48 protein-coding genes (2 of these 48 running past the window's edge) are annotated in these 57245 nt (G+C 71.8%); 24 read left to right on the top strand and 24 right to left on the bottom strand.

Going from position 1 to position 57245, the window contains the following annotated elements:
• A protein-coding gene (gene sucB, locus ABD241_RS05410; protein ID WP_344059193.1) for a 2-oxoglutarate dehydrogenase, E2 component, dihydrolipoamide succinyltransferase crosses the window boundary here: on the top strand, positions 1-1330 show its 3' portion. Its footprint begins 542 nt before the window's first position; the window shows 1330 of its 1872 coding nt (coding positions 543-1872); its start codon lies beyond the left edge, outside the window; the stop codon is at positions 1328-1330.
• A gap of 35 nt (positions 1331-1365) precedes the next feature.
• Positions 1366-2274: a TIGR01777 family oxidoreductase gene (locus ABD241_RS05405; protein ID WP_344059190.1), complete on the top strand. Its 909-nt coding sequence runs from the start codon at positions 1366-1368 to the stop codon at positions 2272-2274.
• Here the strand turns inward: ABD241_RS05405 and ABD241_RS05400 are convergent.
• Positions 2252-3790, bottom strand: coding sequence for a serine/threonine-protein kinase (locus ABD241_RS05400; protein WP_344059188.1), 1539 nt, complete (start codon positions 3788-3790; stop codon positions 2252-2254). The genes ABD241_RS05405 and ABD241_RS05400 overlap by 23 nt on opposite strands.
• A 112-nt stretch (positions 3791-3902) precedes the next feature.
• Entirely contained in the window at positions 3903-4970 is a 1068-nt protein-coding gene (locus tag ABD241_RS05395) for a Gfo/Idh/MocA family protein (RefSeq protein ID WP_344059186.1), read from the bottom strand.
• Positions 4971-5006: 36 nt separating this feature from the next.
• Here ABD241_RS05395 and lipB point away from each other — a divergent pair, with 36 nt between their 5' ends.
• The 5 genes from lipB (at position 5007) to ABD241_RS05370 (ending at position 9667) form a co-directional block, all read left to right on the top strand.
• Positions 5007-5666: a lipoyl(octanoyl) transferase LipB gene (lipB, locus tag ABD241_RS05390; protein ID WP_344059184.1), complete on the top strand. Its 660-nt coding sequence runs from the start codon at positions 5007-5009 to the stop codon at positions 5664-5666.
• 56 nt (positions 5667-5722) lie between these two features.
• Complete coding sequence (locus ABD241_RS05385; RefSeq protein ID WP_344059182.1) at positions 5723-6682, top strand: ABC transporter ATP-binding protein; 960 nt, start codon at positions 5723-5725, stop codon at positions 6680-6682.
• The gene (locus tag ABD241_RS05380; protein ID WP_344059180.1) at positions 6679-7770 is read left to right on the top strand and encodes an ABC transporter permease subunit; all 1092 of its coding nucleotides are present in this window, start codon (positions 6679-6681) and stop codon (positions 7768-7770) included. The genes ABD241_RS05385 and ABD241_RS05380 overlap by 4 nt, the downstream gene beginning before the upstream one ends.
• A 137-nt stretch (positions 7771-7907) precedes the next feature.
• Complete coding sequence (lipA, locus tag ABD241_RS05375; RefSeq protein WP_344059178.1) at positions 7908-8933, top strand: lipoyl synthase; 1026 nt, start codon at positions 7908-7910, stop codon at positions 8931-8933.
• A 5-nt stretch (positions 8934-8938) separates the two neighbouring features.
• On the top strand, positions 8939-9667 hold the full coding sequence (locus tag ABD241_RS05370) for a DUF4191 domain-containing protein (protein ID WP_344059176.1): 729 nt from the start codon (positions 8939-8941) through the stop codon (positions 9665-9667).
• A 60-nt stretch (positions 9668-9727) separates the two neighbouring features.
• On the opposite strand, the gene ABD241_RS05365 is transcribed toward ABD241_RS05370, so the two are convergent.
• Positions 9728-10213, bottom strand: coding sequence for an RDD family protein (locus tag ABD241_RS05365; RefSeq protein ID WP_344059174.1), 486 nt, complete (start codon positions 10211-10213; stop codon positions 9728-9730).
• A gap of 197 nt (positions 10214-10410) precedes the next feature.
• Between ABD241_RS05365 and glnA (ABD241_RS05360) the strand changes: the two genes are divergently transcribed.
• On the top strand, positions 10411-11835 hold the full coding sequence (gene glnA, locus ABD241_RS05360) for a type I glutamate--ammonia ligase (protein WP_142186921.1): 1425 nt from the start codon (positions 10411-10413) through the stop codon (positions 11833-11835).
• A 248-nt stretch (positions 11836-12083) separates the two neighbouring features.
• Here the strand turns inward: glnA (ABD241_RS05360) and ABD241_RS05355 are convergent, their stop codons facing one another.
• Together ABD241_RS05355 and ABD241_RS05350 are read right to left on the bottom strand one after the other, a co-directional pair.
• Complete coding sequence (locus tag ABD241_RS05355) at positions 12084-13937, bottom strand: FG-GAP-like repeat-containing protein (protein WP_344059171.1); 1854 nt, start codon at positions 13935-13937, stop codon at positions 12084-12086.
• A 247-nt stretch (positions 13938-14184) separates the two neighbouring features.
• Positions 14185-14892 (bottom strand): MgtC/SapB family protein, encoded by a 708-nt coding sequence (locus ABD241_RS05350; protein ID WP_344059169.1) that lies wholly within the window; start codon positions 14890-14892, stop codon positions 14185-14187.
• 162 nt (positions 14893-15054) lie between these two features.
• On the opposite strand from ABD241_RS05350, the gene ABD241_RS05345 reads away from it, so the two are divergent.
• Positions 15055-17559 carry an excinuclease ABC subunit UvrA gene (locus tag ABD241_RS05345; RefSeq protein WP_344059167.1) on the top strand — a complete coding sequence of 835 codons (2505 nt, stop codon included), beginning with the start codon at positions 15055-15057 and terminating at the stop codon, positions 17557-17559.
• A 36-nt stretch (positions 17560-17595) separates the two neighbouring features.
• Here the strand turns inward: ABD241_RS05345 and ABD241_RS05340 are convergent, their stop codons facing one another.
• Together ABD241_RS05340 and ABD241_RS05335 are read right to left on the bottom strand one after the other, a co-directional pair.
• Positions 17596-18429 carry a M55 family metallopeptidase gene (locus tag ABD241_RS05340; RefSeq protein ID WP_344059165.1) on the bottom strand — a complete coding sequence of 278 codons (834 nt, stop codon included), beginning with the start codon at positions 18427-18429 and terminating at the stop codon, positions 17596-17598.
• Complete coding sequence (locus ABD241_RS05335; protein WP_344059163.1) at positions 18426-18836, bottom strand: TIGR03618 family F420-dependent PPOX class oxidoreductase; 411 nt, start codon at positions 18834-18836, stop codon at positions 18426-18428. Before ABD241_RS05335 ends, ABD241_RS05340 begins: the two co-directional genes overlap by 4 nt.
• Positions 18837-18948: 112 nt before the next feature.
• On the opposite strand from ABD241_RS05335, the gene ABD241_RS05330 reads away from it, so the two are divergent.
• From ABD241_RS05330 to ABD241_RS05320, 3 genes are read left to right on the top strand one after another with little or no spacing between them, the layout of a single operon-like run.
• On the top strand, positions 18949-19317 hold the full coding sequence (locus ABD241_RS05330) for a DUF1622 domain-containing protein (RefSeq protein WP_142186935.1): 369 nt from the start codon (positions 18949-18951) through the stop codon (positions 19315-19317).
• A complete protein-coding gene (locus ABD241_RS05325) occupies positions 19314-19766 on the top strand; it encodes a DUF1810 domain-containing protein (RefSeq protein WP_344059160.1) in 453 nt (150 codons plus the stop codon). The genes ABD241_RS05330 and ABD241_RS05325 overlap by 4 nt, the downstream gene beginning before the upstream one ends.
• Positions 19763-21253: an MFS transporter gene (locus ABD241_RS05320; protein WP_344059158.1), complete on the top strand. Its 1491-nt coding sequence runs from the start codon at positions 19763-19765 to the stop codon at positions 21251-21253. The genes ABD241_RS05325 and ABD241_RS05320 overlap by 4 nt, the downstream gene beginning before the upstream one ends.
• A gap of 57 nt (positions 21254-21310) precedes the next feature.
• Here ABD241_RS05320 and ABD241_RS05315 read toward each other — a convergent pair whose 3' ends face one another.
• From ABD241_RS05315 to ABD241_RS05300, 4 genes are all read right to left on the bottom strand, one after another.
• Positions 21311-22579: an MFS transporter gene (locus ABD241_RS05315; protein ID WP_344059156.1), complete on the bottom strand. Its 1269-nt coding sequence runs from the start codon at positions 22577-22579 to the stop codon at positions 21311-21313.
• Entirely contained in the window at positions 22576-25608 is a 3033-nt protein-coding gene (locus tag ABD241_RS05310) for a bifunctional [glutamine synthetase] adenylyltransferase/[glutamine synthetase]-adenylyl-L-tyrosine phosphorylase (protein ID WP_344059154.1), read from the bottom strand. Before ABD241_RS05310 ends, ABD241_RS05315 begins: the two co-directional genes overlap by 4 nt.
• Positions 25609-25611: 3 nt before the next feature.
• Positions 25612-26949 carry a type I glutamate--ammonia ligase gene (gene glnA, locus ABD241_RS05305; protein ID WP_344059151.1) on the bottom strand — a complete coding sequence of 446 codons (1338 nt, stop codon included), beginning with the start codon at positions 26947-26949 and terminating at the stop codon, positions 25612-25614.
• A gap of 139 nt (positions 26950-27088) precedes the next feature.
• Positions 27089-29401 (bottom strand): immune inhibitor A domain-containing protein, encoded by a 2313-nt coding sequence (locus ABD241_RS05300; RefSeq protein ID WP_344059149.1) that lies wholly within the window; start codon positions 29399-29401, stop codon positions 27089-27091.
• Between the two features lie 243 nt (positions 29402-29644).
• Between ABD241_RS05300 and panB the strand changes: the two genes are divergently transcribed.
• Positions 29645-30529, top strand: a complete 885-nt coding sequence (gene panB / locus ABD241_RS05295) for a 3-methyl-2-oxobutanoate hydroxymethyltransferase (RefSeq protein ID WP_344059147.1) — start codon at positions 29645-29647, stop codon at positions 30527-30529.
• Positions 30530-30599: 70 nt separating this feature from the next.
• Here panB and ABD241_RS05290 read toward each other — a convergent pair whose 3' ends face one another.
• Positions 30600-30800, bottom strand: coding sequence for a methionine aminopeptidase (locus ABD241_RS05290; protein WP_344059145.1), 201 nt, complete (start codon positions 30798-30800; stop codon positions 30600-30602).
• A 121-nt stretch (positions 30801-30921) separates the two neighbouring features.
• Here ABD241_RS05290 and map point away from each other — a divergent pair, with 121 nt between their 5' ends.
• Both map and ppgK read left to right on the top strand, forming a co-directional pair.
• The gene (gene map / locus ABD241_RS05285; RefSeq protein ID WP_344059143.1) at positions 30922-31803 is read left to right on the top strand and encodes a type I methionyl aminopeptidase; all 882 of its coding nucleotides are present in this window, start codon (positions 30922-30924) and stop codon (positions 31801-31803) included.
• A 97-nt stretch (positions 31804-31900) separates the two neighbouring features.
• Positions 31901-32671, top strand: coding sequence for a polyphosphate--glucose phosphotransferase (ppgK, locus tag ABD241_RS05280; protein WP_344059141.1), 771 nt, complete (start codon positions 31901-31903; stop codon positions 32669-32671).
• A 44-nt stretch (positions 32672-32715) separates the two neighbouring features.
• On the opposite strand, the gene ABD241_RS05275 is transcribed toward ppgK, so the two are convergent.
• The 5 genes from ABD241_RS05275 to ABD241_RS05255 form a co-directional block, all read right to left on the bottom strand.
• Positions 32716-34287, bottom strand: coding sequence for a hypothetical protein (locus tag ABD241_RS05275; protein WP_344059139.1), 1572 nt, complete (start codon positions 34285-34287; stop codon positions 32716-32718).
• Positions 34263-35057, bottom strand: coding sequence for an ABC transporter ATP-binding protein (locus ABD241_RS05270; RefSeq protein ID WP_344059137.1), 795 nt, complete (start codon positions 35055-35057; stop codon positions 34263-34265). The genes ABD241_RS05275 and ABD241_RS05270 overlap by 25 nt, the downstream gene beginning before the upstream one ends.
• Positions 35058-35092: 35 nt before the next feature.
• Positions 35093-35746, bottom strand: a complete 654-nt coding sequence (locus ABD241_RS05265) for an MBL fold metallo-hydrolase (RefSeq protein WP_344059135.1) — start codon at positions 35744-35746, stop codon at positions 35093-35095.
• A 9-nt stretch (positions 35747-35755) separates the two neighbouring features.
• Entirely contained in the window at positions 35756-37015 is a 1260-nt protein-coding gene (locus ABD241_RS05260; RefSeq protein ID WP_344059133.1) for an FUSC family protein, read from the bottom strand.
• A 115-nt stretch (positions 37016-37130) separates the two neighbouring features.
• Positions 37131-38132 carry a YihY/virulence factor BrkB family protein gene (locus tag ABD241_RS05255; protein WP_344059131.1) on the bottom strand — a complete coding sequence of 334 codons (1002 nt, stop codon included), beginning with the start codon at positions 38130-38132 and terminating at the stop codon, positions 37131-37133.
• Between the two features lie 223 nt (positions 38133-38355).
• Between ABD241_RS05255 and ABD241_RS05250 the strand changes: the two genes are divergently transcribed.
• On the top strand, positions 38356-40074 hold the full coding sequence (locus tag ABD241_RS05250) for a serine/threonine protein kinase (protein ID WP_344059129.1): 1719 nt from the start codon (positions 38356-38358) through the stop codon (positions 40072-40074).
• 33 nt (positions 40075-40107) lie between these two features.
• On the opposite strand, the gene ABD241_RS05245 is transcribed toward ABD241_RS05250, so the two are convergent.
• A complete protein-coding gene (locus tag ABD241_RS05245) occupies positions 40108-40290 on the bottom strand; it encodes a hypothetical protein (protein WP_142186962.1) in 183 nt (60 codons plus the stop codon).
• Between the two features lie 149 nt (positions 40291-40439).
• Complete coding sequence (locus tag ABD241_RS05240; protein WP_344059126.1) at positions 40440-41174, bottom strand: helix-turn-helix transcriptional regulator; 735 nt, start codon at positions 41172-41174, stop codon at positions 40440-40442.
• 218 nt (positions 41175-41392) lie between these two features.
• Here ABD241_RS05240 and ABD241_RS05235 point away from each other — a divergent pair, with 218 nt between their 5' ends.
• The 5 genes from ABD241_RS05235 to ABD241_RS05215 are packed head-to-tail and all read left to right on the top strand — an operon-like array spanning position 41393 to position 49602.
• Entirely contained in the window at positions 41393-45181 is a 3789-nt protein-coding gene (locus tag ABD241_RS05235) for a nitrate reductase subunit alpha (RefSeq protein WP_344059124.1), read from the top strand.
• The gene (gene narH, locus ABD241_RS05230; protein WP_344059122.1) at positions 45181-46884 is read left to right on the top strand and encodes a nitrate reductase subunit beta; all 1704 of its coding nucleotides are present in this window, start codon (positions 45181-45183) and stop codon (positions 46882-46884) included. Before ABD241_RS05235 ends, narH begins: the two co-directional genes overlap by 1 nt.
• A complete protein-coding gene (narJ, locus tag ABD241_RS05225; protein ID WP_344059120.1) occupies positions 46881-47570 on the top strand; it encodes a nitrate reductase molybdenum cofactor assembly chaperone in 690 nt (229 codons plus the stop codon). Before narH ends, narJ begins: the two co-directional genes overlap by 4 nt.
• Entirely contained in the window at positions 47567-48316 is a 750-nt protein-coding gene (narI, locus tag ABD241_RS05220; RefSeq protein WP_344059118.1) for a respiratory nitrate reductase subunit gamma, read from the top strand. The genes narJ and narI overlap by 4 nt, the downstream gene beginning before the upstream one ends.
• Positions 48317-48372: 56 nt before the next feature.
• Positions 48373-49602, top strand: coding sequence for an MFS transporter (locus ABD241_RS05215; protein WP_344059116.1), 1230 nt, complete (start codon positions 48373-48375; stop codon positions 49600-49602).
• A 77-nt stretch (positions 49603-49679) separates the two neighbouring features.
• On the opposite strand, the gene ABD241_RS05210 is transcribed toward ABD241_RS05215, so the two are convergent.
• Complete coding sequence (locus ABD241_RS05210; RefSeq protein WP_344059114.1) at positions 49680-50117, bottom strand: SRPBCC family protein; 438 nt, start codon at positions 50115-50117, stop codon at positions 49680-49682.
• Complete coding sequence (locus ABD241_RS05205; RefSeq protein WP_344059112.1) at positions 50114-51712, bottom strand: phytoene desaturase family protein; 1599 nt, start codon at positions 51710-51712, stop codon at positions 50114-50116. Before ABD241_RS05205 ends, ABD241_RS05210 begins: the two co-directional genes overlap by 4 nt.
• A gap of 106 nt (positions 51713-51818) precedes the next feature.
• On the opposite strand from ABD241_RS05205, the gene ABD241_RS05200 reads away from it, so the two are divergent.
• Positions 51819-52775: an SDR family NAD(P)-dependent oxidoreductase gene (locus tag ABD241_RS05200; RefSeq protein WP_344059110.1), complete on the top strand. Its 957-nt coding sequence runs from the start codon at positions 51819-51821 to the stop codon at positions 52773-52775.
• Here ABD241_RS05200 and ABD241_RS05195 read toward each other — a convergent pair.
• The 3 genes from ABD241_RS05195 to ABD241_RS05185 form a co-directional block, all read right to left on the bottom strand.
• A complete protein-coding gene (locus tag ABD241_RS05195) occupies positions 52772-53350 on the bottom strand; it encodes an ANTAR domain-containing protein (protein WP_344059108.1) in 579 nt (192 codons plus the stop codon). The genes ABD241_RS05200 and ABD241_RS05195 overlap by 4 nt on opposite strands.
• 460 nt (positions 53351-53810) lie before the next feature.
• Positions 53811-54704 carry an NAD(P)H-hydrate dehydratase gene (locus ABD241_RS05190; protein ID WP_344059106.1) on the bottom strand — a complete coding sequence of 298 codons (894 nt, stop codon included), beginning with the start codon at positions 54702-54704 and terminating at the stop codon, positions 53811-53813.
• Between the two features lies 1 nt (position 54705).
• The gene (locus ABD241_RS05185) at positions 54706-55539 is read right to left on the bottom strand and encodes a histidine phosphatase family protein (protein ID WP_344059104.1); all 834 of its coding nucleotides are present in this window, start codon (positions 55537-55539) and stop codon (positions 54706-54708) included.
• A gap of 244 nt (positions 55540-55783) precedes the next feature.
• Here ABD241_RS05185 and ABD241_RS05180 point away from each other — a divergent pair, with 244 nt between their 5' ends.
• Both ABD241_RS05180 and ABD241_RS05175 read left to right on the top strand, forming a co-directional pair.
• Positions 55784-57148, top strand: a complete 1365-nt coding sequence (locus ABD241_RS05180; RefSeq protein ID WP_344059102.1) for an ABC transporter substrate-binding protein — start codon at positions 55784-55786, stop codon at positions 57146-57148.
• Positions 57141-57245: the start of a carbohydrate ABC transporter permease gene (locus ABD241_RS05175; RefSeq protein WP_344059100.1), read on the top strand. Its footprint extends 819 nt past the window's final position; 105 of the gene's 924 nt are visible here — the first part of the coding sequence; it begins with the start codon at positions 57141-57143; the stop codon falls past the right edge of the window. Before ABD241_RS05180 ends, ABD241_RS05175 begins: the two co-directional genes overlap by 8 nt.

Genomic DNA, 57245 nt, shown 5'->3' with positions numbered 1-57245 from the left:
CAAGGTCGACACCGAGATCCCCTCGCCCGTCGCCGGCACGCTGACGAAGATCCTGGTGCAGGAGGACGACACCGTCCCGGTCGGCGCCGACCTCGCCGTCATCGGTGGCGGCGCGCCTGCTGCCGCCGAGGCGCCCGCCCCGGCAGCTGAGCCCGAGCCCGAGCAGGCACCCGAGCCGGAGCCGCAGCAGGCTCCCGAGCCCGCCCGCCCGGACACGCCCGCGCCGGCTGCCGCGTCCCAGGCCGCCGAGACGCCCGCGCAGGCTCCCCAGGCACAGGAGTCCGCTCCCGCTCCGGCCGGCAAGCCGGCCGACGCCGAGCGCCCGCCGGCCCAGCAGTCCCCCGAGGCGCCCGAGGCGCCGGCCGCAGCACCGGCCCCGACGCCGTCGCGTGACGACGCCGCCGCCTACGTGACCCCGCTCGTGCGCAAGCTCGCCGCGCAGCACGGCGTCGACCTCGGCTCCATCACCGGCACCGGTGTCGGCGGCCGCATCCGCAAGCAGGACGTGCTCGACGCCGCCGAGGCCGCCAAGGCCCCGGCGCCCGCCGCCGAGCAGCCGGCCCCTGCTGCTGCGCCCGCCGCTCCTGCCGCGAGCACGCCGGCGGCCTCCGGCACCGTCTCGCCGAAGCGCGGCACCCGCGAGAAGATGAGCCGACTGCGCAAGGTCATCGCCGCCCGCATGGTCGAGTCGCTGCAGGTCTCGGCGCAGCTGACCACCGTCGTCGAGGTCGACCTCACCAAGGTGGCCCGGCTGCGCGCCCGCGTGAAGGACGAGTTCGAGGCTCGCGAGGGCACCAAGCTGAGCTTCCTGCCGTTCCTCGCCCTCGCCGCGACCGAGGCGCTCAAGGCGCACCCGATGGTCAACGCGAGCATCGAGGGCGACGAGGTCGTCTACCACGGCACCGAGAACCTCTCGATCGCCGTCGACACCGAGAAGGGCCTCATCGTCCCGGTCGTCAAGAACGCCGGCGACCTCAACATCGCGGGCCTCGCCCGTGCGATCGCCGACGTGGCGGCCCGCACGCGCAGCAACAAGATCACGCCCGACGACCTGGCCGGCGGCACCTTCACCATCACCAACACCGGCAGCCGCGGCGCGCTGTTCGACACGCCGATCATCAACCAGCCGCAGGTGGCGATCCTTGGCACCGGCGCGATCGTCAAGCGCCCTGTCGTGGTCACCGACGCCGACGGCGGCGAGACCATCGCGATCCGCTCGATGATGTACCTCGCGCTCTCCTACGACCACCGCATCGTCGACGGGGCGGACGCCGCCCGCTTCCTCGCGACGATGAAGGCCCGTCTCGAAGAGGGCCAGTTCGAGGCCTGAGCCTGCCAACACCGGGACGTCACGAGGAGAAGCACATGACGAAGCGCGTCGCCATCACCGGGTCCTCCGGCCTGATCGGCGGCGCGCTTCGTCGTCACCTCGCGGAACGCGGCGACGAGGTCGTACGCCTGGTGCGGCGTCGCCCGTCCGGGCCCGGAGAGGTGCAGTGGGACCCCTCCCACGGCACCCTCGAGCCGGGTGCGCTCGACGGTGTGGACGCCATGGTCAACCTGGCGGGCGTCGGCATCGGAGACCGCCGGTGGAACGCCGAGCACAAGCGTGAGGTCGAGCGCTCCCGCACCGACGCCACCGGCACCGTCGCGCAGGCGCTCGTCGCGCACCGGGACCGCACCGGCGAGGCCGTGCGCCTCGTCAATGCCTCCGCCGTCGGCTACTACGGAGACCGGGGCGAGGAGCGCCTGACAGAGACGAGTGAGCCGGGTCGGGACTTCCTCTCCGGGGTGGTCGTGCGCTGGGAGGCGGCCGCATCCCCTGCGGTCGACGCCGGCATACCCGTGGCGTTCACCCGCACGGGACTGGTCATGTCGCCCGACGGCGGCGCCTTCGAGCAGGTGGTGCGGCTCGGCCGCCTGGGCCTCGGCGGCCCGATGGGTTCGGGACGTGAGTGGTGGCCGTGGATCACCCTCGTCGACGAGGTGCGCGCCCTCACCCACCTCATCGACCGCCCCGACCTGGTCGGGGCGGTCAACCTCGCGTCCCCCGGGGCGGCCCGGCAGCGCGAGATCGCGGCTGCGATCGGACGGGCCCTGTCGCGTCCGGCCCTTGTGCCGGCGCCGCGGTTCGCCCTGCGCGCCGTGGTCGGCGAGTTCGCCGACTACATCACCGCCAGCCAGCGCGTCGAGCCCGCCGCCCTGCTGGCCTCGGGGTTCACCTTCGAGCACTACGACCTCGACAGCGCCGTCAGGTGGCTGGTGCAGCGCTGATGTCGCTGATCCGCCAGCCCTGACTGCCGCGCTCGAGCGTGAAGTCGAGCTCGCGCCCCTTGTCGGCCGGCTTGCCCGTCCTCGTCCGCCCGCCCACGACGACGACGTATGCCGTCCAGTCGACCCGCGCGCGCAGCACTGCCCTCGTGGGTGAGCCGGAGACGAACCGAGCCTCGGCGACCTCGAGATGCAGCCCCTCCCACCGGGTGTCGGCCTTCACGAGCGCGCCGACGAGCTGCTGGTCGCTCACCAGGCTCGGCGAGCCGGGGGCGTGGACGGCTCCGAGCGCCCGTGCGTCGCGCGCGCCGAGGACGGTGGCGCGTCGGTCGCTCAGGGCCTGGAGCACGTCCTCGGGACGGCTCGACGGGCTGGCAGGGTCCCGCAGGAGGGCATCGGGCGCGGCACTGGCCGTGGTTGCCGCGGCTGCCACGGGCGAGCTGGGCGGCGCGGAGGCCGTCGTCACCGATCGCCCGGTCGATGATCCGGGCTGCTGCCCGGCGAACGCCCAGCCAGCCGCCGCGAGCAGTGGCACGACCACGAGGGCCGACACGGCGGCGGGACGCGGCCACCGCAGTGACCGGGGCAGGGACGCCCACCGGGGCCACACCAGCCGGCCCGACCAGCGGCGTGCGCTCCGGGGGCCAGGTGGGCTGGGCGGCCCGTCGTCGGCCTGGGCACGCAGGCGGCGGGTCAGGGCGGCAGCAGGGTCGACGTCGACGACGACTTCCACCGGTTCGGGCGTGGCGGCGTCGTAGAACAGACGGGCGAGTCCTGCCGCGCTCGGCCGGCGCTCGGGCTCCGGGTCGATGGCGGCTGCGACCACCGGAGCCAGCTCGGGTCCGACGTGGCTGACGACCGTCTCGGGGTCGAGTCGCATCATCGTGTCGGGAGCCCCGTTGCCGGTCAGGCAGAACCACGCGACCGCGCCCAACGCGTACACGTCACTCGCGTCGCCGGCCGGGGACCCCAGGCGGACCTCCGGAGCCACGAAACCGTCCGTCCCGTGTACGGCACCCGGGACGGCACCGGCGATCCGGACGGCGCCGAGGTCGAGCAGCACGGGCCGACCCTCGGGCGTCACCATGACGTTGGACGGCGAGATGTCGGAGTGCACCCCGCCGGCCGCGTGCAGGTGTGCCACGGCCTCGCAGATCGGCGTCAGCACGGTGACCACCTCGCCGGCGCGCAGATGGCCACGGCTGCGGACCATCCCGCCGAGCGCCGCGCCCGTGACGAGGTCGAAGACGAGCGCCTCTCGCCCGTCACGGAGCGGCACGACGGAACGCAGTGGGACGAGGTGGTCGTGCTGCACGGCCAGCAGGACCTGCTGCTCGGCGAGCGACTGCTGGGCGTACCCCGCCTGACGGCCCCGGCGCGGCACCTTGATGGCGACCCGGCGCCCCGTCGGGTCCGTCCCCGACCACACCACGGCCGAGGCCCCGGCGCCGATGACGGCATCGACGCGGTGTCCTGGGACCTGCGGCCGGTCGCTCTCACCCACCTCGTTGCTGCTCACCCGTTCATGCAAGCAGGGGCCACCGATGACGCGTGCGCGTCATCCACAGACCGCGGACGCAGGCGTCCCGGCGTCCGGCGTCAGGTGCTCACTGCGTCAGGTGCTCACTGCGTCAGGGCGTCTGCCCGGGTGTCACGACGTCGACGGTGCGTCCGTCGCGCGCGCTGATCCGTGCGGCGTCGAGGACGGCGAGGACGTGGACCGCATCGCGCGGGTCGACGGGCATCGTCGCCTGCGGGTCCGAGGACGTCACCGCCGCCGCGACGGCACGGTAGAAGTTCGCCTGGTCGGCATCGGTGACCACGGGACCCGGGACTCGCTCGTCACCGCGCACGACCCAGCCGACGGCGTCCCTCTCGTTCTCGAACTCGCGGAAGGCGCTCACGTCGTCGAACTGGCGCCCGATCACGAACGAGCCGGCCGAGCCGTTCACGCGCGCGCGGGGCCCCGGGGCGCCGTTGACCGAGCTGGCCATGACGTGGCTGACGACGCCGGAGGTGTGACGGCAGGCGAGGAAGGTGTCGTCCTCGGCCACGGTGGTCCGGGCATCGACCTCCGCGTAGACGGACTCGATCTCGCCGTGCAGCAGCACCGCCTGGTCGACGAGGTGCGTCTGCAGGTCGAGCAGCAGGCCACCGCCCTCCTCGGCCGGCACCTGCTCGCGCCAGCGCTGCTTGGGCACGGGTCGCCAACGGTCCCAACGGTATTCGGCACGCCAGATGTCACCCACGAGCCCCTCGTCGCGGACGACGCGCAGCGCCGCCAGCTCGGGGTCGAAGCGGCGGTTGTTTAAGACCGTCAGCGGGACGCCGTGGTGGGCCGCGAGGTCGACGACGGCGAGCGCCTGGCTGGCGTCGACGCCGAGGGGCTTGTCGACGACGACCGGGAGCCCTGCGGCGATGACGTGCTCGGCCTGCTCCGCGTGGACGCCGCTCGGCGACGCCAGCACGACGAGGTCGAGGCCGTCGACCGCGAGCAGCGTCTCGAGGTCGGGCACCACCTCGGTGCCCGGGAGGTCGGCGCGTACCTCGTCGGCTCGCGTGGCGTTCGACGTCGACACGGCAGCGACGGTGAGCCCGGCGCGGACCAGGAGCGGGGCGTGGATGCCGCGTCCGGCCGAGCCGTACCCGACGAGTCCGACACGCAGGTGAGGGGCTGGGGACGGTTCCGTGGCAGGCATTCCGGCATCGTATGCCGCCCGGCGTAGGCTGCTCGCATGCGCTTCGTCCACCTCGGCCTCGACCCGGACTTCGTCGACTACGAGCAGGCCTGGCAGATCCAGCGCGAGACGCACGCGAGGGTGGTCGCCGGCGAGGAGCCCGACACCGTCTACCTCCTCGAGCACCGAGCCGTCTACACGGCCGGCAAGCGCACCGAGCCGCAGGAGCGGCCCAAGGACGGCACCCCGGTCATCGACGTCGACCGCGGCGGCAAGATCACGTGGCACGGCCCGGGGCAGATCACCGGCTACCCCATCGTCCGTCTCCCGGCCCCGATCGACGTGGTCGGCTACGTCCGGCACATCGAGGAGATGATGATCCGGGTGTGCGCCGACTTCGGCGTCGAGGCCGGCCGCGTCCCCGGAGAGAGCGGCACGTGGATCGCCGAGGACGACCGGGGCCCCCGCCGCAAGATCGGCGCGATCGGGATCCGCGTGAGCCGCCAGGTCGCGATGCACGGCTTCGCGTTCAACTGCAACCCCGACCTGTCCTGGGGCGACGTCATCATCCCCTGCGGCATCGTGGGCGCGGGCGTGACGTCGCTGTCGTTCGAGCTGGGCCGCGACGTGCCTGTCACCGAGGTGCTTCCCCACGTCGAGAAGCACCTCGCCGACATCCTGCCGACCCTGCGACCCAACCAGCGCGTCCTCACCTGACGTCGGCCGCTCACCCCTAGGGTGTGGCTCACAGCCGACTCTCAGGGGGAGAAGCCATGGACGTCGCCGTCCGCACCGTCAACCTGCGCAAGACCTATCTGAGCCGCGGCCGTCGCCGGGTCGCGGTCCAGGGCCTGTCGATGACCGTCCCGCTCGGAGGGGTGCACGGATTCCTCGGCCCCAACGGGTCGGGCAAGACCACGACGATCCGGATGCTGCTGGGCCTCGTCCGCGCGGACTCCGGTTCGGCCGAGATCTTCGGACACCGGATGCCCCGACAGCTGCCGGCGGTCGTCGACCGGGTGGGCGCCATCGTCGAGTCGCCGAAGTTCTTCCCGACGTTCACCGGCCGGCAGAACCTGCGCCTGCTCGCCGACGGCATCGGCGCGGCGCCGGGCCGGGTCGACGAGGTGCTCGAGGCAACCAGGCTGGGCGACCGTGGTCGCGACCGCTTCTCGGGCTACTCGCTCGGGATGAAGCAGCGTCTGGCCATCGCCGCGACGCTCCTGAAGGACCCTGAGCTGCTGATCTTCGACGAGCCGACCAACGGCCTGGACCCCGCCGGCATCCGGGAGGTGCGTGACACGATGAGATCCCTTGGCGCACAAGGCAGGACGGTGCTCGTCAGCTCACACCTCCTCAGCGAGGTCGAGCAGGTGGCCGATACGGTGTCGATCATCGGCCACGGTTCGCTGCTCGCAGAGGGCCGCGTCGCCGACATCCTCGGCGGCACGGCGGCGGCGCAGGTGAGGGTCGGCGTCGCCTCGCCCGAGCGCGCCGCCACGGTGCTGGAGGCCGAGGGCTTCGGGGTGCAGCGGGACGGCGAGCACCTCGTCGTCGCCGCCGACGACCCGTCGGCCGTCACGCGTGCCCTCGCCGGACACGGTCTCTTCGTCAGCGAGCTGACACCGGTGCGAGCCGACCTCGAGTCGGCCTTCCTCGCCCTCACCGCCGACGAGGGACTGGGGTCGGAGGCCGACCGGCATGCCGGGAACGCGACGGAGGGAGCGGCATGAGCCAGGACACCCTGCTGGGCGAACCCACTCGAGCCTCCTCGGTCCCGCGACCGCGCGGCACGTCGTTTCCCGGCCTCGTCGCCGTCGAGTTGCGCCGGCTCTGGTGGCGCCGGCTCACCCGGATCGCCCTGGTCGGCGTCGTGCTCTTCGTCGGCTTCGCCTCCTTCGCCGCCTTCCAGGACACCCGACCTGCGACGATCGCCCAGCGCGTGGCCGACTACAACCGGATGGTCGCCGACATGAAGCAGCAGCTCGACGCCATGCCGGCGGCCGAGCGCCAGGCCCAGGTCGACGAGTGCCGCAAGCAGCAGGCACAGGCCCAGTCGCAAGGTGGCGGTCCGGGGGCGGACTTCGGCTGTGACCAGATCAACCAGCCGCCATCGCTCTCGCAGTTCGGGCTCGTGAACACCTCCCGCACCGAGATGACCCGGAGCATCGCCCACGAGGGCGTCTACCTCTTCGGCTTCCTCGCCTTCCTGCTCGGCGCGAGCTTCGTGGCGGCCGAGTTCGCCTCGGGCGCCATGGGGACGTGGCTCACGTTCTGCCCGCAGCGGCTGCGGGTGGCGGCCTCCAAGCTGGTCGTCGCCGCCCTCGGCGGCCTGGGCATCGGCGCGGTGGCCGTCGGCCTCACGGCGCTCGGCGCCTTCGTCGTGACGACGCTCAACCGTCCGGACAGCTCGCTCAACCTCCCCGAGGCACCCGCGAACTCCGACGACCCGCTGGTGCTCGCGCTGCTGCGGGTGGTCCTCGTCGTCGCCCTGGGCGGGCTCGGGGGCGCGGTCCTGGGCCTGCTCGCGCGGGCCACGGCCGGCGTCATCGGGGTCGTCGCGGGGTATGCCGTGCTCGTCGAGGGGTTCATCGCCAACGGCGTGCAGGGCGGAGCGCTGCAGCCGTGGCTGGTGCGCCTCAACGTCGACGCCTTCGTCGGCAAGGGCGCCACCTACTTCGTCAACACCTGCGGCCCCGACGGCTGCCAGGGCACGCAGCACACCCTCGGCTACACCCACGGGTGGGTCTACCTCCTGGTTCTCACCACCGCGGCGCTCGCCGCCGCGCTGGTCGTCTTCCGCCGGCGGGACGTGGGCTGACCCGTCGGCTCGGCGGGACGGCATACGTCGGCTGTCGTATGCCGTCCGCCAGCGGCGGCGCCACCCCGGCCCGTCCGGGGTTGTCGGCGGTTGGGCGTAACCTGTGCGGAGCAGCCAAATCCCACCAAGGAGCCCGTGTGTCTGTCGTTCCCGACGGCCGTCGTCTGCTGCGCGTCGAGGCGCGCAACGCCGAGACCCCCATCGAACGCAAGCCGTCCTGGATCCGGACGACCGCCAAGATGGGGCCGGAGTACACAGCCCTGCACTCGATGGTCAAGAGCGAGGGCCTGCACACGGTGTGCCAGGAGGCGGGCTGTCCCAACATCTTCGAGTGCTGGGAGGACAAGGAGGCCACCTTCCTGATCGGGGGTGACGTCTGCACCCGGCGCTGCGACTTCTGCGACATCGCCACGGGTCGTCCGACCGCCCTCGACCTCGACGAGCCCCGACGAGTGGCCGAGTCCGTGGCCCGGATGGGGCTGCGCTACTCCACGGTCACGGGCGTCGCGCGCGACGACCAGCCCGACGGCGCCGCCGGTCTCTACGCCGAGACGATCCGCCAGATCCACCTGCTCAACCCCAACACCGGCGTCGAGATCCTGCCGCCCGACTTCGGCGCCAAGCCCGAGCTCGTCGGGCAGGTCTTCGACGCCCGCCCCGAGGTCTTCGCCCACAACCTCGAGACGGTGCCGCGCATCTTCAAGCGCATCCGTCCGGCGTTCACCTACGACAAGTCGCTGAAGGTGCTGACGATGGCGCGGGAGGCGCAGCTCGTCACCAAGAGCAACCTGATCCTCGGCATGGGCGAGACCGACGTCGAGATCGAGGAGGCCATCCGCGACCTGCACGACGCCGGCTGCGACATCCTCACGATCACCCAGTACCTCCGCCCCTCCAAGCTGCACCACCCGATCGACCGCTGGGTCAAGCCGGAGGAGTTCGTCCACTGGTCCGAGGTCGCCGAGGACATCGGCTTCAAGGGCGTCATGGCCGGGCCCCTGGTGCGCTCCTCCTACCGCGCCGGGCGCCTCTGGGCCACCGCGATGCGCAAGTGGGGACGCGAGATCCCCGAGCACCTCTCGCACCTCGCCGAGGCCGCCGAGTCCCCCGCCCGCCAGGAGGCGGCGTCGTTGGTGGCGCGCTCCCAGAGCGCCGTATCCTGAGCACCATGGCACGCAACAAGGACGGCGACACGAGCTCGTCGGAGAAGAAGCAGGGACGGCTGTCCCAGGTCCGTGACGTCTACCGGATCTCCAAGCAGGCTGACCCCGCCATCGGCTGGTACATGCTGCTGTCGTTCCTCGTCGTCTTCGGGGTGCTGCTCGTCGTCGGGTTCATCGTCAAGCTGCCGTGGATCTTCGGCATCTTCGGCGTGCTCTTCGGCATCCTCGCCGCGACGATCATGATGAGCCGACGCGCCGAGCGAGCCGCCTACACCCAGATCGAGGGCCAGGCCGGTGCCGCCGGCGCTGCCCTGACCTCCATCCGCCGCGGCTGGTACACCGACCGCGAGCCGGTCGCGGCCGATGTCGCCCGCCCGGGCGACATCAACTCCGCGGCGATGGTCTACCGCGCCCTCGGCCGCCCCGGGGTCGTCCTCGTCGGCGAGGGCCCGACCGGCCGCGTGCAGAAGCTGCTCGCCGCCGAGAAGAAGCGGGTCGAGCGCGTCGCCCCGGGCGTCCCGGTCACCACCTTGCGGGTCGGCTCGGGCGAGAACGAGGTGCCCCTGCCCAAGCTCGCGAGCAAGGTGCAGCGCCTCAAGCCGCAGATCACCAAGGACGAGATGGCGATCGTCAACAAGCGCCTCAAGGCACTCGGTGGTCTCCGCGCTCCCCTGCCGCCCGGCGTGGACCCCACGAAGGCCCGCATGGACCGCAGGGCGCTGCGCGGCAAGTAGTCCGACGTATGCGGAAGGGCCGGCTCCTCGGGGAGCCGGCCCTTGCGCATACGGCCCGGCTCAGCGGAGCCGGACGATGACGGTGCCGGGCACCTTGTCATGCAGGCCCCGGCCGTCGCGGTCCCAGACCACGGCTGGGATGAAGAGGCACAGCAGGACGGTCCGCACGACGGCCTGCAGCGGCAGCACCCGGCCGGTCCCGCCCAGCGAGCGCACCTGCAGTCCCATGATCCGGTGGCCGATGGTGAAGCCGACGGTGCCCACGAGCAGCAGGTGCATCACGGCGAACACGCCGAGCACGACGAAGCCCTGGGTCCCCGAGGCCGGTGGCTGCGAGAAGGGCAGCGGCACACCGAACAGGCCCCGGGCGATGAGCGAGGCGATGGCCCAGTCGATGAGCACGCCGACCAGCCGGATGCCGAAGCCGGCGATCGAGCCCGGCCCACTGCGAGGCAGCCCGAGGTCGCGCCCCCGGTACTCCTCGTCGGCACGCGTGCGCGCTCGCGGTCCCTGCAGCCACGAGCCCATGTCCTTGCGGTCCACCACGGGTCCAGCGTAACGAGACACCGGCCGTGTGCCATGGCCGCCCCCGCCCGCCGTAACACCGGCGAAACATCGGGGTCATTGCGGAGAAATCGGCGATCGGTAGTGTCGAGCCCGACAACACGGGGCCGTCCTCGCTGCCTGCCGCTCCCCCGAGCGCAGCACCCGAGGGTCGACCTCGCCCCATTTCAGGAGGTTGGATGTTCAGCTCAGCTGACGAGGTCCTCGCGTTCATCAAGGACGAGGACGTCAAGTTCGTCGACATTCGGTTCTGCGATCTGCCCGGTGTCATGCAGCACTTCAACGTGCCGGCTGAGTCGGTCGACGAGGACTTCTTCACCGTTGGCCAGATGTTCGACGGGTCCTCGATCCGCGGCTTCCAGGCCATCCACGAGTCCGACATGAAGCTCGTGCCCGACCCCGCGACGGCCTTCATCGACCCCTACCGCGCCGAGAAGACGCTGGTCATGAACTTCTCGATCCTCGACCCCTTCACGGACGAGCGCTACAGCCGCGACCCGCGCAACATCGCGAGCAAGGCCGAGGAGTACCTCAAGTCCACGGGCATCGCCGACACCGCCTACTTCGGCGCCGAGGCCGAGTTCTACGTCTTCGACGACGTCCGCTTCGAGACGAAGCAGAACGCCGGCTACTACTTCATCGACTCCGTCGAGGCTGCGTGGAACACCGGCCGCGAGGAGGAGGGCGGCAACAAGGGCTACAAGACCCGCTACAAGGGCGGCTACTTCCCCGTCTCCCCCGTCGACCACTTCGCCGACTTCCGCGACAAGATCTGCCTCGAGCTGAAGGAGGTCGGTCTCAACGTCGAGCGCAGCCACCACGAGGTCGGCACTGCGGGCCAGATGGAGATCAACTACCGCTTCAACACGCTGCTGCACTCCGGCGACGACCTGATGAAGTTCAAGTACGTCGTCAAGAACTCCGCGTGGAAGCAGGGCCACACCGCGACCTTCATGCCGAAGCCGCTCTTCGGTGACAACGGCTCCGGCATGCACACCCACCAGTCGCTGTGGAAGAACGGCGAGCCGCTCTTCTACGACGAGCGCGGCTACGGCGGCCTGTCCGACATCGCCCGCTGGTACATCGGTGGCCTGCTCAAGCACGCCCCGTCGCTGCTCGCCTTCACCAACCCGACGGTGAACTCCTACCACCGCCTGGTCCCCGGCTACGAGGCCCCGGTCAACCTGGTCTACTCCGCCCGCAACCGCTCGGCCTGCGTGCGCATCCCGATCACCGGCACCTCGCCGAAGGCCAAGCGCATTGAGTTCCGCGTGCCGGACCCGTCGGCCAACCCGTACCTGTGCTTCGCCGCCCAGCTCATGGCCGGCCTCGACGGCATCAAGAACCGCATCGAGCCGCCGGAGCCGGTCGACAAGGACCTCTACGAGCTGCCGCCCGAGGAGCACGCCGCGATCCAGCAGGTCCCCGGCTCGCTGCCGGCCGTGCTCGACGCGCTCGAGGCCGACCACGAGTACCTCCTCGAGGGGGACGTGTTCACCGAGGACCTCATCGAGGCGTGGATCGACTACAAGCGCAAGAACGAGGTCGACCCGATCCGCTTCCGTCCGCACCCGCACGAGTTCGAGATGTACTTCGACATCTGAGCAGCGCAGAGTCGCTCACCGCGACTCACTGTGGGACAACTGAGCTCCGAAACGCGGGCCCCTCACGGGGCCCGCGTTTCCCATACCTGCGTCAGCCACGCTCGCCACGCAATGTCGTGTCGACGTCGCCGGGTCGCTGCCGGAGTGGCCGGGTGCTCGGGGCCGAGGAAGAGCGAGACACCCTCGACGGCCCGGAGCGGAACCCTGCCTGGCCCGCGCTCGGGTGACGCGTGCGCGTGGCGCGGTGGTCAGCTCACCGCGAAGACGGCCGGAAAGGTCCAGCCGGTGCCGGCCCCGCGACCGGCCAGCGTGAAGCGGCCGCTGCTGTCCCCGGCATACACGATGAAGCTGCCGTCACCCTTGACCCCCACGATGTCGACGTGCCCGTCCCGGTTGAGGTCCCCGGCGGAGAACACCGTCCGGTAGATGCCCCAGCCGGCTCCGACCTGCACGCCGCCGCCGGTGAAACCGCCGGCGCCGTTGCCCCGGTAGAGGTAGAGCGCCCCGGACGGGGTGCGGCCGAACAGGTCGGGCCTCCCGTCGCCGGTGAAGTCGCCCGCACCGAGCACCATGTCGAACATGTTCCAGCCGGAGCCGATCTGCACGCCGCCACCGGTGAACCCGCCGGCGCCGTTGCCCCGGTAGAGGTAGAGCGCGCCGGCCGGGGTGCGGCCGAGCAGGTCGGGCCTCCCGTCGCCGGTGAAGTCGCCGGGAGAGAAGACGGTGTCGTACATGTTCCAGCCGGAGCCGATCTGCACGCCGCCACCGGTGAAGCCGCCGACGCCGTTGCCGCGGTAGAGGAACAGGGCGCCGGCCGGGGTCCGCGCGACCAGGTCCGCCTTCCCGTCGCCGGAGAAGTCGCCAGGGGAGAACACGGTGTCGAACATGTTCCAGCCTGCACCGATCTGTGACCCGCCGGTGACGTAGCCGGCGCCGTCCCCGCGGTAGAGCCGCAGGCTGCCGGTCGAGGTGACCGCGAGGACGTCTGCGATCCCGTCCGCGTCGAAGCCGTGGACGCCGCCCGTGCTCGGTGGCGCTCCGAACCCGAAGGCCTTGAGCATGGCCCGCCAGGTGGCTGGGTCCATGACGCCGGTCGCAGCGACCTGGTGCCTGCTCTGCCAGGCGCTCAGCGCGGATTGGGTCCGGCTGTCGAACGCTCCCGTGGCGCTGACGCCGAGCGCAGTCTGGACGGCGCTCACGACCGGGCCGCTCGAGCCGTACCGGAGGTCCATCCCCGAGTTCGTGACGAGGGTCGTCAGCAGGGCGCTCGAGCCGGAGGGTGCCACCACGGTCGGGTAGCTCGCGCACGGGTTCGGGTTGAAGCCGGCGTACCGCGGCGCCCAGTTCAGGTCCGGGACACGGCAGGGGCCGAAGTCTTGACCCGCGACCGTCCTGGTCCAGTACGAGGTGCGGCCCATCGCCCCTTCCCACGACATGCTGATGTGGATGTGGTTGCGGTGGCAGTTCGTGTCCGAGCTGCTCGCCGGTGTCGAGGCGCAGTTCGAGTAGGGGCGCCACCCCTCCGAGGCGCGGTACGTCGCCCAGATCTTGTCGTTCCAGATGACGTACATGACGCCGAGCCGACGCGCGTTGGCGAACGCGTTGCCGGCTGCGTCCGGCGCCGTCAGCCAGGACAGGAACGCGGACGCCTGTGCGCTCTGAGTCGCGTCGCGCACGTTGAGGAAGAAGTCGACGGCGCGCCCGTCGAAGTGCTCGCTCGTCGATCTCGGCCCCGGCGCGCAGGTCTCGACCGTGCGGTAGTACGAGCCGTACGTCGCCTTGAGCAGGTCGCCGAGCCGGACCGTGCCCGGCTTGGCCACCGGGTCGCAGTCGTTGGACGGCACGTACGCGGCGGGCCGTTCGATCCCGGCGGGCAACCCGGCCGGCCCGGGAGGGACGACCGGTGCCGGGGCCGTCGGAGCTGTCACCGTGACGGGAAGCGCGGCGGTCACGGCGTCGGGCAGGGCGGCGGTCACTGCGGCGGGCACGGTGGCGGCGGCCGCTGGCGCCCCGGCGGCGGCGATGCTGGTGGCCGCGGTCAGCGCGAGCATGGCCGCCAACCGGCGCGGCCGGGCGCAGCGGGTGGGTGTGGGGTCTGGCATCGGAAGCTCGTCTCGTCACGACAGGAAGCAGCGCTGCGCCTGTGGGCGCGGTGCAGGGAACCGGTCAATGGTGACATTTCGGACGAAGCTGCGGGGGCGAACAGTCTTTCCGGGACATTCCCCTCGACGCGTGATGGGACCGCAGGAGGTGGCGTGCGAGGCAGCAGGTCGTCCCTGCCGGCATCACCGGGGTCGGTGGGGTGTCGTGGCGAGGCTTCCCGCAACGGCCGCCCCCGGTCTCCTGGCCCTAGTCGGGACGCCCTTCGTCGCTCAGCACGCGCAAGGACTGCACGCTCGCCAGGTCGGTGATCTCCTCGACGAGGTCGCTGACGAGATGGGGGCTCGCCTCGAGCTGCACGGTGGCGCGCACCGTCGTCTCGGCACCGTCGTGCCGCAGCGTCTTCGCGTCGAGGACGGTTGCGGTGACGCCGCGCTCAGCGGCCAGCCCGAGGGCGACCGGGAGCGTCCCCTGACCTGCCGTGTAGCGCATGAGGAGCGTGGTGCTGACCGGGTCTGCCTGCATCCGCCGGCCCACCTTCGCCAGGACGGTCACCGTGAGCAGGTGGCAGATGGTGGCCATGACGGCGAGCGCGGGCATCCCTGCGCCGCAGGCCATCCCGACCGCGGCCGTCAACCAGATCGATGCCGCGGTCGTGAGGCCGGAGACGCTGCCTCGGCGCACGAAGATGACTCCGGCCCCGAGGAAGCCGATGCCCGACACGATCTGTGCCGCGATCCGCGACGGGTCCACTCCCCCGCCCCGCCCCGCGACGTCCGCGAAGCCGTATGCGGACACCAGCGTGAAGACCGCCGAGCCGACGCCGACGAGCGTATGCGTTCGCAGACCTGCGCTCTTGAAGCGCCGGTGGCGCTCGAGGCCGATGACCGCCGACAGCACGAACGCCAGACCCAGCAGGGCCGTCTCCGTCCAGGTCGTGGCACTGACCCACGTCATGGCGAGTCCATACCCACGAGAGGGTGGCGATTTCGGGCACCTCCCGCCGTCGAGACGGATGTTCGTGGAACGCCCGTCGCAGATCGGGCACAGGTGGGCGATCCTCCCGCGCGCTCAGAACCCCGGTGCCGTCCCCCGCGTCCCATCTCGTACCGTGGGCGAGTGCGCACCCAGGCCGACCGTGACGGCGACGCCGGCCTGATCCGGGTTCGCGGTGCCCACCTGCACAACCTGCAGCACGTCGACGTCGACCTCCCGCGCGACCGGATGGTCGTCGTCACCGGGGTCTCAGGGTCGGGCAAGTCCTCGCTCGCGTTCGGCACCGTCTACGCCGAGTCGCAGCGCCGATTCCTGGAGTCGGTGGCGCCCTACGCGCGCCGCCTCATCAACCAGGTCGAGTCGCCCAGGGTGGAGTCCATCACCGGGCTCCCTCCCGCCGTCGCCCTGCAGCAGCGGCGTTCGGGCGCGGGCGCCCGCTCGAGCGTCGGCACCGTCACCACGCTCTCCAACACGCTCCGGATGCTCTTCTCCCGTGCCGGGACCTACCCGCCCGGTGCACAGCCCCTCGACTCGGACTCCTTCTCCCCCAACACCGTTGCCGGCGCGTGCCCCACCTGTCACGGCCTGGGCCACGTGCACCACCCGACCGAGGCGCTGATGGTGCCCGACCCGTCGCTGTCGATCCGCGAGAAGGCCGTCGCGTCGTGGCCGGGTGCCTGGCTCGGCAAGAACCTGCGCGACATCCTCGACACCCTCGGCTACGACATCGACCGTCCCTGGCGCGAGCTGCCGGCCGTCGACCGCGAGTGGATCCTCTTCGCCGACGAGGATCCGGTCGTCACCGTGCACCCCGAGCGCGAGCCGGGTCGCATCCAGCGCCCCTACCAGGGCCAGTACGTCAGCGCCGCCCGACTCGTGCTGCGCACCCTGTCGGACTCCAAGAGCGCCCCCGCGCGACGGCGCGCGCTGCGGTTCGTCGACACGGTGTCGTGCCCGTCCTGCCACGGACGCCGCCTACGGCCGGAGGCGCTGGCCGTCACCGTGGCCGGGCTGCCGGTCGACCGCTGGTGGCGTATGCCGCTGGGCGAGCTCCGTGACCTCGTGCGGCAGGTGCGCGGCGGGGCCGAGGAGGGCGACGTCGCCGCGAGCCTGGCGCCGGAGCTGGAGGCACGACTCGAGGTGCTCGTCGAGCTCGGCCTCGGCTACCTGTCGCTGGACCGGCAGACCCCCACCCTGTCGTCCGGCGAGCTGCAGCGGCTCCGGCTCGCAACCCAGCTGCGGTCGGGGCTCTTCGGGGTCGTCTACGTCCTCGACGAACCGTCCGCCGGGCTGCACCCGGCCGACCGGGAGCCGCTGCTCGTCGTCCTGGACAGGCTGGTGGCAGAAGGCAACTCGGTGGTCGCCGTCGAGCACTCCGTCGACGTCATGCGTCACGCCGACTGGCTCGTCGACATCGGCCCGGGCGCCGGCGACCTGGGTGGGCGGCTGCTCCACTCAGGCCCCGTCGCGGCCATCGCCGACTCGGCCGAGTCGCTCACGGCGGCCTACGTGCTCGGCACCAGGGCGCCCTCACCCCAGCGCGAGCTGCGGACACCGAAGGGCGAGCTGACACTGCACGGCATCGACCGGCACAACCTCCACGGCACCGACGTCACCATCCCCCTCGGCGTGCTCACGGCGGTCACCGGGGTGTCGGGATCGGGCAAGTCGACGGTGCTCACGGTTCTCGGCGAGTCCCTCGGTCACCAGCTGGGTCAGGCTTCGCGCACTGACCCCGACGCCGACCCCGACGACACGGACGAGGTGGACGCCGCGAGCGGCATACGCGGCGACCTCCCACGCGCGTCGGGCGCCGAGCAGGTGAGGCGGGCCGTCGTCGTCGACCAGCGGCCGATCGGGCGGACCCCGAGGTCCAACCTCGCGACCTACACCGGGCTCTTCGACGGGGTGCGCAGGCTGTTCGCGGCGACCGAGGAGGCGAAGCGTCGTGGCTACGGCGTCGGGCGCTTCTCCTTCAACGTCAAGGGCGGTCGCTGCGAGACCTGCCAGGGCGAGGGGTTCGTGTCGGTGGAGCTGCTGTTCCTCCCGGGCACCTACCGGGTGTGCCCGACCTGTCACGGGGCGCGCTACAACGACGAGACGCTCGAGGTGAGGTGGCGCGGGCTGTCGATCGCCGACGTCCTCGCCCTCAGCGTCGACGACGCACAGCACCTCTTCGACGACGAGAAGGCGGTATCCCGGAGCCTGCGCACGCTGGCGGAGGTGGGGCTCGGCTACCTCGGTCTCGGCCAGCCCGCCACCGAGCTCTCCGGCGGGGAGGCCCAGCGGATCAAGCTCGCCACCGAGCTGCAACGGTCCCAGCGCGCCGGGACGGTCTACCTCCTCGACGAGCCGACGACGGGACTGCACCCCGCCGACGTGGAGGTGCTGATGCGCCAGCTGCAGGGGCTCGTCGACGGCGGGAGCACGGTCGTGGTCGTCGAGCACGACATGTCGGTGGTGGCCCGGTGCGACCACGTGATCGACCTCGGACCCGGCGCAGGTGACGATGGCGGTCGCGTCGTCGTCACCGGATCCCCCTCGGAGGTGGCGCGGGCTGTGGGGAGCCGGACCGCCCCCTACCTGGCCCCGCACCTGGCTGCACGCCTCCCGGCCGCCGGCCGCTGAGCAGGGCACCGAGCGCTGACGGGCCCGAGCGCCCCGTCAGCGGCCCCCGGCCTGGCGGGTGATGTAGCTGACGGCCACGAACGACCTGAACGCCGCCAGTGCGTCCTCCGACTCGATCCGGATGGTCCGGGTCCCGACCCGCTCGGCACCCTTGACCCAGGAGCCGACCTCGGCCATGTCGGCGGTCTGCACGTCGAGCTCGAGCCGGACCGGTCGGTCGAGCTCCGGCGCCCGCAACCGACCGGCCGCGGCCAGCCCGACCGCCTCCGCCGCGGCCGCCTCGATCCGCCGGCACGCGACCCGGGGGTGGAGGTTGGTCGCGGCGAAGCGCGTGATCGAGGTCTTCGTGACGACCGTCGCCGCGTCCGGCGCGAACGGTGCCGTCTCGCGGATCGTCACCTCGTCCCCGGTGACGAGGCCGATCGGCACCCCGAAGTGTGCGGCGGCCAGGGCGTTGATGCCGCTCTCCCCCACCTCGGCGCCGCCGACCCGGGCGCCCGAGAAGACCTCCGGGTTGTAGGTGTGCGACAGCGCCGACGACTCGCCGGAGATGGAGCCGTGGTAGCCGACGAGGAAGGCGACGTCGAACGAGTCGTCGAGCCCCTCCATCATGTAGAGCGGCTTGTGCCGCCCGGACACGTACGTCGCGTCATGGGCCAGGGCGGCGGGGTCGAGGTTGCGCATCTGGCCGTGCGAGTCGTTGACCACCACCTCGGTGGCACCGCCGCCGACGGCGCCGGCGATCGCCGCGTTCACCTCGCCGAGCGTGAGGGCGCAGCCGACGTCGTAGGCCGCCGTCCCCTCCCGGCACTGGGCCCAGTCGACGATGCCGGCGACGCCCTCGAAGTCGAAGGAGAGGTAGACCTTCAACGGACGTCCTTGAGCCGCCCCCAGGCGTGCCAGCGGTCGATGTCGACCCAGGCGCTCACGCGCGGACGGTTGCGGACGGCATACGGCTTGCCGGTGTAGTGGGTCGCGACCCGGTCGATGTCGCGGAGGTGCGTGTCGTCGACCAGGTCGGTGACGTGGCCGAGGATGCTGACGTGGGTGATCCAGTCGTCTGGGTCGATCGCGCTCAGGCTGACGCGGGGGTTGCTGCGCAGGTGCTCGAGGCGCTTGCGGCCCGCGTCCATGTTGACGAGGATCCTGCCGTCCTCGTAGAGGTACCACGTCGGCACCGACACCGGCTGCCCGTCGGGGCGGACGGTGCTGATGGTCGCGTGCCAGGGCTTGACGAGCTCCTCGGCGATCGCGGCCGGCAGTGGTGGCTTGGGCACGGTGGCTCCTCTCGGGTCGGGCCTCCCACGCTAGCCGGGGCACCGCCCCTTGCCAGGCAGGCCCTGATGGGTATCTGGTCGGGGTGGGACCGACGAACGGGGAAGGAACGACGTGGACTTCGGCAGGGGCATCGAGCTGGCGGGCAAGGCCATCGACTTCGCAGGGGTGGCCGTCCTGGTCATCGGGGCGATCGTCGCGGCGGTCCGCGCGATCCAGAACGCCCGCGCGCACCAGCCCGACACGTATCGCCGGTTCCGGCAGCAGCTGGGCCGCACGATCCTGCTGGGACTCGAGCTCCTCGTCGCGGCAGACATCATCCGCACCGTGGCGGTGACGCCCACGCTCTCCAGCGTGCTCGTCCTGGCGATCATCGTGCTGATCCGGACCTTCCTCAGCTTCTCCCTCGAGCTCGAGATCACCGGACGCTGGCCCTGGCAGAAGGACCCGACCGAGGACCGGACGGGTACGACTCCCCCATGACCTCCGACACCCCCGACCTCGAGCGGTTCGTGCGCGCCCAGGACGAGGGCGGCACGTACGCCGCTGCCCTCTCCGAGCTGCGCGCCGGCCGCAAGCGCGGCCACTGGATCTGGTTCGTCCTGCCGCAGGTCGCCGGCCTCGGCCACAGCGAGATGTCGAGGACGTATGCCGTGTCGGGCCTCCCCGAGGCCCGCGCCTACCTGCGCCACCCCGTCCTCGGACCCCGCCTGCGCGAGTGCGCCGACGCGCTGCTCTCCCTCACAACCAGCGATCCCGTCGAGGTGCTGGGGTCGGTCGACGCGACGAAGGTCCGCTCGTCGATGACCCTCTTCGAGCGCGCGGCCGGCGACCCGGACGAGGCGAGGCCCTTCGCCGAGGTGCTCGAGAAGTTCTACGGCGGCAGGCGTGACGACGCGACGCTCGGGGCGCTCGGGGCGCTCGGGGCGTGAACGACGGCCCTCACAGCACGGAGTCGCCTGCAGGGTCGCCCTCCACCGGTGGGACACGCGCAGAGCCCGGCCGTCACGAGCCCGACCCACGCCGCTGGAAGGCGCTGTGGGTCTGCCTCGTGGCCGGCTTCATGACCTTGCTGGACGTCTCGATCGTCAATGTCGCGCTCCCCTCCATCCAGAAGGGCCTCGAGGCGACGCCCAGCGACCTGCAGTGGGTCGTGTCGGGCTACGCCCTGACGTTCGGGCTCACCCTCGTGCCCTCCGGTCGCATCGGCGACGCCCTCGGCCGCCGCACCGTCTTCGTCGTCGGCGTCGTGCTCTTCGGCGTCTCCAGCCTCGCCTGCGGCCTGGCACCGACCAGTGGGCTGCTCGTGGCCGCTCGGCTCGTGCAGGGCGCGGCCGGAGGCATCCTCAACCCCCAGGTCTCGGGCCTGATCCAGCAGCTGTTCCGTGGGCCCGAGCGGGGCCGCGCCTTCGGCATGCTCGGCGCCACCATCGGCATCTCGACCGCGGTGGGACCCGTGGTCGGCGGCGTGATCCTCAACGTCCTGGGCGAGGAGGCGGGCTGGCGCTGGATCTTCTTCGTCAACCTGCCGATCGCGGTCGCCGCCGTGGTGCTGGCCATGCGGTGGCTGCCGGCACCGCCGGAGCGGGACCGCTCCCGGAAGATCGACGTCGACCCGCTCGGCGTGACCCTGCTCGGCGTGGGCGTCCTGGGCATCCTGCTGCCCATCGTCGAGACCGGCCGTGGCGGCACCACGGTCCCCTGGTGGGTCGCCCTCGTCGGCGGCGGCTTCCTCGTGGTCTTCCTGCTGTGGGAGCGCGTCTACACCAGACGTGGGCGCACGCCCCTGGTCGACCTCAAGCTCTTCACCGTTCCCGGCTACTCCGCCGGCGCGACCGTGGGGACCATCTACTTCGGCGGGTTCACCGGCATCTTCTTCGTGCTGACCATCTTCTTCCAGGAGCAGCTGGGCTACTCGCCCCTGCTCGCCGGCCTGGCCGTCACCCCCTTCGCCGCAGGCTCCGCCGTGACCTCGGCCCTGGGCGGCCGCCTCGTCGAGCGCTTCGAACGCTCACTCGTCACCGCCGGACTCGCCGTCGTGCTCTGCGGCCTCATCGCCGTCGACGTGGTCCTGACTGCGGTGCACGGCCCGAGCCTCGGCTGGTGGCTGGCCGGTCCGCTGCTCGTGGCCGGTATCGGCAGCGGGTTCGTCATCTCCCCGAACGTGACCCTCACCGTGGCCCGGGTCCCGGTCGAGCGGGCGGGCACCGCGGGCGGCCTCCTGCAGACCGGGCAGCGCATCGGCACGGCGGCCGGGATCGCGCTGGTCGGCTCCGTCCTCTACGCCGGGATGGCGGCCGGACGCGGCCTCGACCCGGCGGCAGCCCTTCGAGTGGCAGCGGTGCTCGTGGCCGTCGCGCTGGGCGCGAGCGTGGTGGACCTGCGCAACCGCCGCCGGCGGGACCACGAGCCCGCCTGACGGCATACGGCTCGGTCTGCGTGCGCGTCGCCTCGGGGGGTGCCGGCCGCGTCGTGCTCAGGCGGCGCGGGAGGGGGTCGTCGCGTAGGCGCGGTCGACCGCCGAGCGGACGCGACGGTGGGGCCAGGAGACGGCGAGAAGTGCCGTGAGCGCCAGGCACACGCCTGCGCAGACGGCCACGGCCGCGTGGGCGCTGCCGTGCTGTCCCACCCATCCCGCCGCGAGGTAGGACACCCCGCCGGCGGCGACGGACACCGAGCCGGCGAGGCTGAAGATGCGGCCGCGCATCGCCGGCTCGGTCGTGAGGGCGAACGTCGCCTGCAGCGGAACCATGAACGCCTGCATGATGCCTGAGACGAAGAAGATGGCCGCGACCGCCCACAGTGGTGGGTGGAGCGCGGTGAGCAGCAGGGGCACCGGCATCGCCAGCGCCATCGGCAGGATGGACCGGTTCTGGGTCAGCACGTCACACCGCCCGATGAGCAGGATCCCGACGAACGCTCCGACGATGGGTGAGGCCATGAGGACACCACCCCACCCGTTGCCCCCGGCAATGGGCAGGGCCAGCGCCTCGGGCGCCACGATGCCGAGGCACGCGACGGCGCTCAGGCTCATCAGCCGGGCGAGAACCGGGTGGCGGGCCAGGTCGCCCGCCGCCTTGGACAGGTCGCGCGCGAAACCGCGCACCCCACGCCCCCGCTCGCCGGTGACCGGCCGCAGCTGCACCACGAAGAGGACCACGACGGCGCTGACCAGGAAGGTGAGCAGGTCGAAGAGCAGGCCCGTCTCGGGGCCCACCAGCGCGATGAGGCCGCCGCCGACCGCCAGACCGATCGCCTGGTTGAACTGCTCTGACATCGCGCCGAGAGCGACCGCCTTGGCGTAGAGCCGGCGGTCCTCCACGAGGTCGGTGAGCAGCACCATGTAGGAGGCGGTGGAGGCGCCGCCGACCAGCTCGAGCACGAAGAGCACGAGGAAGAGCAGCCCGTAGCCGGCGCCGGCCATCACCAGCCACATCAGGCCGAGCACGCAGGTGGCCCGGAGCAGCTGCGACCAGATGATCACCCACTTGTACGGGAACCGGTCGACGAGGGGTCCGAGCAGGCTGCGCCCGAGGAAGGTGGGCACGAGGCTCACGGCCAGGGTCGTCGCCGTGGCGAGCGGCGAGCCGGTGCGCTCGAAGACGACGGCAGCGATGGTGATCCGGGCGATGAAGTCGCCCCACATCGACAGGGCGTTGGCCAGGAAGACGGGGAGGTACCGGGGCACCCGGAGGACCGCGGCGTACGACGGCGTGCACTCGTCGCTCCCCTGTCTCGGACTCACGTGCCGACGCTACCCCGAGGTGGGGGGTCGTAAAAGTTGAAATCGGTGGCATGTCTGGCACGTCGGGCCACGCGACGCCACAGCTCCGCGAGGGCCGCGCCCTCGCCGGCGGGCCGGCCCATGATGCGGCCGATGCCGTCGAGGTCCCGCAGGTCCGAGGGCACGCTGTCGATCGCCTTCCCGCGCCAGAGCACGCCGGCGTTTCGCATGAGCGCGCCCAGCCGCCAGGCCTCCCACAGCGCGGTGACGTCGTCGGGGGCGATGAGGCCTTCGTCACCGAGTGCGCCTAGGCCGGCCATCGTCCCCGTGACGCGAAGTGCCGGGCGGTCGTACGCGTGCTGGAGCTGGTGCAGCTGCACCACCCACTCGACGTCCGTCAGCCCACCCCGGCCCAGCTTGAGGTGGGTGCGGGGGTCGGCTCCCCGCGGGAGCCGTTCGCTCTCCATGCGAGCCTTGAGCGTGCGGATCTCGCGGACCTGGCGCTCGGTGAGGCCGCCCTGGGGCCAGCGCAGCGGGTCGATGAGCTCGAGGAACTCGTCGGCGAACTGCTGCGGGCCGGCGATCGGGGTCGCTCGCAGCAGCGCCTGGAACTCCCAGGTCAGGGCCCAGCGCTCGTAGTAGGTGCGGAAGGAGTCGATGCTGCGCACCAGGGGGCCGGCCTTGCCCTCGGGGCGAAGGTCGGCGTCGAGCACGAGCGCGGGGTCGGTGCCGGGGGCGGAGAGCAGCTTGCGCAGCTCCTGGACGACGAGCGTGGCCCGTGCCTGCACGTCCTGCTCGGACGCTCCTGCATGCGGTCGGTGCACGAACATGACGTCCGCGTCCGACGCGTAGCCGAGCTCGCCCCCACCGAAGCTCCCCATGGCGACCACGAGGATCTCACCACCGATGGCCTCGCCCTCGCGGCGCTCGACCTCCTCGACCGCGGCATCGAGGGCGACCTGCACGGTGGCGGCGGTCAGGTCGGTGAGGGCGGCGCCCACCCCCTCGAGGTCGATGACCCCGACGAGGTCGCTGACGACGATGCGCAGCTGCTCGTGACGCCGGATGGCCCGGACCGCCGCGACCGCGTCGGCGGCGGTGTCGCGGCGTCCGGCGGCGGACTGCATGGTGCTCGCCAGCGCCTCGCGGGTGCGCGGGACGAGGCCACCGTCGTCGCCGAGCATCGACACGCTCTTCGGGGAGCGCACGAGCAGGTCCGCGGCGTACCGGCTCCGGGCGAGGGTGTGCGCGAGCCGGTCGGCGGCGCGGCCCTCGTCGCGGAGCATCGCGAGGTACCAGTGCGTCGTGCCGAGCTCGTCGGAGACGCGTCGGAACGACAGCAGCCCGGCGTCGGGGTCGGCCTCGTCGGCGAACCAGCCGAGCATGACGGGAAGCAGCGTGCGCTGGATGGCCGCCCGGCGGCTGACGCCGGTCGTGAGCGCCTCGATGTGGCGCAGGGCCCCGGCGGGGTCGCGGAAGCCGAGGGCGAGCAGGCGCTGCTGCGCCGCCTCGGGGCTCAGGCGCGCCTCGCTCGGGCTCAGCTTGGCGGCGGCCGCGAGCAGCGGCCGGTAGAAGAGCCGCTCGTGGAGCCGGCGGACCTCGCGGGCCGAGGCCTGCCGGTCGGCCACGACGGCCTGCTCGGGGTGCGTGCGGTGGCCCATGGCGCGACCGAGCCGGCGCAGGTCGGCCTCGGCGACCGGCATGAGGTGGGTGCGCCGGAGCCGGTGCAGCTGGATGCGGTGCTCGAGACAGCGCAGGTGACGGTAGGCGCGGTCGAGCGTGGCTGCGTCCTCCCGGCCGACGTAGCCGCCCCGGGCGAGCGACGCCAGCGCCTCCAGCGTCGTGGCGGAGCGCAGGGTCGCGTCGGTGCGACCGTGGACGAGCTGGAGCAGCTGGACGCTGAACTCGACGTCGCGCAAGCCGCCGGGGCCGAGCTTGAGCTGGCGGTCGGCCTCGTTGGCGGGCACGTGCTGCTCGACGCGTCGGCGCATGGCCTGCACGTCCTCGACGAAGTTGGCGCGGCCGGCCGCCTCCCACACCATGGGCGAGATCTCGGCCTTGTAGCGCAGCCCGATCTCCTTGTCCCCGGCGGAGACCCACGCCTTGAGCAGGGCCTGGAACTCCCAGGTCTTGGCCCAGCGCTCGTAGTACGCCTTGTGGCTGGCGATCGTGCGCACGAGCGGCCCCTGCTTGCCTTCGGGTCGTAGCGCGGCGTCGACCGGCCACAGGCTGCCCTCGGGGGTGGGCGCCGAGCAGGCTCGCATCAGGGAGGTGGCGAGAGCCGTTCCCACCCGCAGGGCGGTGTCCTCGGTGGCGCCCTCGGCCGGCTCGGCCACGAAGATGACGTCGACGTCGCTGACATAGTTGAGCTCTCCGCCCCCGGTCTTGCCCATGCCGATCACGGCCAGACGGCAGGCCTCGTGGCCGGGGCCGTACTCCTCGCGCGCGATGGCGAGCGCCGCCTCCAGCGCCGCCTCGGCCAGCTCGGCCAGCGCCTCTCCGACGGCCGGCATCTCGGCGAGCGGGTCGGGGCACGTGACGTCGAGGGCCGCGATGCGCAGCAGCCCCCGGCGGTAGGCGATCCGCAGCGCGTCCAGGGCGGTGCGCTCCCCTCGCTCCGCACCGACCGCACGGACGAGGTCGGCACGCGTCTGCTCGCCGGGGTGGCGCTCGGCGCGGGCGGCCTCGACCCAGTGCTCCGGGTGGCGCACGAGGTCGTCGACGAGGGCCGAGGAGGCGCCGAGCACCCCGAGGACGCGCTCGCGGCCCGCTCCGGGCGTCGCGAGCTCGGTGGCGAAGGCGGAGATGCCCCACACCGGGGGGTCACCGGCGCGGGCCAGGGACTCCGCGACGCGGACCAGGCCCAGCAGGCACTGGTCGGGATCGGCCGTGTCTCCCATGACGGCAGCGAGGTCGTCCAGCTGGCCGCCGGGGATCGCCGCGCGCAGCGGGAGCAGTGCGTGGTCCTGGACCAGGGCCGCCGCTCGCTGCGCGTCGGCGAAGCCCAGTCGGGCCAGCGAGCCCTCGGTCGTGGTGGTGCGCGAGGACATGCGTCAGAGTCGCGGCAGGTAGCGCTCGAGCTCGAAGCGGGTCACCTCGCGACGGTAGTCGAGCCACTCCTGGCGCTTGTTGCGCAGGAAGAACTCGAAGACGTGCTCACCGAGCACCTCGGCCACCAGCTCGCTCTCCTCCATCACCTCGAGCGCACGTCCCAGGGACGCCGGCAGGGGCTTGATGCCCATCGCGCGGCGCTCGGCGTCGGTGAGGCTCCAGACGTCGTCCTCGGTCTCCGGCGGCAGCTCGTAGCCCTCCTCGACTCCCTTGAGGCCGGCGGCCAGGAGCACGGCGAAGGCGAGGTAGGGGTTGCACGCCGCGTCGAGCGAGCGCACCTCCACCCGGGTCGACTGGCCCTTGTTGGGCTTGTGCATCGGCACCCGGACCATGGCGGAGCGGTTGTTGTGGCCCCAGGTCAGGTGTGCCGGCGCCTCTCCCCCGCCCCACAGTCGCTTGTAGGAGTTGACCCACTGGTTGGTGACGGCGGCGATCTCGGCGCCGTGGCGCATCAGGCCCGCGATGAACTGACGGCCCACCTTGCTCAGCTGGTAGGGAGCGCCGGCCTCGTAGAACGCGTTGGAGTCGCCCTCGAAGAGCGAGAGGTGGGTGTGCATGCCCGAGCCCGGGTGCTCCGAGAAGGGCTTGGGCATGAAGGTCGCGTAGATGCCCTGGGTCAGGGCCACCTCCTTGACGACGGTGCGGAAGGTCTGGATGTTGTCGGCCGTGCTCAACGCGTCGGCGTAGCGCAGGTCGATCTCGTTCTGGCCCGGTGCGCCCTCGTGGTGGCTGAACTCGACCGAGATGCCCATGTTCTCGAGCATGGTGATGGCGGCGCGGCGGAAGTCGTGGCCGGTGCCGTGCGGCACGTGGTCGAAGTAGCCGGCGTCGTCGACGGGGATCGGCCGGCCATCGGCGTCGCGGCCCTGCTGGAGCAGGAAGAACTCGATCTCGGGGTGCGTGTAGAAGGTGAAGCCGAGGTCGGCGGCCTTGCCGAGGGCGCGCTGGAGCACGTGCCGCGGGTCGGCGAAGCTCGGCGTGCCGTCGGGCAGCTGCAGGTCGCAGAACATGCGCGCGGTGCCGGGCGGGTCGCCGCGCCAGGGCAGGATCTGGAAGGTCGAGGGGTCGGGCTTGGCCAGCATGTCGGCCTCGTAGACGCGGGCGAAGCCCTCGATCGCCGAACCGTCGAAGCCGATCCCCTCGGCGAAGGCGCCCTCGAGCTCGGCGGGCGCGACCGCGACCGACTTGAGGGTGCCGAGGACGTCCGTGAACCAGAGACGGACGAAGCGGATGTCGCGCTCTTCGATGGTGCGCAGCACGAACTCTTCCTGACGGTTCATGTGTCGATCCTGCCGCATGGCTGTTTCGGGGATGTTGCGGGACACGGGCTTTCGCCCGCAAGAGCGCGTATGCCGCCGGGCGGGCACGCGAAGGGCCCCCGGGGTGTCCCCGGGGGCCCTCCGTCTCATGACCCTGGGGTCACTTGAACTTGACCATGACCTGCAGCTCGTTGCCGCCGTCTCGGGTGTTCGTGACCGTCATCGTCGTGCCCGAGCCGGCCACCTTGGTGGACGCCCACGGGTTCTTCTCCGACCAGTAGCGGTTCGGGTCCGAGTCGTCGAACGTCGGGATCGCCGGCTGCGACGGGACGGTCGTCGGGACACCGTTGCGGTGGAAGGTCACCGCGTCGGTCGCCTCCTGGCCGAAGGTGGCGTCGAACGGCTGGCGGCGGTTGCCGAGCCGGGTCTGAGAGCCGTCGGCGTTGTTGAGGTAGACCGGCGCCGGGCGGGCGTCGACCGGGAGCACCTCGCCGCCACCGGGGTGGGCCGACGTGTTGTTGTCGGTGTACTCACCGTTGGCGAACCAGACGAGCATGCCGTTCTGGTACGGGAAGCGCTCCACCCAGTCGGGCTTGGTGGTGCCCCAGCCGAAGTTGTACGGGCCGGTCTGGAGCGTCTTGTCGTAGCCGCTGTAGGTGCGGTTCTCGGCGAAGTAGAAGTCCTGGACCTGCTTGCTCGAGGTCCCGCTGGAGATCGAGAAGCCCTTGGCCGTCCACGCGCCGGCACCCGACTCGACGTCATCCACGGCGCCGGTCACACCGTCGGTGGTGACGGCAATGTCGTCGATGAACGCCTCGCTGGAGACGCCGCCGTCGGTGGCGACCCGGAAGCGGAACTGGACGTTCTGGCCCTTGTAGGCCGAGAGGTCCCAGGACTTCTTCGCCCAGCCGAAGACATCGTTGACCGGTGCGCCGACCTGCTGCCAGGTGGCACCGTTGTCGGTGGACACCTCGCCGTACAGGTAGTCGTAGTCCTTCTCGAGGTTGCCCTGCACCCAGGCGTCGACAGAAGCCGACGTCTTGGCGCCGGTGAGGTCGACGGTGCGGGAGAGCGTCGAGTTGAGGTTGTCACCGAACCCGCTCCACCACTCGGCCTTGCCCGAGTGGGGCGTGTTGCGCACCGACGTCACGGTTCGCTCGGGAAGCGGCACGACGATGGCCTGCGCCGACCCGGTCTTGGTGGCGAGGTCGGCCTGGCTCAGCTTGACCGAGGTGTTCTCACCGAAGGGCACGGTCTTGTGGTCGAGCCAGCCGAGCTGGAGCTTCTCCCACGGGCCCATGTACCCGGGCGTGGTGCCGATCGAGTCGGTGCCGTGGTTGAGCCACGAGCCACCGCTCATCAGGGTCCAGAACGCGGTGCCGTTGTCGCCACCGGCGGTGTCGTAGAGGTCCGGCAGGCCCAGGTCGTGGCCGAACTCGTGAGCGAAGACGCCGAGGCCACCGTTCTCGGGCTCGGTCGTGTAGTCGCCGATCCACATGCCGGTGTCACCGAGCGGCACGCCACCGAGCTTGTTGAAGTCGGGACCGGTCTTGCCCTGGTTGTTGGAGTAGGCGTACCAACGGTGCGACCAGATGGCGTCCTCACCCTGCGCGCCGCCACCGGCCTCCTCGCCCTCACCGGCGTGGATGGCCTGGAAGTGGTCGATGTAGCCGTCGGGCTCGTTGTAGTTGTGGTCGCCGTCGTAGTCGTAGCGGTCGACCTTGTCGAACTGCGCGAGGTACTCCTTGATCTGCGCCGGGGTCTTGCCGGCGGCGATCTGCCCGTCGTACCAGGCCTTGGCGGTGTCACGCACGAACGGCCAGTAGGTCGAGCTCTGCGCGTACTTGTTGGAGCCGTACCGAGCCTCGTTGTAGGGCACCTTGACCCAGTCGGACACGTCGCCCTTGGCCAGGAAGCGGCCGTTGGACTGCTTGAGGTAGAAGTCGCGGAAGGACTCGCCGTCGCCGAACATCATCTGCTGGTAGTGCTCGCGGTTGAAGTCCGAGGTCCAGTACGTCGAGTTGTCGTCGGTCGAGCTGCCGTCCCACTTGCGGTCGGGCTCAGGGATCTGGTTGTGCACCGGACCGGCAGAGCCCGCCGTGGCCGGGCTGATCTGGTCGCCGAAGTCGACGAGGATCGTGAAGATGTCCTCTTCCCGGTTCACCGGGTAGTTGACGTACTTCGACTTCCCGTTGTTGCCCTTGACCTCGATGACGCGGTTGCCGTTGACGGTCTTGGTGGTCGCCTCGCCCTTGAGGAGCTTGGCGACAGCGTCCTTGCGCTCGGCCGTCTGGGCATCGGCGAGCGGGTTGGGCAGGTTGTCGGGCTGGGAGGCCTGGGCTGCAGCGGGGTCTCCGCTCACCGGGGCCTTGGCGACGGGGCTTGCCTGAGCCTGCATCGGGGCGGTGAGCCCGGTGACGACGAGCGCCCCCACGGCCAGCCCCGAGACAGCACTCCATTGGCGCTTGTTCACGTGATTTGTCCTCCTGGTCACAAGGCGCCGCAATCGGGCGCCTCGCGTATGCAAACACACATCACAGACAATCTGCCGACTGCTCACAGAAGATTTGAAAAATCTTGTGCATCAACGGGGTTCGCGTCCAGAAACCGTAAAAACTTCGTAAAGAACTGCACCGCTGATCTTTACGAAACAGGCTCTCCTCGCATATACGAGGGCCGCGGTGGGTCAACGAACGGCGTGGCTATGCTCGGCCCCATGAGCGGAGCAGCGCCCGAGGAGCAGAGTCCCTACGGTTCCGGGGCCTCGGCCCAGCGCCCGTCCGGGGCCGCGTCGCCGACGCCGCGCAGGGTACGCATCCCGCACCTGCAGGCGATGAAGGCCGAGGGGCGCCGCTGGGCGATGCTCACGGCATACGACATGTACGCGGCCGAGATCTTCGACGAGGCCGGCATCCCCGTGCTGCTCGTCGGCGACTCCGCGGGCAACAACGTCTACGGCTACGAGACGACGGTGCCGGTGACGCTCGACGAGATGGTGCCCCTGGTTCGGGCCGTCGCCTCGGCCGCGCGCCGCGCGCTCGTCGTGGCCGACCTGCCCTTCGGCTCCTACGGCGCCTCGGTCGAGCAGGGCTTCGCCAGCGCCGTGCGACTCATGAAGGAGGGCCGCGCCCACGCCGTCAAGCTCGAAGGTGGCGCGGCGATGGCGCCGCTCGTGCAGGCGCTGACGGGTGCCGGCATCCCGGTGATGGCCCACCTCGGCTTCACCCCGCAGAGCGAGCACCAGCTCGGCGGCTACCGGGTGCAGGGGCGGGGCGACGCGGCCGACGCGCTCGTCGGCGACGCCCTGGCCCTGCAGCGGGCCGGCGCCTTCTCGGTGGTCCTCGAGATGGTGCCCAGCCCCGTGGCCGAACGCGTCACCAAGGAGCTCGACATCCCCACGATCGGCATCGGCGCCGGCGCCGGCACCGACGCCCAGGTGCTCGTGTGGAGCGACTTCGCGGGCCTGCGCAGCGGCCGGACCCCCCGCTTCGTCAAGAAGTACGCCGACCTGCGCGGCACGCTCCTCGACGCCGCCCGGGCGTATGCCGCCGACGTGGAGTCGGGCGCCTTCCCCGACGCCGAGCACTCGTTCGAGTCCTGACCCTCGCGTGACAGCGGTGCCCACCGGCTCTGGGCCGGTGGGCACCGCTGTGCTGCGTCAGAGGACCCTGTCAGGCGTCGTCGTCACGTGAGCCGCCGCGCTCGTTCCACTCGCGGTCCTCGGCGTCCCACTGCTCCGTCTTCTGGTGCGCGGTGTCGAGGGCAGCCCGGGCAGCCGCCTCCGTCGGGTAGGGGCCGAGCACCTGCTCGCCCCGGCTGCGGTTCTCGTCGGTCTCGACCTGGCCGGTGTCGACGTTGTACCAGTAGCTCACTCGTCCACTCCCTCTCCCTTGCGGGCTGCGTCGCGACGTCCGGAGGGGCGTCCGGCAGGGCCGGTCCGCACCGTGGGCGCCGCGCGTGGACGCCACCCGTCCACGACCTAGACTCCACCGTATGCCGTTGCTCCATCCGCGGGTGTCCCCGCACGCTCTCAGCCCGCGACGTCGTGTCCCGGCCGCCATCGACCGGCCGCACTACGTCGACGTGGCGAACTTCCGCGAGGACGGCGACGTGCGCATCAAGGACGCCGAGACCGTCGAGAAGATGCGCATCGCCTCGCGCATCGCGGCGACCGCCATGGTCGAGGCGTCCAAGGCCGTCGCTCCCGGCGTCACCACCGACCAGCTGGACGCGATCGCCCACGAGTACATGCTCGACCACGGCGCCTACCCCTCTCCCCTGGGCTACAAGGGGTTCCCCAAGTCGGTGTGCACGAGCGTCAACGAGGTGATCTGTCACGGCATCCCCGACGCCCGCCCCCTCGAGGACGGCGACATCGTCAACATCGACGTGACGGCATACATCCACGGGGTCCACGGCGACACGGACGCCACCTACCTCGTGGGCGACGTCGACGAGGAGTCGCGCCTGCTCGTCGAGCGCACCCACGAGGCGATGATGCGCGGCATCCGCGCCGCCCGGCCCGGCCGCGAGATCAACGTCATCGGGCGCGTCATCGAGAGCTACGCCAAGCGCTTCGGCTACGGCGTCGTCCGTGACTTCACCGGCCACGGGATCGGCCTGGAGTTCCACTCCGGTCTCATCGTGCCGCACTACGACGCGGCCCCGCACTACGACACGGTGATCGAGCCCGGCATGACGTTCACCATCGAGCCGATGCTCAACCTCGGCACCCACGAGTGGACCATGTGGGACGACGGCTGGACCGTCGTCACCCGCGACGGCCGGCGCTCGGCCCAGTTCGAGCACACGATCCTCATCACCGACGACGGCAACGAGATCCTCACGCTGCCCGAGGACGCCCCGGCCTCGTAGGCTTCTCCCCGGCGTCCGGCGCCTCCACACTCGCACCACCATCACCACACCACCCCACACCACGATCGACCACGTCCTCGACAAGGAAGCAGGGACCATGGCCAGGCAGGGCAAGCCCCTTGGTATCGACATCGGCGGCAGCGGCATCAAGGGCGCTCCCGTCGACCTGGTTGACGGCGAGCTCGCCGGCAAGCGGCTGAAGATCCTCACGCCGAAGCCCGCCACCCCGGATGCCGTGGCCGAGGTCGTCGACCAGATCGTCGACCACTTCGCCGACGTCACGGGCGACTCCCCGATCGGCGTGACGGTGCCCGCCGTCGTCATCCGCGGCACGGTGCTCTCGGCCGCCAACATCGACCCCTCCTGGATCAACACGGACGCCGAGTCCCTCATCCAGGAGCACACGGGACGCGAGGTGACCGTCCTCAACGACGCAGACGCCGCCGGCCTGGCCGAGCTCTACTACGGCGCAGCCAAGGGCGTGCAGGGCCTCGTCATCCTCACCACGCTCGGCACGGGGATCGGCAGCGCACTGATCCACGACGGTCGGCTCATCCCCAACTCGGAGCTCGGCCACCTCGAGATCGACGGCTACGACGCCGAGGACCGGGCCGCATCGTCGGTCAAGGACAACGAGGGCCTCTCCTGGGACGAGTACGTCGAGCGGCTGCAGACCTACTACGACACCCTCGAGAAGCTCTTCTCCCCCGACCTGATCATCGTCGGCGGCGGCATCTCCAAGGACAGCGACGACTTCCTGCCGAAGCTCAAGCTGCGCTGCCCCATCGTGCCGGCGCAGCTGCGCAACCAGGCCGGGATCATCGGGGCGGCGCACCTGGCCGTCGACCTCGCAGCGGCCCGCGCCTGACCCGTTCCCTCCCGTCGAGTGCCCGCTTCCCGACGGGGGCGTTGTCAGCCGCGGCGCAGCGACGACAGCAGTTCCGGCGCGCGCCGGTCGTAGAGGCGCGCGCCCACCGCGACGCCGCCCCGGGCGACGGCGCAACCCAGCGCCACGCCGGCGGGGGCTGCCGCCCACGCCGCCGCCTGCGAGCCCTGCCAGGACAGCCATCCGAGCAGGAGCACGGGCGAGGCCAGTGCCAGCGTGCCGATGCTGGCCATCGACTGGCCGGCCAGGGCGATGCCCGCCGCTCCCGGCGGAGCGCTGAACGGGCTCTCGCCCGACTCCGGGACCGGGTAGGGCAACGCGATGTTCATGACGCTCGACACGGCATACCCACCGCCCAGCAGGGCGACGGCGACGCCGAGGGCCGCCGGCAGCAGGTCCCAGCGACCCGCCACCCCCACCCCGATGAGGGAGTGGACGGGGACGAGCACCGCCCCGAGCATGAGGTCCGGGAGCAGCCGCCCCCGTCGGTCGTCGCGGCCGGTGGTGCCGGAGACGATGTGCAGCCACAGGGCGTCGGACTCGTACGAGACCGCGTTGTGCCCGCTCCACCCCAGCAGGAAGGCGACGAGCGGCCCCATGAGCAGCGGCGGCCAGGTGCCGTGTCCGGTGTAGAAGGGGATCAGCAGCGCGAAGGGCACGATCGGCGTCATCGCCATGCTGATCTGGAAGCGCGGGTCACGGCGCCAGTACGTCAGCACGCGGGCGCCGACGGCCCCCGCAGGGCTGTCGGGCAGGCGGGCCAGTAGCCCGAGGTCATCGCCTGCGGAGGCGCCGGAGTCCGAGCGCGACACGGCTCGCGGGTCGTCGACCTCCCTGCGCAGCGCCCGCGACCAGAGGCGGAAGACGACGGCGAGGAGCCCCGCGGCCAGCACCAGCCGCACCGCCCCGGTGAGGGCGCTCCCGGCTGCGACGTCGCCCGGAGCCGCCCAGGCCCAGCCCAGCGGAGACCAGCCGACGATGCTCGCGGCGCCGGCGGCCAGGTGGCCCAGGTCGTCGCCGAGGTTGGCCGCGACCGAGACGACGGGCCCGACGACGACCAGCAGGAGCAGGCCGAGGACCGCCACGGCGTCGCGTCCGCGTCGGCTCGAGATGGCCTGGGTGAGGACCGCCGACAGCCACCGGCTCGTCACGATGGCGGTCAGCAGCCCGATGGCCGTCGACACGATGCCGACGAGGGTCGAGGCCGGCGTCTGGGACCACGCGACCACCACGCCCGCGCACAGCACCATGGACGCGAGGGCAGGAAGCCCGACGAGAGCCGCGACCACCAGTCCCACCGCGAGGTCCCGGTGCGGGACGGCGAAGGTCGCGAACCGCCCCGGGTCGAGCGTCGGGTCGGAGCCGAAGGAGAAGAGCGGCACCACCGTCCACAGCACGATCCCGGCGGCGCCGGCGAGCGGGATGACGACCCGCGCCTCGTCGAGCGAGCCCCGGAAGGAGGCGATGATGATGGCGAGCCCGGTCACGAGGACCGCGAAGTAGGCGACCCCGACGACGGCGCCGATGGTCTGGGCCCGGCTGCGGCGGAAGACGTTTCGCAGCAGCGAGAGCTTCAGTCGGACGAGGTGCGCAACCACGACAGCCCCACCACCTCGGTCGAGCCACCGACGAGGTCGACGAAGCGCTCCTCGAGCGACCGGCCCGCCCGGACGTCGTTCAGCTCTCCTGCAGCGAGGACCAGACCGTCGGAGACGACCGCGACGTGGCTGCACATGCGCTCGACGAGGTCCATCACGTGGCTCGAGAGGACGACGGTGCCACCGGACGCGACGAAGTCCGCGAGGATGTGCCGGATCGTCGCCGCCGACACCGGGTCGACCGCCTCGAACGGCTCGTCGAGCACGAGCACCCGCGGGGCGTGCACGAGGGCCGACGCCAGTGTCACCTTCTTCGTCATGCCGGCGGAGTAGTCGACGACCAGCTTGCCCCGCGCCTCGGTGAGGCCCAGGGCCTCGACGAGCTCGGCAGCCCGCTGGGACGCGAGGTCACGCGGCAGCCCGCGGAGCAGGCCGGCATACGTGATCAGCTGCAGGCCGGTGAGCCGGTCGAAGAGCTTGAGCCCGTCGGGCAGCACCCCGACGAGGCGCTTGGCCTCCACGGGGTCGGCCCAGACGTCGCGCCCCAGGACGAAGGCCTGCCCGGCGTCGGGGCGCAGCAGGCCGGTCACCATCGACAGCGTCGTCGTCTTGCCCGCGCCGTTGGGTCCGACGAGCCCGAAGAACGAGCCACGCGGAACGTCGAGGTCGATGCCCTTGACGGCGATGAGGTCGCCGAAGCGTTTGCCCAGCCCGCGCACCGCGATCGCCGGTCCGCCGGTCGGCTCCCCCTGCGGCGCAGGCAGATCCATGAGGTCGCCCACTTCGCCCCCTGTGTGCTCGCGTGTCAGAACGTCGCGGACTCGGCGTCGCGCAGAGGCGTGTAGGTGAGCCCCTCGACGCCGGAGAACCGCTCGATGTGCCCGGAGTACATCTGGTGGCCGATGTCGCTCAGCAGCGCGTCGTGGATCGGGATGAAGACCTTGGGCGCGATGCGGCCGACGAACTCGATGGAGTCGCGGCTGGCCGCCCACGGGGCGTTCAGGGGATGGGCGAGCACGTCGACCTGGCCGGGCTCGCCGTCGTAGGCGTCCCCGGGGTGGAAGAGCGAGGGCTCACCGTCGGCCCGCAGCACGATCCCGACGTTGGGGATGCGGGGCATCGCCGCGTGGTTGTATGCGTGCAGCTCGCCCACCGGGGAGACCGTGACGTCGCCGACCGTGAAGTCCTCCCCCTGGCGTGACGGGACCGCCGCCAGGCCCTGCTCGCGCAGCGCCTCGGCCGTCAGCGGGTCGGTGTGGACGCTCGCGCCCGGGTTGGCCCGGAGCAGCGCCGCGACCCGGTCGGCGTCGAAGTGGTCGGCGTGGTTGTGCGTCACGATCACCGCGTCGAGCCCGGTCAGGTCCTCGAAGCCCGAGGAGAAGCTTCCGGGATCGATGAGGATGCGACGGTCGGCGGCCTCGACGAGGAGGCAGGCATGTCCGAGGTGAGTCACGCGCATGCCGCCAGCCTAGCCACGCCGTGCCGGCTCCTCCCCGACGTCGGTGCGGCGGGTCGCCACCCGGCGGCCACGGAGCCGGCGCATGCGCGCCCACGCGCTCGACCGGTTGGGCGGCAACCGCAGCGGCCCGGAGTCGGTGGGGACCACGGCCGACTCCCTCGCGGCCTCGAGCTCGCGCACCGCCCGCAGGGAGTCGCTGATCAGGGACCCGTAGACCGGCCACTCGTCGGGGTCGTCCAGCGGGGTGCGACGGACCTCCTCGCGCAGGTCGGTCAGCACGGTCAGGGCCGTGGCGACGGAGTCGTCGAACTTCCTCGTCGCCGCGTCGTCGTGCCGGCCGAGCTGCGACACGGCCACGGACATCGCGGCCAGCGCGTCGGCGAAACGTGCGAGGAAGGTCGCCGAGGGCGCCGGGTGGTGCTCCGCGCCGTCTGCGGCGTCGACGAGCGTGCGGCCGATCCCGGTCACCTGCCAGAGCGCCCGCCGCAGCGTCGTGACCGTCCGCTCGTAGCCCTGCCAGTCGACGTCGGCCGGACGCAGGTTCTGGCGCAGGTTGAAGCGCGTGCTCTCCCTGCCCGTTCGGATGTCGTCCAGGACGAGCGGCGCCCTCTCCACCATGTCGGTGCCGTCGCGGTACCAGCCGCGGGCGGTGGCGGCATCCCACTCGCCGCGCAGGCCTTCGGCCATCTGGGCGAGCAGGTCACGGACCTGGCGGGCCAGCGCCACCACTCGCTGGCGGGGCTTGGTCAGGTGCAGCGGAGCGAAGACCACTGCGTTGGTGGCCACCCCGATGACTCCACCGGCGACGGTCTCCACGATCGTCAGGTAGGTGAACTGCTCGTCGGTGCCCTTGGCGGTGATGAGCGAGAGCAGCACCATGGCCGGCACCTGGATGCCGTGGTCGCCGAGCCGGGACCACCGGCCGATGACGAGGGCGACGAGGATGACCGCGAACATCGTCCACCACGTCACGCCGAGCAGGTTGGCGACCACCCACGCGACGCCGAGACCCAGCACCACCGCGGCGATGCGCTGCGCACTGGCCGAGAGCGACCGCACCATCGTCCGGTCGACGACGAGCAGGGCCGCCATCGGTGCGTAGAACGGCACCGGGCTGTGCAGCACCCGCACCGCGAACTGCCAGGCGAGGACCGTGGCCACCGCCGCCTTGAGCAGGAGCAGCAGCGCGTCGCGCTCGGGTCCGGGGCGGTGCAGCGCACGCCGGAGGGCCAGGAACCGCTGGGTCGTGTCCTCGCGCCACTGGCTCATGCGGGAGGGCCGTCGCAGCGGATGGGCCGGTCGAGGGGTACCGGTTTCGCATCGTCCACGCGCCTCACTCTAGGGGGCGCCCCGGGTCCGGGCCCGAGGGCCCGGACCCGTGCTCTCAGTGCGAGCGGCGCGCCGCGGCCTCCTCGACGGCTCGCTTGTCGACGTCGTCCATGGCACGCGTGTCGCGCGGCTCGGCGAAGGGCTCGAGGTCCTCCGGCTGGCCGGCAGCGATGGCGCGGCTGCGGTCGAGCTCGGCGTTGACCTCGGCGCCGAGCAGGATCGCGATGTTGGTCAGCCACAGCCAGACCAGGAAGATGACGACGCCTGCCAGCGACCCGTACGTCTTGTTGTAGGAGGAGAAGTACGCGACGTAGAGCGCGAAGAGGGCCGAGACGGCGATCCAGATGACGACGGCGACGAGCCCACCCGGGCTGACCCACTTGACGCCGCCCTGCTTGGCGTTGGGGCTCGCCCAGAAGAGCACGGCGAAGAGCATCGAGACGATGACGAGCAGCACCGGCCACTTGAGGATGCTCCACAGCAGCACGGCGGTGTCGCCTGCGCCCACGAGGTCGCCGACCTGCTGGGCGACCGGCCCGCTCACGACGACGATGACGGCGCTGATGATCATGACCACCACGGCGAAGACCGTGACGCCCACCCTGATCGGCACCGTCTTCCAGATCGGGCGTCCCTCGGGGATGTCGTAGATGACGTTGGACGCGCGCATGAAGGCGGCGACGTAGCCGGACGCCGACCACAGCGCGATGAGGATGCCGAGGACGGCGCCGAGGCCGGCTCCCTTGCGGTTGGACTGGGCCTGCGTGATGAGGGTCTGGACGAACTCGGCACTCGAGCCGGGCGTCAGGGACTTCACCTGGTCGACGACCTGCGTGGTCGCGTCGGGGCCGAGGAGCCCGAGCGCGGAGACGAGCACGACCAGGGCTGGGGCGATGGACAGGAGGCCGTAGTACGTCAGGGAGGCGGCGAGGTCGGTCAGGTTGTCGCGCTTGAACTCGCCGCGGGCCCGCTTCAGCACCGCCACGAGGGAGGCGCGAGGGAGCTCCGTCGGGCTGTCCGGGGCGTCGTCGCGCTTGGTGTCGGGTTGTGTCGCCATGCCGGTTGCGTACCCAGTGGCCGGGGGAAGGCTCACGGGAACGTCCACCGGAACGTCCACCGGAGCCTCGCCCGACGCCCGTCACCCCGGCGGTCGAGGTACCGTCCGAGGGCCCGGTGCGCCGCCGCCCGGGCCCGGTGCAAGGATGGTGGGCTCGCCTGGGTACGAGTGGAGGAGCGTCACAGTGCCGTTGGAGCCGGACGACCGGAGGGAGACGCGAAGCATGGTGGCCGACAGCTCGGAGCTGATCGCCGGACGCTATCGACTCATGGACCGGATCGGCTCCGGCGGCATGGGGCACGTGTGGCTCGCCTGGGACGAGCGCCTCAACCGCGCCGTGGCGATCAAGCAGCTGCACCCCCCGGTCACGCTCGACGAGTCCGACGCGGCCGTCGCCCACGAGCGCGCGATGCGCGAGGCCCGCAACACCGCACGCCTGCACCACCCCAACGCGGTGCCGGTGTTCGACGTCGTGGACCACCAGGGCCGTCCCTGCCTCGTCATGCAGTACCTCCCGTCCCAGAGCCTGCAGGCGGTGCTGCGCGACCGTGGTCCCCTGCCGGTGCAGGAGGTGGCACGTCTCGGCGGCGAGCTGGCGTCGGCGCTGGCGGCTGCCCACCGGGCCGACCTGGTGCACCGCGACGTCAAGCCGGGCAACGTGCTGCTGGCGGAGGACGGCACGGCACGCATCACCGACTTCGGCATCAGCCACGCCCTCGGCGATGCCTCCCTGACCTCCACGGGCATGGTGACCGGGACCCCGGCCTACCTCGCGCCCGAGGTGGCACGTGGCGCGCCCTCCACGCCTGCCTCCGACGTCTTCTCCCTGGGCGCGACGCTCTACGCCGCGCTCGAGGGCTCCCCTCCCTTCGGCACGGGCGACAACGCCATGGCGCTGCTGCACCGGGTGGCGTCCGGGGACATCACCCCGCCGAGCGACACACCCCTGGCGCCCGTGCTGCGCCGGATGCTGGCGACCTCCCCCGAGGACCGGCCGTCGATGCAGGAGGCGTCGGTGGCGCTCGCGGAGGTCGCGGCCGGTGGGGCGGCCTCCCGACGGCCTTCGGACCGTACGCGGGTGCTTCCTCCGGCTGGCGCTGCCGCCACCGCCGTGGGCGCTGGGGCGGCAGCCGCAGCGGACGTGGGCGCCGGCGCGGCGCGCGCAGCCGGCGGCAGCTCGACCGCGACAGGCGCGGCCGGTGCGGCCGGTGCGGCCGGTGCGGCCGGTGCGGCCGGAAGCCGGCCGAGCACCCAGACGGCGCGGATGCCTGCCGCGGCCCCGCGCCCGGACCACCCGAGCACGCCGCCGCAGACCCCTGCCGGTGACGGCGCATCGCGCCGGCGGAGGGGTCCCGTGCTGGCCGGGCTGCTCGTCCTGCTGCTCGTCGGCGGCGGGATCCTCGCACTGTCGCTGCTACGCGACGGTGCACCATCCGGCGGGTCGGCCCGGCCTCCGGTCGTCGCGGGCTCGAGCAGCCCGAGCGCCACCCCGCGGCCGAGCACCTCGGCCCCCACCTCGACCGCCCAGGCCCCCTCGCCGACCAAGCCGTCCGCGACCGCGAACCCGACCCAGACGACGCCTGCCCAGCCGAGCACGACACCCGGCACCGGTCCCGCCTCCGCGTCCGAGCTGGCCGGAGCCGTTCGCGACTACTACGGGTTGCTCCCCGGCAACACCGACGCGGGGTGGGCCCGGCTGACGGACCGCTACCGCGCCACGACGGCTCGCGACCGGGCCACCTACGACCGCTTCTGGGCCTCGGTGGACTCGGTGAGCGTCGGGCAGGCGAAGGCCTCCGGGCCCGGTTCGGTCGTCGCGACCGTGCGCTACGCCTTCAGTGACGGACGACGGTTCGAGGAGCGCACGGCATACACGCTCGTGCAGCAGGACGGCATCCTCAAGATCGACACGTCGGCGGTGCAGAGCAGCCGCCAGCTGTGAGCCCCTGCGCGGGCAGGAGTCAGCGGACGATCGTCACTGGCAGCGCCACATCACCACGGGATGGCGGGAGTGGGCCGGGCGGTTGCGCGAGGCACCCACTGGCGCCACGACGCTCGTGGTGCAGACCTGGGCCAGGCGCTCGAGCATGGCGGCCCGCTCGCTGCCCGTCATCACGGTCACAACGCCTTCGTCCTCGGTCGAGGTCACTGCGCTCATCGCGGCTCTCCTGGTTGCGTCGACCGGCCTTCGCTCAGCCGGTGTCCCAGGGGTAGGTGTACCAGTCCCACGGGTCGAAATGAGGGTGAATGCCCGATTTTCGGCAAGAAAGTCCTAAGAGATGTGCAAGAGGACGGGTGCGACGCGCGTCAGGCGTTGCGCCCCCTCCCGCGCGCCGGCACCGAGGCGGAGGTCACCCGAGCCAGACACGTGCGGTCGGTGACGAAGGGAACGAGCTCGAGATCGGCGTCCTGCTCACCGACAGCGGCCAGGGTGCCGCCGACCAGCCCGCGGTGGATGCCGCACACCACCTCGGGGTGGGCGCGTGCCATGGTCATGAACGGGCAGTCGTGCAGGGTCAGCTCCACGGTGCGGCCACCGGCCCTCGTGCGCAGCTCCGGTTGGTAGCCCCACTCCTCGAGCAGGTCCACTGCCCTGCCCACCTTGCCCAGCCACGCCCCGGCCGTCGTGGCGGGAGGCGGAGCCGGTTCGTCGGTGTGCTCCTCGACCCAGTGGCGCCCGGCAGCCTCCGGGTCCAGGGGCGCCCCGGCCGCGGCGTCGGCCCACGCGCTGGTCAGCAGCTCCGTGAACGCGTTCAGGGCTGCCGGCGCGGCGAGCCCGGCGGGTCCGCCCCTGGCGTCCAGGTAGACCTTGCGCGGGCGACCGACGGAGCCCCGCCGCAGCGCGGTGGTCACGAGCCCCGCTTCGACGAGCTGCTCGAGGTGGAACCGCGCGGTGGTGACGTGCAGCCCGAGGTCCGCGGCCACCTGCGCCGCGGTGCGCCCGTGTCCGTCGGACCTGTCACCGGGGTCCTCGAGGGAGCGCAGGATCGCGCGTCGGGCGGGCGTCAGCAGGAGCCGGTCGCCGGGAGCTCTCGTGGCCATGGCCCCTCCATTTCGTTGATTTGGAGGATAGCGGTGCACCTCGGACCCCGGGCGAAGACCGTAAAAAGTCGGCATGAGAATCCCGATAAGCCCTCACGTGCAGGCGCTTTCGCCATACCGTGACAGGCAGTTCGGGGGAAAGAGCCTCTTTCTCTTTCGGCTTCCTCGGGCATGACCTGACCGCTATTTGGATGAGCGCCCTGCTCATTTGGAGGATCATGAAGCCCGAGCCCGGGTCAGCCGGCTCCGCGTCCATCGACGGCCCCGCCTCCGCTGCACTCCTGAAGGCGGGCCGGTTCTTCACCCGCTGGGAGGAGTCCGACGACGGCCGCGCGGTCTACCGCAAGGGCGGTCGAGCCGGAGACGTCTTCTACCGCGACCGCTGGAGCCACGACAAGGTGGTCAGGTCGACGCACGGCGTCAACTGCACCGGCTCCTGCTCGTGGAAGGTGTACGTCAAGGACGGCATCATCACCTGGGAGACGCAGCAGACGGACTACCCGTCGGTCGGCCCCGACCGTCCGGAGTACGAGCCGCGCGGGTGCCCGCGCGGGGCGGCCTTCTCCTGGTACACCTACTCCCCCACCCGGGTCCGCTACCCCTACGTCCGCGGGGTGCTGCTCGAGATGTACCGCGAGGCCAAGAGCCGCCTCGGCGACCCCGTGGCCGCGTGGCACGAGATCACGACCGACCCGGACAAGCGGCGCCGCTACCAGAGCGCCCGCGGCAAGGGCGGGCTCGTGCGCGCTTCGTGGGGCGAGGCCGTCGAGATCGCGGCCGCCGCGCACGTGCACACCATCAAGGAGTACGGCCCCGACCGCGTGGCGGGCTTCTCCCCCATCCCGGCGATGTCGATGGTGTCGCACTGCGTCGGCACCCGGTTCATCCAGCTCATCGGTGGCGTCATGACGAGCTTCTACGACTGGTACGCCGACCTGCCCGTCGCCAGCCCCCAGGTGTTCGGCGACCAGACCGACGTGCCCGAGTCGGGCGACTGGTGGGACGCGACCTACCTGCTGATGTGGGGCTCGAACGTCCCGGTCACGCGTACGCCCGATGCCCACTGGATGGCCGAGGTGCGCTACCGGGGCACGAAGGTCGTCACGGTCAGCCCCGACTACGCCGACAACACGAAGTTCGCCGACGAGTGGATGCCGGCGCAGGCGGGCACCGACGCCGCGCTCGCCATGGCGATGGGCCACGTGCTCCTCAAGGAGTTCTTCGTCGAGCGCGAGGTGCCCTTCTTCACCGACTACGTGCGCACCTACAGCGATCTGCCGTTCCTCGTGCGCCTCGAGCCGGCGGAGGGGGCGTATGCCGCCGGGCCGGGCGCCGCTGGCACCGCCCCGCACGTGCCCGGCAAGTTCCTCACCGCGGCCGATCTCGCCGGCGATGCGGGCCAGGCGCCCGACGAGGACGCTTGGAAGACGGTGCTGCTCGACGCTTCGACGGGTCGGCCGGTCGTGCCCAACGGCTCGATGGGCTTCCGCTACGCCGAGTCGGGCAAGGGCCGGTGGAACCTCGACCTCGAGGGCGTGGAGCCGGCGCTCACGATGGGCGCCACAGTGGCCGGTGACGGTTCGGACGGCGCGGACGCCGAGGCCGTCGAGGTGCTGCTGCCCGCCTTCGTCGAGCCCGACGGCACCGGGTCGGTGCTGCGGCGCGGCGTGCCGGCCCGCCGGGTGGGTGGCCACCTCGTGACCACCGTCCACGACCTGATGCTGGCGCAGTACGGCGTGGAGCGCCCCGGGCTCCCGGGCGAGTGGCCCTCCGGCTACGACGACGTGTCCACGCCCTACACGCCGGCCTGGCAGGCCGAGATCACCGGCGTGCCGGCCGAGCAGTGCATCCGGGTGGCACGCGAGTTCGCGACGAACTCCGAACAGTCGCAGGGGCGCTCGATGATCATCATGGGCGCCGGCATCTGCCAGTGGTTCCACGGCGACGCGACCTACCGCGCCATCCTGTCCCTGCTGGTCCTGACCGGCTGCATGGGCCGCAACGGCGGCGGCTGGGCCCACTACGTCGGGCAGGAGAAGTGCCGACCCATCACCGGGTGGGTCTCGCTCGCCAACGCCCTCGACTGGAGCCGGCCGCCGCGCACCATGACCGGGACGTCGTACTGGTACATGCACACCGACCAGTGGCGCAACGACGGCTACTCCGCCGACTCGCTCAGCTCGCCGCTGGCCAAGGGCCACCTCGCCGGCAAGCACACGGCCGACACCATCGCGCAGTCCGCCCGGATGGGCTGGATGCCGTTCTACCCCCAGTTCGGGACCAACCCGCTGCAGGTGGCCGACGACGCCCAGGCCGCCGTCGACGCGGGCACCGCCACCAGCCCGGCGGCATACGTGGCCGGCGCGCTCCACGACGGCTCGCTCAGCCCGGCCATCGAGGACGTGGACGCGCCGGAGAACTGGCCGCGCACGCTGGTCCTCTGGCGCAGCAACCTCATGGGCTCCTCCGCCAAGGGCAACGAGTACTTCCTGCGCAACCTTCTCGGCACGCACCACAACGTGCTCGGCAGCGAGAACCCCATGACGCCGAGGCCTTCCGAGGTGAAGTGGCACGAGCGGGCGCCGGAGGGCAAGCTCGACCTGCTGCTGTCGGCCGACTTCCGGATGACCTCGACGACGCTGCTGTCCGACATCGTCCTGCCGGCGGCCACGTGGTACGAGAAGCACGACCTCAGCTCGACCGACATGCACCCCTTCGTGCACGCCTTCACCCCGGCCATCGACCCGCCGTGGGAGGCCAAGAGCGACTTCGGGCTCTTCCACCTGCTCGCCGAGCGTTTCTCCGACCTCGCCCGCACGCACCTCGGGGTGCGCAAGGACCTCGTCAGCGTGCCGCTCATGCACGACACGGCCGGCGAGACGGCCCAGCCCGGCGGTCGGGCGGTCGACTGGCGCGCCACCGGTCAACCGGGCGTCCCGGGCCGCACGATGCCGGTCTTCCAGGTCGTCGAGCGCGACTACACCGCGATCGCCGAGAAGCTCGCGACCGTGGGCCCGCTCGCCGACACCCTGGGCTTCACCGTCAAGAACGTCACCTACCGGCTCGAGGAGGAGACCGCCCGGCTCGCCGCCAAGAACGGCGTCATGCTCGGCGGCGCGGGCGACGGCCGGCCGGCCATCGACACCGACGAGAAGCTCGCCGAGGCGATCCTCACCTTCTCGGGAACGACCAACGGACGCCTTGCGGTGCAAGGGTTCCGCTCGCTCGAGGAGCGGGTCGGCAAGAAGCTCGTCGACCTCGCCGAGGGGTCGGAGGAGAAGCACATCACCTTCGCCGACACCCAGGTGGCGCCCGTGCCGGTCATCACCTCACCGGAGTGGTCCGGGTCAGAGACCGGGGGGCGGCGCTACGCGCCGTTCACCGTCAACATCGAGCGGCTCAAGCCCTTCCACACCCTGACCGGGCGCATGCACTTCTACCTCGACCACGACTGGCTGCAGGACCTCGGGGAGGCGCTGCCGATCTACCGGCCACCGCTCGACATGCACCGCCTCTTCGGCGAGCCGAAGCTGGGCCCGGACGGCGGCAAGCAGGTGACAGTGCGCTACCTGACGCCGCACTCGAAGTGGTCGATCCACTCCGAGTACCAGGACAACCTGCTCATGCTGTCCCTGTCGCGGGGTGGGCCGACGGCCTGGATGAGCCCGCAGGACGCCGCCTCGATCGATGTCGCCGACAACGACTGGGTCGAGTGCGTCAACGACAACGGCGTGCTCGTCTGCCGGGCGATCGTCAGCCACCGGATGCCGGAGGGTGTCGTCTACGTCCACCACGCGCAGGAGCGCACCATCGACGTCCCGAAGTCCGAGGCGACGGGCCGCCGGGGCGGCATCCACAACTCGGTCACCCGCCTGCTCGTCAAGCCGACGCACCTGGTCGGCGGTTACGCCCAGCTGTCGTACGCCTTCAACTACCTCGGCCCGACCGGCAACCAGCGCGACATGGTCTCGACCGTCCGCAAGCGCTCCCAGGAGGTGACGTACTGATGCGTGTCATGGCCCAGATGGGCATGGTGATGAACCTCGACAAGTGCATCGGGTGCCACACGTGCTCCGTCACGTGCAAGCAGGCGTGGACCAACCGCGCCGGCACCGAGTACGTCTGGTTCAACAACGTCGAGACCCGACCCGGCCAGGGCTACCCGCGCCGCTACGAGGACCAGGAGACGTGGAGGGGCGGCTGGACGCTGACGCACCGGGGCAGCCTGAAGCTCAAGGCCGGCGGCCGGGTGCAGAAGCTGCTCGGCATCTTCTCCAGCCCCGTGCAGCCCAAGCTCGCCGACTACTACGAGCCGTGGACCTACGACTACCAGACGCTCGTCGAGGCGCCCCTCGGCGACGACTTCCCGGTCGCCCGGCCCAAGTCGCTCATCACGGGCGAGAACACGAAGATCACGTGGTCGGCCAACTGGGACGACAACCTCGGTGGCGCCAGCCAGCTCGGGCACCTCGACCCGATCGTCGCGAAGCTCAACGAGTCGGCGCGCCGCGAGTCCGAGGAGAAGGTCCGCTTCGAGCTCGAGAAGACCTTCATGTTCTACCTGCCCCGCATCTGCGAGCACTGCCTCAACCCGTCGTGCATGGCCTCCTGCCCCTCCGGCGCGATCTACAAGCGCGACGAGGACGGCATCGTCCTCGTCGACCAGGACCGCTGCCGCGGCTGGCGCCAGTGCATCACCGGCTGCCCCTACAAGAAGATCTACTTCAACCACAAGAGCGGCAAGGCCGAGAAGTGCACCTTCTGCTACCCGCGCGTGGAGGTGGGCCTGCCCACCGTCTGCTCCGAGACGTGCGTCGGCCGGCTGCGCTACCTCGGCCTCTTCCTCTACGACGCCGACCGCGTCACCCAGGCGGCGGCGACGCCCGACGAGCGAGACCTCTACGAGGCCCAGCTCGACCTGCTGCTCGACCCGAGCGACCCCGAGGTGACCGCCGCGGCCCGGCGGGACGGCATACCCGACGACTGGATGGACGCTGCACGGCGCTCCCCCGTCTACGCGCTCGCGAAGAAGTACCGCGTCGCGCTCCCGCTGCATCCGGAGTACCGGACCATGCCGATGGTCTGGTACGTCCCGCCGCTCTCGCCAGTCGTCGACCTGCTCGCCGAGCAGGGGCATGACGCGGAGGACCGCGGCGTGCTCTTCGGGGCGATCGAGTCGCTGCGCATCCCCGTGGAGTACCTCGCCGAGCTGTTCACCGCCGGGCGGACCGACGTCGTCACCGACGTGCTGCGCAAGCTCGCGGCCATGCGCGCCTACATGCGCGACGTGGCACTCGGCCGTGACGGCGACCCGTCGATCCCGGCCGCCGTCGGCCTCGACGAGGAGACCCTCTACGAGATGTACCGCCTGATGGCGATCGCGAAGTACGACGAGCGCTACGTCATCCCCACCGCGCACGTCGAGCGGGCGCACGAGCTCGAGGAGATCGGCTGCTCGCTCGACTTCGACGAAGGACCCGGCATGTACGAGTCCGGGCCGTTCGGCGAGGCGAGCGGCCGGCCCGCCCCCGTCGCCGTCGAGACGTTCAACGCGCTGAAGCAGCGCCAGACCACCGACTCGGCCGCCACCGCGACCGCTCCGGGTGAGCTGAGCGGCCGCGTCAACCTGCTCAACTGGGACGGCCGGGGCGCCCCGCCGGGGCTCTTCCCCGGCGAGAGCCGCGACGGCAACCGCGAGGGGGTGTCGTGATCGGGCTGCGCCGCCGGGCGGCGAGGCCGAGCGACCACCGGGTCGTGCACCTAGTGGCCGCCCGGTGCCTCGACTACCCCCGCCCGGAGCTGCTCGCGGGTCTGCCGCAGCTGCGCGAAGCCCTTGCAGAGCAAGGCGACTCGGCCGGTGCCCGCGAGCTCACCACGCTCGTGGAGCACCTCGGGGCGCACGACCTCCCCGAGCAGCAGCGCGCCTACGTCGACACCTTCGACCTCAGCCGCAAGCACGCGCTCTACCTGTCCTACTGGACCGACGGCGACACCCGCCGGCGAGGCGAGGTGCTGGGACGGTTCAAGGCGGCATACCGGCAGGGAGGCGCGGTCGTGGACACCCACGGTGAGCTGCCCGACTACCTGCCTATGGTGCTCGAGTTCGCCGCCCGCGTCGATGCCGAGGCCGGATCCACCCTGCTGCAGGACTACCGCGCCAGCCTCGAGCTGCTGCGGATCGCCCTGCAGGAGAAGCAGAGCCCGTATGCCGCCGCGGTCGTCGCGGTGTGCGCGACCCTGCCCGGGGACTCGCCACCGGACCGCGCCGCGGTGATGGCGATGGTCGGGATGAGCGGGCCCCAGCCCGCCGAGGCCGTCGGCCTCGAACCCTACGACCCGAGACTCCTTCCGCTGCAGCCGGTCTCGTCGGCCCCCTCGACAGGAGCGCGCGCGTGAGCACCTTCCTCTGGGGCGTGCTGCCCTACCTCTGCATCGCCAGCCTCGTCGGTGGGACGGTGTGGCGCTACCGCTACGACAAGTTCGGGTGGACCACCCGCTCCTCGCAGCTCTACGAGTCGCGGCTGCTGCGCATCGGCTCGCCCCTTTTCCACTTCGGCATCCTGCTCGTCTTCATCGGGCACGTCGGCGGCCTGGTCGTCCCGCAGGCCTGGACCGAGGCGGTCGGAGTCAGCGAGGGGCTCTACCACTTCAACGCGCTGCTCTTCGGCGGCCTCGCCGGCGTGTGCACCCTCGTCGGCATCCTCATCCTCGTCTACCGCCGCCGCACCACCGGGCCGGTCTTCATGGCGACGACGAAGAACGACAAGCTGATGTACGTGCTGCTCGTGGCGGCGATCGTCCTCGGTCTCTGGACGACCCTCGTCAGCGTCGGCGCCGGCAGCGAGGCGCACAACTACCGCGAGTCCGTCTCGCCGTGGTTCCGCTCGGTCTTCCTGCTCCACCCGGACGTCGCGGCGATGGACCGCGCGCCGATCCAGTTCCACGTGCACGCGATCGTCGGCATGATCCTCTTCGCGCTGTGGCCGTTCACGCGCCTGGTGCACGCCTTCACCGCGCCGCTGCACTACCTCTTCCGGCCCTACATCGTCTACCGGTCCCGTGACCGACGCACCGGTGGGGCGCGGGCCACGCGCCCCGGCTGGAGCGGCGTCGGCACGCCCGACCGCGACCGTCGGTCCTGAGCCGGCCACCCTCCCCTCCGACAGGCACGATCACTCTCCCTCACCCAGGAGCCACCATGAGCAAGACCGCGGCGACGCCTCGAGCGGACGCCCCAGCCGAGCTGTCCGGACAGAACCGCAACCTCGCCCTCGCCCTCTTCGCCTTCGCCGTGACGTTCTGGGCCTGGAACATCATCGGGCCGCTGGGGGTCCGCTACGCCCAGGCGCTGCACCTCAGCAGCAGCCAGAAGGCCCTGCTCGTCGCCACGCCGGTGCTCGTCGGCTCGGTGGGACGCATCCCCGTGGGAGCGCTCACCGACCGCTTCGGCGGCCGCATCATGTTCCCCGTCCTGACGCTGGCGACCATCCCGTTCGTCCTGCTCGTCGCGGTGGCCGGCAACGCCAAGTCGTACCCGCTCCTGCTCGTCTTCGGCTTCTTCCTCGGGATCGCCGGCACGACGTTCGCGGTGGGCATCCCCTTCGTCAACGCGTGGTTCACGCCCGAGCGCCGCGGCTTCGCCACCGGCGTCTTCGGCGCGGGCATGGGCGGCACGGCCCTGTCGGCCTTCTTCACACCGCGCTTCGTGACGTGGTTCGGCTACACGCTCACGCACGTCATCCTCGCCGTCGCGCTCGCCGCCACGGCGGCGATCTGCTGGACCTGGATGCGCAACTCGCCGCTCTGGCGACCCAACACCGACCCCGTCGTGCCGAAGCTCGCCGCGGCCGTACGCCTGCCGGTCACCTGGCAGATGTCGTTCCTGTATGCCGTCACCTTCGGCGGGTTCGTCGCCTTCTCGACGTACCTGCCGACCTACCTGAAGGACGTCTACTCCTTCGACCTGACGGCTGCCGGCACACGCACCGCCGGCTTCGCCATCGCTGCCGTGCTGGCCCGGCCGGTCGGGGGCGTCCTCAGCGACCGCATCGGCCCGCGGGCCGTCGTCGGCATCTCGCTGGCCGGCACCACCGCCCTCGCCATCGTGCTCGCCCTGCGTCCTCCGCTGGAGCTTGCCGCGGGGGCCTCGTTCGTCGTCATCGCCTTCTTCCTGGGGCTGGGCACCGGGGGCGTCTTCGCGTGGGTCGCCAAGGCCGCGCCGGTGGAGCGGGTCGGCAGCGTCACCGGGCTGGTCGGTGCCGCCGGCGGCCTCGGCGGCTACTTCCCGCCGCTGGTCCTCGGAGCCACCTACCAGCTCCTGCTTCCCGAGTACGGAGTGGGTCTGGTGCTCCTGGCTGTGGTCGCCGGCGCGGCCCTGCTCTTCTCGCAGCTCGCCATCCCCGGCGGCCGCCGTCCGCAGGCCGCCTGACGCCGGCCGCCTGACGCCGGCAGCCTGACCCCGGCAGGCTGGTGAGCTCAGGAGGTCGGTGGCGGAGCGGCCTGGGGCTAGCGCGCCGCTCGCTCGACCAGGTTGGCAAGCCGCCGCAGCGCCTCGATGTTGCGGCGGTGCAGGACCGGGTCGCGCAGCATGCGAGGGATCAGCAGGGCCGGACCCTTGGTGGCGTCCTCCTCCATCGTCACCTCGGTGCCGTCGCCCACGGGACGGCAGGTGATGCGCACCAGGCCCTCACCGGAGGGCCACGCGCGCACCGTGAGCTCGAGCAGCTCGGGTGGCTGCCACCTCACGATGGAGGTCGTGTCGTCGATGAGCACCGGCCAGGCGCCCACCGAGTGGTGCATCGTGGCGCCGACTCCCGGCCAGTCGGGAGAGACGTCACGCACCCGTGACGCCCCGACGACCCACTGGCTGTAGCTCCACGCGTTGCCCAGCACGTCGAAGACCTCCTCGGGTGCGCCGTGGATGGTCCGGGTGGTCGTGCTCATCTGCGCCTCCAGAGGTTACGGGTCCTGTCGTGCCACAGCGCGGCCCGCGCGGCGTTGGCGCCGCACGCGCCGTGCACGCCGCCGCCCGGGTGAGCCGACGCGGACGCCAGGTAGAGGCCCTTGACCGGGGTCTCGGGGCGTCCGGAACCGGCGACGGGGCGGAAGACGAGCTGCTGCTGCAGGTTGGCGGTGCCGCCGTTGATGGCACCGCGGTGCAGGTTGCCGTCCATCGACTCGAGCTCCTGGGGACCGAGGACGCGCCGAGCCGTGATGCGGTCGCGGAAGCCCGGAGCACGGCTCTCGATCCGCTCCTCCATCCGCTCGGCCATGGCGTCGAGGTCGCCCTCGTCCCAGGTGCCACGCACCTCGCGCACCCCTTCGCTTCCGACGGCTGCGTCGCCGCGCACCTGCTGCGGCACGTGGGTGTAGGCCCAGAGGGCTTCGCCGCCCTCGGGCACGCGGGTGCGGTCGGCGACCCCCATCTGGCCGACGAGCATGAAGGGCCGCTCGGGCACGAGGCCGGCGGCGATCTGGCCCCCGGTCAGGGTCATGTCGTCGAGGGAGTCCCCGATGTGGACCGTGCCCGGCTCCTCCTCCGGGGCGTTCTCCCACGGGACCTTGCCGTCGAGAGCCCAGTCGACCTTGACCGTCGACGGGTCCCACTCGAAACGTCCCATGCGGTGGCGCAGCCTCGTCGGGAGGTCGTCCCACGGCACGAGCCCGCCGTAGAGCGCGGGCGCCGACACGTCGGCGAGCACCGCACGCCCGACGGAGATCTCGCGGGACGCGGTCCGCACGGCGACCGCACGACCGCCGTCGACGCGTACGCCCTCGGCTCGCTCCCCGAGGACGACCTCGCCGCCTTTGGACTCGAGCCGTCTCACCATGGCGCCGGAGAACTCGCCCGCGCCGCCCCGCGGCACCGGGAAGCCGACGGTCTGGCCGAGCAGGACCAGGAGCATGCCCATCGCCGCGGAGCCCGGCGACTCGAGGCTGATGTCGGCGTGGGCGGCGTTGCCGGCGATGAGCATCCGGGCCGCGTCGCCGGTGAAGAGCCGCTCGGTGAGCGTGCGGGCCGGCATGATCATCTCGCGCAGCAGCTCCAGGCCGCCGGGGCGCAGCACGCGCCTCGCCAGTCCGGCTCCCCCGCGCACCGGCGGGAAGGGGTTGAGCAGGCAGCGGATCACGTCGTCGCCGACCCGGTCCCAGGTGTCGCACAGCGCCAGCCACGCGTCGCCGTCACCCGGCGCCTGCGCGTCGAGGCCGGCAGCGGTGTCGCCGCGGTCGCGGTGGAGCACGCCCCAGCGCCCCTCGGGGAAGGAGTGGCCCACGACCGACGGAGCCTGAACCCATTCGAGCCCGTGCTCCTCGAGGCGCAGCCCCCGGATCGTGGGTGAGCCGGCGGCCAGCGGGTAGAACGAGCTGAACGTGTCGTGGACGTAGCCGGGGGCGACCGAGGAGTCGCTGCGCACGGCACCTCCCGGGGTGGACTGCTCCTCGAGCACGACCACGGACCAGCCGGCGTCGACCAGCAGGTTGGCGGCCACGAGGCCGTTGGGCCCGCTGCCGATGACCACCGCATCCGTCGTCGTCACGATGTCCTCTCGTCCGGTGCCCTGTCGTAGCCTGCTCGGTCTGTACCCGGTGCGTCCACGGGCTAACCGACGTTTGGATCCCGCGGAAAGCGGGCACAACTGCTCCATGGCGCCGAACTCCCCCCTGTCCGACCCTTCTCCCGTCGTCCTCGTGACCGGAGCGTCGAGCGGTGTGGGGCTCGCGGCAGCGTTCGAGCTCGCCCGACGAGGCCACCGCCTGGCGCTGCTTGCACGGGGAGAGGAGCCGCTGCAGCGGGCCGCCGAGGAGTGCCGCGCGCTCGGGGCCGGCGACGTCATGGTGTCCACCACCGACATCCGCGACGACGAGGCCGTGCGGCAGGCGGTGGACGACGTCCTCGGCCGGTTCGGCCGGCTCGACGGGGTGGTGAACTGTGCCGGTGTGGTGGCCTACGGGCGCCTCGAGGAGCTTGCCGCGCCGCTGTTCGACGCCGTCGTCGAGACCATCCTGCTCGGCTCGGTCAACCTGCTGCGCCACGTCCTGCCGCCGCTGCGGGCGCAGGGGCGCGGCTCGGTCGTGCTCACCGGGTCGCTGATCGGCCACATCGCCGTCCCGACGATGAGCGCCTACACCGTGAGCAAGTGGGGCGTGCGCGGCCTGGCCCGCCAGGCGCTCGTCGAGAACCGGGACGTGCCGGAGCTGCACGTCTCCTACGTCACCCTCCCCGGCGTCGACACACCCATCTACCGCCAGGGGGCGTATGCCGGGGGGCCGGCCGGGCAGCCACCACCGGTCGTGTGGCCCCCCGAGAAGGCCGGGCGACTCCTCGCGCGCGTGCTGGAACACCCCCGCCCCGAGACGCACGGCGGCGCGTTCGACCCGCTGACGAGGCTCGGCTTCGTGCTGCTCCCGCGGGTGTACGACGCCTGGGTGGGTCCGCTCTTCGCGCGGTTCGCGTCCGACCGGCACGAGACGATGCCGCCGGGACCGGGCAACGTGGAGGCGAGCGTGCCCGAGGGCAACCGCCTCACCGGCGGCCACGGGTCGGGCCTCGGCGCCGTGGTGGGGTTGGCCGTCCGACAGGTGCGCCGCATCGTCGGCTAGCTCGGCCATTCCTCCCCGGGGAGCCGGCCGGTCAGACGGAGCTGGTCGGCGACGTCGCGCAGCTTGACGTTGCCGTTCTGGGACAGCCGGCGCAGGTAGGCGAAGGCCGCGTCGGCGGTGAGCCCGTAGCGCTCCATGAGGATGCCCACGGCCTGGCCGATCTCCTGCCGGGTCACCATCGCGAGCTCCAGCTGCTCGGCCTTGCGGGCCAGAGCCACGGTGGCCGCGGCGTGGGCTGCGAAGGCGGTGGCGAGCACGATGGTCTCGGGCGCAGGGCCCTGCCCGGTGTCGCAGCCCAGGGTCATCACCCCCAACGTCTTGCGCTCCCACGCCATGCGGACGGCCAGCACCGTGCACAGCCCCAGAGCGTCGACGCGGGGCGCGAGCTCGGGCCACCGGGCCGCGTCCTGCGGGCAGCCCGCGTGCAGGCCGACGATCGGTTCGTCGCCGTGCAGGGCATCAACACTGGGTCCCTCGCGCAGCGCCCACTGCAGCTCGTCCAGCCTCCGGGCCACGTCACCGGTGGTGGCCAGAGGCCGGACGGTGCCACCACGCTCGAGAAGGGTGATGGACATGTGGCCGACCCCCGGAACGGCCTGGGTGCTCGAGCGCAGCAGGGCCTCCACCGCACTTGTCGGTGACGGCGTGGGCAGGGTCAAGCGCTGGCCGGCCGCACCGGCCACTGCCGGCCCCGCGCACGGGGTGGGACGAGGACCCCGAGCCGCTGGGGGTGATGGCACCGAGCCGGGTTCGGTCGGGTGCGTGGCGATGACTGCCGCGGCAGCGCCGTCGCGGCCGGGGTGGCTTCCTGACGTGAGGGTCACAGCGAGTCCTCCGCGGGCGTGGCGTCCCCTCGTGCCTTGAAGGTGCCCTACTGAACCGATCCTCCGAGTGGGCTCGAGGCCCTTCGGTTCACGTGCCCGTGTCCACGACCACGGTACACGGCGCAAGGGCCACGAGGCAGGTTGGGCGGGGGGCAGATAGCCCGCGGCGCCTTCGGATCCCGCAGTCGCCGCGAGCCGGCTGGGGCGCACGTCAGGACGAGCCGCCGGCCTCCTCGGCTCGGTGCAGCTCCTGGGGGATCTCGCGGCTAACGTCACGGGCGAGGAAGCCGGGCCGCTCGCGGGCCAGGCGCTCTCCAGCGCGCGCGTGCGCCCACGCCCCCCAGGCGGCCGCCTGCTCGGGCGTGGCTCCCCTGGCCAGCAGACCGGCGACCGCGCCGGCCTTGACGTCGCCGGACCCCGCTGTGGCGAGACCGGGCACGCCGGCGCTGCACGACCACGAGTGACCTTGGGGCGCGACGACGTAGGACGTCTCCCCGCCGCTCAGGACGGCCGCGCCGGCGGCCTCGGCGACGGCGCGTGCGGCGCCGAGCTGGTCGTCGCCGACCTCCTCCTCGGGCCGCTCCAGCATGGCGGCCGTCTCGGTGAGGTTGGGCGTCAGCAGCGCGCGCCCGGTGAGGTGGCGCAGGCCGTCCAGGCGGCCGGTCAGGAAGGCCGTGCCGAGCGCGTCGAGGACCAGCAGCGAGTCGAGGCGCGGCACGATCTGGGTCAGGAAGAGGTCGGCGCACTCCGGGTCGCCGAGGCCCGAACCCAGGAGGACCACGTCTGCCTTCTCGGCGAGCTCCACCACGCGGTCGGCCCCCGCCACGGCGAGCTCGCCGTTGTGGAGGACGGGCAGAGGCTGCACGAACGCCTCGGGGAGAGCGACGGCAAGGGCCGCCGCCGTGTCGCTCGCCGTGGCGACCTGCACCTTCCCGGCCCCGACGCGAAGCGCCGTCTCGGCGGCCAGCAGCACCGCTCCCGGGGTCTGCCGGGCTCCCCCGACCACGAGCACCGTGCCCCGGTCCGACTTGTCGCCGCCCTGCCGCGGCAGCGGCCACGAACGCAGCAGGTCGGTGTCGATCGGGGTGGGGCTGCCTGCCGCCATGTCAGGTGGTCCTCTCGCCGTGCAGCTCGGCATGCAGCTCGTGATGCAGCTCGGGGCGCAGCTCGTGGTCGTGTGTCGCGGACCGGTCCGACGCCTCCGCCGCCGTGTCCTCGTGGGTCGTCTCGACCTCCGACGTGTCGAGGTGGGCCGTGTCGGCGAAGGCGGCCAGCTGGAGGGCCTCGCCTTCTCTGCGATACCGCGTCAGTGAGCAGTTCGCGAGCGGCTGGGTGCGGTCCACGTCGAGAAGGGTCGCCTCGTCCAGACCCTCCAGCGCCAGACGGAAGCTCATGATCACGGCCTGGTGCGTGAACACCCAGACCCGCTGGTCGGCGTACAGCTGCGCGAGGTCGCGCAGGACGTCGCGCACCCGCAGGGCCACGTCGGTCCAGCTCTCGCCGCCGGGCGGCCGGTAGTAGAACTTGCCCAGGCGGGCGCGGCGTTCGGCCTCCTCCGGGTGGTGCTCGCGGATGCCCAGGCCGGTCAGGCCGTCGAAGATGCCCAGGTCCCGCTCGCGGAGGCGTTCGTCGAGCAACGGCTCGAGGTCGAGGGCGCCGGCGACGATGCGCGCGGTCATGGCTGCACGGGCATACGGCGAGCTGAGGACGACGTCGGGTCGAGGGCTCGTGCTCGCGACGTGCCGGGCGAGCACATGGGCCTGCTGCTCCCCTCGCTCGGACAGAGGCGTGTCGGGGTCGCGGGTGTCCAGCTCCAGACGGGCCTCCCCGCGGTCGCGCGCCTGTGCGTCGGCCACGTTGCCGAGGCTCTCGCCATGACGGACGAGGACCAGCTCCTGCATGTGCGCCGCCCAGGGCGCGCCACTGCCTCCGATGGCCATCCGTCTCCTTGTCCACGTGCGGTCGAGGTGCGCGTCGGTGCCGACGGCCGGACACCGCACCTGTACCCGGCCTGCCCAGCGGGGAAACGAGTCGTCGCCGGATGGGCGTGGCCGCGCCCTGCAGCTGCCCGGGAAGCGTTTCTCCGGAGAAGCGTTTCCCCGCCACGGCTCAGGGGTACTTCTGACCTGAAACGGTGCATCCGGCGTACATCCGGTGCACGTGAGAGCAGAAGAGAGGCGAGGAATGCGATCTGCGTTCATGGTCATTGCGGCTTCGGCCACGCTCCTGGCGGGTTGCGCGGGGGTCGGCGGGGCGAGCAGCGACTCCGGCGGCGGCAACGCCGGAACCTCCGGAGGCGCACCCAGCGGCACCCTGAAGATCATGGGCTTCGGCGGCGAGGACGAGGTGGCACAGGCCCGCGTCAACGCCTTCAAGCAGGCATACCCCGGCGTCCAGGTCAACAACGCCAAGGGCGACTTCGACGCCCAGCAGTTCCTCACCGCCCTGGCGAGCGGCAACCCGCCCGACCTCGTCTACATGGACCGCAACCTCATCGGCACCTACGCCAAGAAGGGCGCCATCGTCCCGCTCGAGGACTGCATCTCCCAGCAGAAGATCGACACCTCGCAGTACCGCGAGGCGGCGATGCGCTCGGTCACCCTGGGCAACAAGGTCTACGGCATTCCCGAGTTCTACGTCGTCACGACGAACCTCATCGACGCCAAGTCCCTCAAGGCGGCGGGCCTGTCCGCCGGCGACATCCAGACCAAGGACTGGCAGGCCCTCAAGGCCACGACCGACAAGCTGGTCAAGAAGAACGGCAACAAGCTCGAGCGCATCGGCTTCGACCCCAAGCTGCCCGAGTACTTCCCGCTGTGGGCCACGGCCAACGGCGCGACCATCATCAAGGACGACGGGGCGCCGAACCTCAACGACCCCAAGGCCGTCCAGGCGCTCGACTTCGCCATCAGCCTCGTCAACGACCAGGGTGGCTGGACCACGTTCAAGTCCTTCCGCGACTCCTTCGACATCTTCGGCGAGAAGAACCCGCTGTCGGCCGGCTCGGTCGTCGCGTTCCCGATGGAGAACTGGTACGTCAACGTCCTGCGTGACTTCATCCCCAAGGGCCTGCAGCTCGACAGCACGCCGTTCACCGACCACGACGGCAAGCCCGTCAGCATGGTCGGCGGCAGCGCCTGGGCGATCCCGAAGGGCTCGAAGAACCCCACCGCCGCGTGCGCGTGGGCCAAGACGCTGACCGACAAGGCCACCTGGATGAAGGCGGCCGACGCCCGCATCGCCAAGGTCAAGAAGGACAACAGCTTCTTCACCGGGCTCTTCACCGCCAACAAGCCGGCGGACGAGGAGATCAAGGCGAAGTACCTCACGGGTGTGCCCGACGCCGGCTTCAAGCGCGCCATCGACAACCTCTACGCGACGCTCGACACGGCCACCGCCCTCAACCCCTCCCCCGCGGGCGCCGAGATCGACGCCGCCTGGCGCAGCGCCGTGACCCGCGCCCTCGGCGGCCAGCCCGTGCAGCAGGCCCTCGACCAGGCCCAGAAGGAGGCAGAGGCGGCCTTCACCAAGGCCAACGGCAATGGCTGACCGGGTTCGCCCGGGTCGGCTGCAGCGTCGGGAGGCCCGGGCGGCGTACATCTTCATCGCCCCGTGGATCATCGGGTTCCTCGTCTTCACGGCGGGC

The sequence above is a fragment of the Terrabacter lapilli genome (assembly GCF_039531305.1).
In the GTDB taxonomy this organism is placed as follows: domain Bacteria; phylum Actinomycetota; class Actinomycetes; order Actinomycetales; family Dermatophilaceae; genus Terrabacter; species Terrabacter lapilli.
This window is presented reverse-complemented; position numbering and strand designations above follow the sequence as displayed.

What these genes read in the sequence shown, in the direction of transcription:
- ABD241_RS05405 (WP_344059190.1), top strand. Translation starts at nt 1,366, where the DNA reads ATGACGAAGCGCGTCGCCATCACCGGGTCCTCCGGCCTGATCGGCGGC.
- ABD241_RS05395 (WP_344059186.1), bottom strand. Translation starts at nt 4,970, where the DNA reads ATGCCTGCCACGGAACCGTCCCCAGCCCCTCACCTGCGTGTCGGACTC.
- lipB (WP_344059184.1), top strand. Translation starts at nt 5,007, where the DNA reads ATGCGCTTCGTCCACCTCGGCCTCGACCCGGACTTCGTCGACTACGAG.
- ABD241_RS05385 (WP_344059182.1), top strand. Translation starts at nt 5,723, where the DNA reads ATGGACGTCGCCGTCCGCACCGTCAACCTGCGCAAGACCTATCTGAGC.
- ABD241_RS05380 (WP_344059180.1), top strand. Translation starts at nt 6,679, where the DNA reads ATGAGCCAGGACACCCTGCTGGGCGAACCCACTCGAGCCTCCTCGGTC.
- ABD241_RS05370 (WP_344059176.1), top strand. Translation starts at nt 8,939, where the DNA reads ATGGCACGCAACAAGGACGGCGACACGAGCTCGTCGGAGAAGAAGCAG.
- glnA (WP_142186921.1), top strand. Translation starts at nt 10,411, where the DNA reads ATGTTCAGCTCAGCTGACGAGGTCCTCGCGTTCATCAAGGACGAGGAC.
- ABD241_RS05355 (WP_344059171.1), bottom strand. Translation starts at nt 13,937, where the DNA reads ATGCCAGACCCCACACCCACCCGCTGCGCCCGGCCGCGCCGGTTGGCG.
- ABD241_RS05350 (WP_344059169.1), bottom strand. Translation starts at nt 14,892, where the DNA reads ATGACGTGGGTCAGTGCCACGACCTGGACGGAGACGGCCCTGCTGGGT.
- ABD241_RS05325 (WP_344059160.1), top strand. Translation starts at nt 19,314, where the DNA reads ATGACCTCCGACACCCCCGACCTCGAGCGGTTCGTGCGCGCCCAGGAC.
- ABD241_RS05310 (WP_344059154.1), bottom strand. Translation starts at nt 25,608, where the DNA reads ATGTCCTCGCGCACCACCACGACCGAGGGCTCGCTGGCCCGACTGGGC.
- glnA (WP_344059151.1), bottom strand. Translation starts at nt 26,949, where the DNA reads ATGAACCGTCAGGAAGAGTTCGTGCTGCGCACCATCGAAGAGCGCGAC.
- panB (WP_344059147.1), top strand. Translation starts at nt 29,645, where the DNA reads ATGAGCGGAGCAGCGCCCGAGGAGCAGAGTCCCTACGGTTCCGGGGCC.
- map (WP_344059143.1), top strand. Translation starts at nt 30,922, where the DNA reads ATGCCGTTGCTCCATCCGCGGGTGTCCCCGCACGCTCTCAGCCCGCGA.
- ppgK (WP_344059141.1), top strand. Translation starts at nt 31,901, where the DNA reads ATGGCCAGGCAGGGCAAGCCCCTTGGTATCGACATCGGCGGCAGCGGC.
- ABD241_RS05270 (WP_344059137.1), bottom strand. Translation starts at nt 35,057, where the DNA reads ATGGATCTGCCTGCGCCGCAGGGGGAGCCGACCGGCGGACCGGCGATC.
- ABD241_RS05265 (WP_344059135.1), bottom strand. Translation starts at nt 35,746, where the DNA reads ATGCGCGTGACTCACCTCGGACATGCCTGCCTCCTCGTCGAGGCCGCC.
- ABD241_RS05260 (WP_344059133.1), bottom strand. Translation starts at nt 37,015, where the DNA reads ATGAGCCAGTGGCGCGAGGACACGACCCAGCGGTTCCTGGCCCTCCGG.
- ABD241_RS05255 (WP_344059131.1), bottom strand. Translation starts at nt 38,132, where the DNA reads ATGGCGACACAACCCGACACCAAGCGCGACGACGCCCCGGACAGCCCG.
- ABD241_RS05250 (WP_344059129.1), top strand. Translation starts at nt 38,356, where the DNA reads ATGGTGGCCGACAGCTCGGAGCTGATCGCCGGACGCTATCGACTCATG.
- ABD241_RS05245 (WP_142186962.1), bottom strand. Translation starts at nt 40,290, where the DNA reads ATGAGCGCAGTGACCTCGACCGAGGACGAAGGCGTTGTGACCGTGATG.
- ABD241_RS05240 (WP_344059126.1), bottom strand. Translation starts at nt 41,174, where the DNA reads ATGGCCACGAGAGCTCCCGGCGACCGGCTCCTGCTGACGCCCGCCCGA.
- ABD241_RS05235 (WP_344059124.1), top strand. Translation starts at nt 41,393, where the DNA reads ATGAAGCCCGAGCCCGGGTCAGCCGGCTCCGCGTCCATCGACGGCCCC.
- narH (WP_344059122.1), top strand. Translation starts at nt 45,181, where the DNA reads ATGCGTGTCATGGCCCAGATGGGCATGGTGATGAACCTCGACAAGTGC.
- ABD241_RS05215 (WP_344059116.1), top strand. Translation starts at nt 48,373, where the DNA reads ATGAGCAAGACCGCGGCGACGCCTCGAGCGGACGCCCCAGCCGAGCTG.
- ABD241_RS05210 (WP_344059114.1), bottom strand. Translation starts at nt 50,117, where the DNA reads ATGAGCACGACCACCCGGACCATCCACGGCGCACCCGAGGAGGTCTTC.
- ABD241_RS05200 (WP_344059110.1), top strand. Translation starts at nt 51,819, where the DNA reads ATGGCGCCGAACTCCCCCCTGTCCGACCCTTCTCCCGTCGTCCTCGTG.
- ABD241_RS05195 (WP_344059108.1), bottom strand. Translation starts at nt 53,350, where the DNA reads ATGTCCATCACCCTTCTCGAGCGTGGTGGCACCGTCCGGCCTCTGGCC.
- ABD241_RS05190 (WP_344059106.1), bottom strand. Translation starts at nt 54,704, where the DNA reads ATGGCGGCAGGCAGCCCCACCCCGATCGACACCGACCTGCTGCGTTCG.
- ABD241_RS05185 (WP_344059104.1), bottom strand. Translation starts at nt 55,539, where the DNA reads ATGGCCATCGGAGGCAGTGGCGCGCCCTGGGCGGCGCACATGCAGGAG.
- ABD241_RS05180 (WP_344059102.1), top strand. Translation starts at nt 55,784, where the DNA reads ATGCGATCTGCGTTCATGGTCATTGCGGCTTCGGCCACGCTCCTGGCG.